Annotated in this window: 46 protein-coding genes (1 of these 46 only partly in view); 18 read left to right on the top strand and 28 right to left on the bottom strand. The window is 45.6% G+C overall.

The genetic code is table 11. From position 1 onward, the window contains the following. A protein-coding gene (locus tag OL444_RS16225) for an SDR family NAD(P)-dependent oxidoreductase (protein WP_264731562.1) crosses the window boundary here: on the bottom strand, positions 1 to 6435 show its 5' portion. 6156 nt of this gene lie to the left of the window's left edge; only the first 6435 of its 12591 coding nucleotides appear in the window; its start codon is at positions 6433 to 6435; the stop codon falls past the left edge of the window. Between the two features lie 617 nt (positions 6436 to 7052). Between OL444_RS16225 and OL444_RS16220 the strand changes: the two genes are divergently transcribed. Both OL444_RS16220 and OL444_RS16215 read left to right on the top strand, forming a co-directional pair. Beyond that, positions 7053 to 8036 carry a T9SS type A sorting domain-containing protein gene (locus OL444_RS16220; RefSeq protein WP_264731565.1) on the top strand — a complete coding sequence of 328 codons (984 nt, stop codon included), beginning with the start codon at positions 7053 to 7055 and terminating at the stop codon, positions 8034 to 8036. 240 nt (positions 8037 to 8276) lie between these two features. Further along, positions 8277 to 8804 carry a hypothetical protein gene (locus OL444_RS16215; protein ID WP_264731567.1) on the top strand — a complete coding sequence of 176 codons (528 nt, stop codon included), beginning with the start codon at positions 8277 to 8279 and terminating at the stop codon, positions 8802 to 8804. A 242-nt stretch (positions 8805 to 9046) separates the two neighbouring features. Here OL444_RS16215 and OL444_RS16210 read toward each other — a convergent pair whose 3' ends face one another. The 4 genes from OL444_RS16210 to OL444_RS16195 all read right to left on the bottom strand — a co-directional run bounded on the left by OL444_RS16210 (position 9047) and on the right by OL444_RS16195 (position 14055). Next, on the bottom strand, positions 9047 to 10270 hold the full coding sequence (locus OL444_RS16210) for a PQQ-dependent sugar dehydrogenase (RefSeq protein WP_264731569.1): 1224 nt from the start codon (positions 10268 to 10270) through the stop codon (positions 9047 to 9049). 376 nt (positions 10271 to 10646) lie between these two features. After that, the gene (locus OL444_RS16205) at positions 10647 to 11420 is read right to left on the bottom strand and encodes a pseudouridylate synthase (protein WP_264731571.1); all 774 of its coding nucleotides are present in this window, start codon (positions 11418 to 11420) and stop codon (positions 10647 to 10649) included. 664 nt (positions 11421 to 12084) lie between these two features. Then, a complete protein-coding gene (locus OL444_RS16200; protein ID WP_264731573.1) occupies positions 12085 to 13041 on the bottom strand; it encodes an alpha/beta hydrolase family protein in 957 nt (318 codons plus the stop codon). A 129-nt stretch (positions 13042 to 13170) separates the two neighbouring features. Beyond that, complete coding sequence (locus tag OL444_RS16195; protein WP_264731575.1) at positions 13171 to 14055, bottom strand: helix-turn-helix domain-containing protein; 885 nt, start codon at positions 14053 to 14055, stop codon at positions 13171 to 13173. 596 nt (positions 14056 to 14651) lie between these two features. Between OL444_RS16195 and OL444_RS16190 the strand changes: the two genes are divergently transcribed. From OL444_RS16190 to OL444_RS16175, 4 genes are all read left to right on the top strand, one after another. Then, positions 14652 to 15026: a DUF4430 domain-containing protein gene (locus OL444_RS16190; protein WP_264731577.1), complete on the top strand. Its 375-nt coding sequence runs from the start codon at positions 14652 to 14654 to the stop codon at positions 15024 to 15026. Between the two features lie 237 nt (positions 15027 to 15263). Beyond that, positions 15264 to 15599, top strand: coding sequence for a PadR family transcriptional regulator (locus tag OL444_RS16185; RefSeq protein WP_264731579.1), 336 nt, complete (start codon positions 15264 to 15266; stop codon positions 15597 to 15599). After that, positions 15596 to 16192, top strand: coding sequence for an HAAS signaling domain-containing protein (locus tag OL444_RS16180; RefSeq protein WP_264731580.1), 597 nt, complete (start codon positions 15596 to 15598; stop codon positions 16190 to 16192). The genes OL444_RS16185 and OL444_RS16180 overlap by 4 nt, the downstream gene beginning before the upstream one ends. A gap of 3 nt (positions 16193 to 16195) precedes the next feature. Continuing rightward, positions 16196 to 17515: a serine hydrolase domain-containing protein gene (locus tag OL444_RS16175; protein ID WP_264731582.1), complete on the top strand. Its 1320-nt coding sequence runs from the start codon at positions 16196 to 16198 to the stop codon at positions 17513 to 17515. A 189-nt stretch (positions 17516 to 17704) separates the two neighbouring features. On the opposite strand, the gene OL444_RS16170 is transcribed toward OL444_RS16175, so the two are convergent. Further along, positions 17705 to 17944, bottom strand: coding sequence for a hypothetical protein (locus OL444_RS16170; RefSeq protein ID WP_264731584.1), 240 nt, complete (start codon positions 17942 to 17944; stop codon positions 17705 to 17707). A 913-nt stretch (positions 17945 to 18857) separates the two neighbouring features. On the opposite strand from OL444_RS16170, the gene OL444_RS16165 reads away from it, so the two are divergent. Further along, a complete protein-coding gene (locus tag OL444_RS16165; RefSeq protein WP_264731585.1) occupies positions 18858 to 19331 on the top strand; it encodes a GNAT family N-acetyltransferase in 474 nt (157 codons plus the stop codon). Positions 19332 to 19894: 563 nt separating this feature from the next. Further along, complete coding sequence (locus OL444_RS16160) at positions 19895 to 20656, top strand: hypothetical protein (protein WP_264731587.1); 762 nt, start codon at positions 19895 to 19897, stop codon at positions 20654 to 20656. A gap of 195 nt (positions 20657 to 20851) precedes the next feature. On the opposite strand, the gene ppsA is transcribed toward OL444_RS16160, so the two are convergent. Together ppsA and OL444_RS16150 are read right to left on the bottom strand one after the other, a co-directional pair. Next, the gene (gene ppsA / locus OL444_RS16155) at positions 20852 to 23470 is read right to left on the bottom strand and encodes a phosphoenolpyruvate synthase (RefSeq protein ID WP_264731589.1); all 2619 of its coding nucleotides are present in this window, start codon (positions 23468 to 23470) and stop codon (positions 20852 to 20854) included. 19 nt (positions 23471 to 23489) lie between these two features. After that, positions 23490 to 23942, bottom strand: a complete 453-nt coding sequence (locus OL444_RS16150) for a MarR family winged helix-turn-helix transcriptional regulator (protein WP_264731591.1) — start codon at positions 23940 to 23942, stop codon at positions 23490 to 23492. A 218-nt stretch (positions 23943 to 24160) separates the two neighbouring features. Here OL444_RS16150 and OL444_RS16145 point away from each other — a divergent pair, with 218 nt between their 5' ends. The 5 genes from OL444_RS16145 to OL444_RS16125 all read left to right on the top strand — a co-directional run bounded on the left by OL444_RS16145 (position 24161) and on the right by OL444_RS16125 (position 27816). After that, positions 24161 to 24598, top strand: coding sequence for a hypothetical protein (locus tag OL444_RS16145; RefSeq protein ID WP_264731593.1), 438 nt, complete (start codon positions 24161 to 24163; stop codon positions 24596 to 24598). A 491-nt stretch (positions 24599 to 25089) separates the two neighbouring features. Next, on the top strand, positions 25090 to 25749 hold the full coding sequence (locus OL444_RS16140) for a hypothetical protein (protein WP_264731595.1): 660 nt from the start codon (positions 25090 to 25092) through the stop codon (positions 25747 to 25749). 85 nt (positions 25750 to 25834) lie between these two features. Then, complete coding sequence (locus OL444_RS16135) at positions 25835 to 26659, top strand: phosphoribosyltransferase family protein (protein WP_264731597.1); 825 nt, start codon at positions 25835 to 25837, stop codon at positions 26657 to 26659. Beyond that, the gene (locus OL444_RS16130) at positions 26644 to 27198 is read left to right on the top strand and encodes a TerD family protein (RefSeq protein ID WP_264731599.1); all 555 of its coding nucleotides are present in this window, start codon (positions 26644 to 26646) and stop codon (positions 27196 to 27198) included. The genes OL444_RS16135 and OL444_RS16130 overlap by 16 nt, the downstream gene beginning before the upstream one ends. A 3-nt stretch (positions 27199 to 27201) precedes the next feature. After that, positions 27202 to 27816 (top strand): TerD family protein, encoded by a 615-nt coding sequence (locus tag OL444_RS16125; protein WP_264731601.1) that lies wholly within the window; start codon positions 27202 to 27204, stop codon positions 27814 to 27816. A gap of 166 nt (positions 27817 to 27982) precedes the next feature. On the opposite strand, the gene OL444_RS16120 is transcribed toward OL444_RS16125, so the two are convergent. Both OL444_RS16120 and OL444_RS16115 read right to left on the bottom strand, forming a co-directional pair. Next, positions 27983 to 29023 carry a hypothetical protein gene (locus OL444_RS16120; protein WP_264731603.1) on the bottom strand — a complete coding sequence of 347 codons (1041 nt, stop codon included), beginning with the start codon at positions 29021 to 29023 and terminating at the stop codon, positions 27983 to 27985. A 238-nt stretch (positions 29024 to 29261) separates the two neighbouring features. Continuing rightward, positions 29262 to 29753 carry a cupin domain-containing protein gene (locus tag OL444_RS16115; RefSeq protein WP_264731605.1) on the bottom strand — a complete coding sequence of 164 codons (492 nt, stop codon included), beginning with the start codon at positions 29751 to 29753 and terminating at the stop codon, positions 29262 to 29264. Positions 29754 to 30511: 758 nt separating this feature from the next. Here OL444_RS16115 and OL444_RS16110 point away from each other — a divergent pair. The 4 genes from OL444_RS16110 (at position 30512) to OL444_RS16095 (ending at position 36374) form a co-directional block, all read left to right on the top strand. Then, a complete protein-coding gene (locus tag OL444_RS16110; RefSeq protein WP_264731607.1) occupies positions 30512 to 33049 on the top strand; it encodes a tyrosinase family protein in 2538 nt (845 codons plus the stop codon). 7 nt (positions 33050 to 33056) lie between these two features. After that, positions 33057 to 33731 (top strand): hypothetical protein, encoded by a 675-nt coding sequence (locus OL444_RS16105; RefSeq protein WP_264731609.1) that lies wholly within the window; start codon positions 33057 to 33059, stop codon positions 33729 to 33731. Continuing rightward, complete coding sequence (locus tag OL444_RS16100; RefSeq protein ID WP_264731611.1) at positions 33718 to 34179, top strand: hypothetical protein; 462 nt, start codon at positions 33718 to 33720, stop codon at positions 34177 to 34179. Before OL444_RS16105 ends, OL444_RS16100 begins: the two co-directional genes overlap by 14 nt. A 197-nt stretch (positions 34180 to 34376) precedes the next feature. Beyond that, on the top strand, positions 34377 to 36374 hold the full coding sequence (locus OL444_RS16095) for an immunoglobulin domain-containing protein (RefSeq protein ID WP_264731613.1): 1998 nt from the start codon (positions 34377 to 34379) through the stop codon (positions 36372 to 36374). A gap of 109 nt (positions 36375 to 36483) precedes the next feature. Here OL444_RS16095 and OL444_RS16090 read toward each other — a convergent pair whose 3' ends face one another. From OL444_RS16090 to OL444_RS16020, 15 genes are all read right to left on the bottom strand, one after another. Then, the gene (locus tag OL444_RS16090) at positions 36484 to 37743 is read right to left on the bottom strand and encodes a UDP-N-acetylglucosamine 2-epimerase (RefSeq protein ID WP_264731616.1); all 1260 of its coding nucleotides are present in this window, start codon (positions 37741 to 37743) and stop codon (positions 36484 to 36486) included. A gap of 88 nt (positions 37744 to 37831) precedes the next feature. After that, positions 37832 to 38995, bottom strand: a complete 1164-nt coding sequence (locus OL444_RS16085) for a 3-dehydroquinate synthase family protein (protein WP_264731618.1) — start codon at positions 38993 to 38995, stop codon at positions 37832 to 37834. Beyond that, a complete protein-coding gene (locus tag OL444_RS16080; protein WP_264731619.1) occupies positions 38992 to 40254 on the bottom strand; it encodes a DegT/DnrJ/EryC1/StrS family aminotransferase in 1263 nt (420 codons plus the stop codon). Before OL444_RS16080 ends, OL444_RS16085 begins: the two co-directional genes overlap by 4 nt. Positions 40255 to 40260: 6 nt before the next feature. Then, positions 40261 to 41019, bottom strand: a complete 759-nt coding sequence (locus tag OL444_RS16075; protein WP_264731621.1) for a glycosyltransferase family A protein — start codon at positions 41017 to 41019, stop codon at positions 40261 to 40263. Then, positions 41016 to 41708, bottom strand: a complete 693-nt coding sequence (locus OL444_RS16070; RefSeq protein ID WP_264731624.1) for a PIG-L deacetylase family protein — start codon at positions 41706 to 41708, stop codon at positions 41016 to 41018. The genes OL444_RS16075 and OL444_RS16070 overlap by 4 nt, the downstream gene beginning before the upstream one ends. A gap of 2 nt (positions 41709 to 41710) precedes the next feature. Further along, on the bottom strand, positions 41711 to 42829 hold the full coding sequence (locus OL444_RS16065; protein WP_264731626.1) for a glycosyltransferase family 4 protein: 1119 nt from the start codon (positions 42827 to 42829) through the stop codon (positions 41711 to 41713). Next, positions 42830 to 43645, bottom strand: coding sequence for a class I SAM-dependent methyltransferase (locus OL444_RS16060; protein ID WP_264731628.1), 816 nt, complete (start codon positions 43643 to 43645; stop codon positions 42830 to 42832). Then, positions 43642 to 44670, bottom strand: coding sequence for a radical SAM protein (locus tag OL444_RS16055; RefSeq protein WP_264731630.1), 1029 nt, complete (start codon positions 44668 to 44670; stop codon positions 43642 to 43644). The genes OL444_RS16060 and OL444_RS16055 overlap by 4 nt, the downstream gene beginning before the upstream one ends. Positions 44671 to 44805: 135 nt before the next feature. Further along, positions 44806 to 45006: a hypothetical protein gene (locus OL444_RS16050; protein WP_264731632.1), complete on the bottom strand. Its 201-nt coding sequence runs from the start codon at positions 45004 to 45006 to the stop codon at positions 44806 to 44808. A 34-nt stretch (positions 45007 to 45040) separates the two neighbouring features. Then, complete coding sequence (locus tag OL444_RS16045) at positions 45041 to 46114, bottom strand: alkaline phosphatase (protein ID WP_264731635.1); 1074 nt, start codon at positions 46112 to 46114, stop codon at positions 45041 to 45043. Between the two features lie 37 nt (positions 46115 to 46151). After that, on the bottom strand, positions 46152 to 47648 hold the full coding sequence (locus OL444_RS16040) for a RagB/SusD family nutrient uptake outer membrane protein (protein WP_264731637.1): 1497 nt from the start codon (positions 47646 to 47648) through the stop codon (positions 46152 to 46154). A 21-nt stretch (positions 47649 to 47669) separates the two neighbouring features. Continuing rightward, positions 47670 to 50999, bottom strand: coding sequence for a TonB-dependent receptor (locus tag OL444_RS16035; RefSeq protein ID WP_264731639.1), 3330 nt, complete (start codon positions 50997 to 50999; stop codon positions 47670 to 47672). Positions 51000 to 51172: 173 nt separating this feature from the next. After that, complete coding sequence (locus OL444_RS31980; protein ID WP_264731641.1) at positions 51173 to 52147, bottom strand: FecR family protein; 975 nt, start codon at positions 52145 to 52147, stop codon at positions 51173 to 51175. 81 nt (positions 52148 to 52228) lie between these two features. Further along, positions 52229 to 52840, bottom strand: a complete 612-nt coding sequence (locus OL444_RS16025; protein WP_264731643.1) for an RNA polymerase sigma-70 factor — start codon at positions 52838 to 52840, stop codon at positions 52229 to 52231. Between the two features lie 247 nt (positions 52841 to 53087). Beyond that, positions 53088 to 54347 (bottom strand): M57 family metalloprotease, encoded by a 1260-nt coding sequence (locus OL444_RS16020; RefSeq protein ID WP_264731645.1) that lies wholly within the window; start codon positions 54345 to 54347, stop codon positions 53088 to 53090. A 464-nt stretch (positions 54348 to 54811) separates the two neighbouring features. Between OL444_RS16020 and OL444_RS16015 the strand changes: the two genes are divergently transcribed. Then, on the top strand, positions 54812 to 55558 hold the full coding sequence (locus OL444_RS16015) for a class I SAM-dependent methyltransferase (RefSeq protein ID WP_264731647.1): 747 nt from the start codon (positions 54812 to 54814) through the stop codon (positions 55556 to 55558). A gap of 135 nt (positions 55559 to 55693) precedes the next feature. Here the strand turns inward: OL444_RS16015 and OL444_RS16010 are convergent, their stop codons facing one another. From OL444_RS16010 to OL444_RS16000, 3 genes are all read right to left on the bottom strand, one after another. Continuing rightward, a complete protein-coding gene (locus tag OL444_RS16010) occupies positions 55694 to 56341 on the bottom strand; it encodes a DUF2461 domain-containing protein (RefSeq protein ID WP_264731649.1) in 648 nt (215 codons plus the stop codon). Positions 56342 to 56346: 5 nt separating this feature from the next. Further along, positions 56347 to 56715: a VOC family protein gene (locus OL444_RS16005; protein WP_264731651.1), complete on the bottom strand. Its 369-nt coding sequence runs from the start codon at positions 56713 to 56715 to the stop codon at positions 56347 to 56349. A 73-nt stretch (positions 56716 to 56788) separates the two neighbouring features. After that, positions 56789 to 57601: a helix-turn-helix domain-containing protein gene (locus OL444_RS16000; RefSeq protein WP_264731654.1), complete on the bottom strand. Its 813-nt coding sequence runs from the start codon at positions 57599 to 57601 to the stop codon at positions 56789 to 56791. Positions 57602 to 57671: the final 70 nt, after the last annotated feature.

Below are 57671 nucleotides of genomic sequence, written 5' to 3'. Positions count from 1 at the left end.
GGAGGATTTCCAGGGTAAGGGTATCGTTGTATCCTCCTTCCATAAGCGCCAGCTTTCTGTATAACGAAGGCCATCCTGGTACCTGATTTCTTTGTCAACAGTAGCCGCATCTGCCTGCAGCCAGGCTATCAGCTGCGTTGCAGTTACTTCACCCGCGATGTGGCATTGCTGATTGCGCAGCTGCAAACACTCTTTGCAGGCCGTATGCAGTAAACCATTCAGGCCCTGAAATACCTCACTGGCAGCCCCTCCTGCTGTCACCAGTTGCAGTAGTATCCCTCCCGGCGGTAATGATCGTAATAATTCCTGCAGCAAGCTATACAGCTGCTGGCTATACGTATAATATCTTTCTGCAACAGCGCCAGTGGCCTGCAATACGATATGACGGATATTTCCTGATTCTTTTATGATAGCTTCCGGCAAAGCATCCGGCAGCTCACATAAAATCACGATCCTTTCTTCCCGTGGCTTCTGTGGCGGCGCTCCTTTCTCCTCTGCTAACACGGGTATATATAGGAATACACCTGTATCCGGCAGGGTGGCTGCCGGTTTTACAGCCGGCGCCGGGCTGCCGCCTGCAGCTCTTACACCAAGCCCACAGAGGCGCACCAGCATTTGCCCGTTTTCATCGCATACATCTATATCCAGCCGGGGCAACGCCGCATCCCTGTTGCTGCCGGCACTGAAACGAATCAGGCCCCAGTAAGTGTTACCGGTGATGGCCGCCGGAGCAATCAGCGCCTGGTCGAGGCTAAACGGAATCAGTAAGCGGTCCACAGCTTCCACACTATCATTTATAAACAACGCCATCACACCCTGCACGGCACTGTCGACCAAACCCGGATGTAAGGTATATCCCGTACGATCTGCCGAGGCAGATAATGTCAACTGTACCAGGGCTTCTCCTTTTCCCTGCCATAAGCCGGTTATACAACGATGTTCCGTACCATAGTGTAATCCCAGCCGGTCGTACATCCGGTAACATTCCTCTCCGGATAAATATGTTTTATCACAACGCGACCGCATGGCCGCAATATCCCCGACAGGCAATGCCATGAGGCCATGCAGATGGGCTGCTCCCTGGCTATGTAGCTGTTCTTCACCCGTTTCATTCCGGGTATAAATATCATATTGAATGTCTCCTTGCTGTTCATACAAACTGATATGTACTTCTACTGGTTTCTCCGCAACGATCAATGGCTGAAACCAGATCTCCTGTTTCAGTTCAATGACTTCTCCCGGCGCTTCCTGCGCCAATACCACCGCCATACGTGCCATCTCCAGATATGCCATACCTGGCAGCACTTTTTTGCCATTCAGCACATGGTCGCGCAAAAAGAATTCCGTTCCGTTAAAAGTACTGCTGAAGCGCTGTTGTTGTAACGTAGAAGTATTTGATTGTAAGAGTGGATGCAGATGTGATACTGTCTTTTTACCGATTTCATCGGCTACATTGATCCAGTAATTTTCTTTGGCAAAAGGATAGGTCGGCAGACTGATACGACCGGGATTTCCTGTATGATATAATAGCTGCCAGTTTATCGGGTAACCAGCCACCCATGCCAACAAGAGTCTGTCATAGGCTCCCTTTGCTATCCATGACCATCCCTCCTGCTCCCCATCTTCATCTGCCCATACCGTTGCGCTTTCTTTATGGATATTTACTTCTCCCTGATATAAGGTATGCGTTGTTTCCGGCCGTTTATGGATAAATGTTTCCAGGCTGTTTAATAACTCCGGTATATCTGTCACGCAGCAGGCCAGTCGTTCCTTCATAGCCTCTCTGCCTGTTTGCAAGGTATAGGCAATGGATGGCAGATCTTTGTTCGTATACCTGCCGGCTGCAAGGGCCTTATGTAAACCTGCTGCCATTTCGGTTAACCGCTCCTTGTTGCGGGCCGAAAGAACCAGCAACACCGGAGTGGCCGGTACATCTGCCGGTGCTTTAAACGGTGCGTTATATTCTTCCAGGATGACATGTGCATTCACCCCGCCGACGCCAAAAGAACTGACGCCAGCCCGACGAGGCAACCTATTGCCTTCCTCATCATACAACGTTGACCAGTGCCGGGTTTCCTGCACCACATAAAAAGGACTTCCGTTCAGATTCAGGTAAGGGTTTAAAGTTTCGCTATGTAAACTTTTCACCAGCACCTGATGTTGCATTTGCAACAATACTTTGATTACGCCCACAACTCCTGCGGCCAGTTCCAGGTGTCCGATATTACTCTTCACAGAACCGAGGCCACAATAACCGGCCGGCACTTCTTTATAGTCATGCTGCGCCTGCAAGGCGCTGAATGCGGCTTGCAAGGCATTTACTTCTACCGGATCGCCCAACGGCGTACCGGTACCATGTGCCTCTATATAACTAACTGTCCATGGCGCGATACCCGCGTTTTCATACACCTGCTGCAGCAAAGCAGCCTGGGATTTAGTATTCGGCGCTGTGAATGAACTGGCATGTCCGCCGTGGTTTTCGCCACTACCCCGAATGATCCCGTAGATATGATCGCCATCCCGTTCTGCCGCATCGAGTCGCTTCAGCAACAACATCCCTACACCTTCGCCACGCACATAACCATCCGCTGTTGCAGCAAATGTTTTACAACGCCCGCTCTCACTCAACATGCCCGCCTTTCCAAAGCTGACAAAGGAGCCCGGACACATCAATGTATTGATACCCCCGGCAATGGCCATCTCGCTACCACCCTCACGGATATACGTTACTGCCCGATGAATAGCCACCAATGAGCTGGAACAGGCTGTTTCAATGGGTTCACTCGGACCATGCAGGTTGAGTACATAACTCATGCGGTTAGGCCCCACGGAGGAAATTCTGCCGGTAGCAGAGAAGGGTTCTGTTGGCATATTACTCAATGTAATCAGCTCTCCATACTCCGTACAGGACGTACCTATGAATATACCCATACTACTGCCTGATACCTGCCGCGCGCTATACCCACCATCTTCTATCACCTTCCATACATATTCCATGATCAGGCGCTGTTGCGGATCCATATAGGTAGCTTCATGCGGTGCAATATTAAAAAACAAGGGATCAAAGGCGCCTATATCTTCCATAAAACCACCCCAGCGTAAGGTACCTGCTGCGCGCCAGTCCCAGCGATCTGCCGGCACTTCACTGATGCAGTCCCGTTCTGCCAGCAGGTTTTCCCAAAAAGCGTGAATGCCTTCTGCCTGCGGAAACCGGCCACTGATACCAATGACGGCGATACCCACCTGTGCGTGTGCGGCCGGTAATGGCAGCAGGCCAGGTCTAACGCTTTCTGCCGGCTTCTCTTCCCGCCTGCCGGATACAGGCTGCCTTGCAAAGGAGGCCCCATGATGCTCCTGCAGATAGCCCGCCAAAGCAGCAAGGGTGGGATATTCAAAATACAAGGTGGGTAACAGTGATAAATGATAGGTACTATTCAAATAATTATAAAAACGCGTCAGCTGGATAGAATCAAATCCATATTCACTCAGTTGACTGTTCCCATCCAGCTGATCAGGCGTTAGCTCCAGCTGCCGGGCTACCTGTGCTATCAATACCTGCTGTATATGTAGCTGCAACACGTCCTCGTCTTCTTCCGGGATCGGTTGCTGCAGGGATTTTGTGCTTTTCTCTGCAGGAAAAAGTGTATTGCTTTTCTCCTGATTGGGTAGCGCTGCCATTCCCTCCGTGGTAGCTCTTAATCCAAGGCCGCATAAACTAACAACTACTTTCCCCTGCTCATCACATATGTCTATGTCTAACCGGGGCATGGCGGCAACAGCACTACTGTCTGCTACAAAACGCACGATACTCCAATAAGCAGGACCGGTTAAAGCAGTATTATAAAATTTTATTTTATCCAGACTAAAAGGTATCAGCAAATGATCTGCGATAGTATGATCATTGAGCAGCAGTAAACATGTCTGTACCGCGCTATCCAACAATCCGGGATGTAAAATATAATCAGCATGATCAGCAGTAACCGGCACGGCAAGTGCTGCCAGTACTTCATCTTCTCCGCGCCAGCAGGCTTTAATACCGCGATGGGCGGGACCATAATGAGAACCCATGCGGTTAAATATATCATAACAGGCGGCGCCGGAGTAATATCCGGCCGTACAACGCGATTGCAGCTGTGGAATATCCCAGGTGGCCAATACTTCATTTTCCTGCCACCTGCATGCCCCCTGCCCATGCAGGTGCTTTTCTGCTCTATCATCCAGCGTATACACACTAAACCGAAGATGCCCCCCTGTATCCTCCAATGCGATATATGTTGCCTGCTCCTTTCCTGTTACTATTAATGGTTCCGGCCAGACCACCTGCGTTAGTTCAAACATACCTGCCGCGCCAGCCGGCAGTTCCATACCAATTGCCATTGCAGCTCGCGCCATCTCCAGATAAGCCCCCCCCGGGAGTATACGGTGGTTGTCTATTACATTATCCTGGAAAAAAAATTCTTCTCCGCTGAAAATACTCCTGAAACGTTGCTGATACAACGTAGATATATTCACCTGTAATAACGGATGCAAACAGGCCGGCTGGTTATCTTTTACAGGAATCACCTCCCGCGCATCGATCCAATATTTTTCTTTTGCAAAAGGATAGGTTGGCAGCGGTATACGTATCTTCTCTGTACCAGGAAACAGTCGTTTCCAATCAACAGGGGTTCCTGCTATATATAATTCAGCCAGCAGCTTTAGTTTTCGGGTATATTCATCGCGGTTAATCATAACATCACCCGACAATGCCTCTAAAAGCATGTTTCCCGATTCATCCTGCCAGGCAGCTTGTGCCTGTTCGCTTTCTATTTTATTTGCTGCATTTATATCTGATAAGAGATATTGCCGTAGCTCCTCTTTTAGTGTAGCCGTATCCGGTACCACAAAAGCATGCCGTACCCGGAAATGTTCTCTTCCCAACAGGCATGTTACACTCATATCATGCAGACAAATACGAGTATCTTCCTTATCCAGCCAGGCCAGCAAATCTCCGGCTTTCCGGTGTAGTGCAGCCTTGTTTTTTGCAGACAGGCCAATCAGGTAAACAGGACACAGTCTTTTTTCTGCAGGAGATACGAGCGGAGATTCTTCAATAATAACGTGTGCGTTGGTACCACCAAATCCAAACGAACTGACGCCTGCCCTTCGGGGATGATAGTCGGTGGTATGTAAGCTGGCGGCAGGCCATTTCTGCGATTGCGTTACAATATAAAAGGGGCTGTCTGCAATATCAATCCGTGGATTTTGTTTACTAAAATTCACCTGTGCCGGCAGGAGGCCCTCTTTCATGGAAAGTAATACTTTTATTACCCCCGCTACGCCTGCTGCAGCTTCTGCGTGTCCAATGTTAGCTTTCACTGATCCCAGTCCGCAGCTGGCCACCGGCGCTTTATGACCGGCTGTTGTAAATGCGGCCATCAACCCGGCTATTTCTATCGGATCGCCTTTGGGAGTACCCGTACCATGCGCCTCCACATAACTGATGGTTTCCGGTGTAATACCGGCATGTTCCATGGCTGTCCGGATAACGGTTGCCTGTGCCTCCTTATTGGGGTAAGTAATCGTAAATGATTTTCCCCCGTGATTCACTGCACTTCCTTTAATGACACCATAAATAGTATTACCATCTGCCAATGCTTTGTCCAGCGGCTTTAACAATAGTAATCCCGCCCCTTCACTGCGTACATAACCATCTGCCTCTTCATCAAAGGTTCTAATCGTACCGGAAGGAGAAAGCATACCTGCTTTCGCAAAAGCAATATGCTTCGCAGGCGTAAGTATTAGATTGACACCGCCGGCAAACGCCATCTCACATTCTCCCAGCAGGAGTGCCTGTATAGCAAGATGAATAGCCTGTAAAGAGCCGGAACAGGCGGTATCTATGGCAACACTGGGGCCATTCCAGTTATAATAATAGGAGATTCTGTTGGGAATAATTGTAGCAGCCGCGCCGGTTCCATGATACGCGACAATGGAGGTATGCATGGTTCCTTCCAGCAGTTCTTTGTAATCAACATTAAAAACGCCCAGGTAAACACCTGTATTACTACCAGACAAATCACATGGCGGTATGCCCGCATCTTCCAGACAACTCCAGGTAAGTTCCAGCATAATACGTTGCTGCGGATCCATTCTCTTCGCTTCTTCTGCGGATATATTAAAGAAGGCTGCATCAAACGCCGTCACATCCGTTATTACGCCACCCCACTTGCAGGCCTCGCTGTCACGTTCATCCATATCCTGAAATACCGGTTCATCTCCTTTCCATCTGTCTGTTGGTATTTCACCGGTATGACAAGTTCCATTCACGATATTTTCCCAATACTGTCTGTAATCAGTAGCTCCCGGAAACCGGCAGGACATACCAATTACCGCGATGTCGCGGCTCCTGGCAGCTATCGCCTGCTCCTTATTATTTGTTGAGGTTACAGCCATTACAACTATCAGATTTTAGTTATTGGATACAACACTGCAGATAGCCTGACAAATGTTTACAGTACCATTCCAGACCAGCAATTCATTCTTTATGATATAAGCATCACATAGCCACCCACGCTTTTCAGATGAGGGGTCAGTCCATAAAAAATATGTATTTATTTTATCCGGGGATAACTGATAAAAGGTTTTCATTTAACAAGCAACCCAGCAACAGCTCTACTACTATATATGTAATCCGACAATCGATAAAGGTGAAATAACGGAGGTAAATCTTTTATCAATAACTGTACTAACGCATCTGGTGTATCTTGATTGAACCGGGATTTTGAAATTAGTACAATTTAAACATTCACCTTATATTCATTTTGTCCACATTGACTTGCTTGTTCATTTTATTCATTATTACCTGTTCATATTCTCAAGCGAAATCTGCCCTTGGCCATACTGCACGCCTGGGTATTCCCTGATGATCGTATTTACTGCGTGGGCCTTTCGTGACAGCACATCTACTTTTGCACCACATCGTTCCGGCATCCCGACAATCGGGATTCGCTGATGCGTTATTCGTCTTCTTCATGACATTATTTATTCATCCATCATCATCAAACAAAAAAATGAAAACCGCTACCATCTCTTTCCGGATAAAACGGACATGGTTCACTTTTATCCTGTTTATGACTACGCTATCCGTACATGCGCAATGGCAAACAAGTGGCAATACCATCTATTACAATAACGGGTCTGTTGGTATTGGCGCTACTGCGCCGCTCAGGCAATTACATATTGCCAATACCGGATCCGTTGCAGATATGAACCTGGCTGTTTCGGGTCCGGCTGCTTCTATATTATTTGCAGCAGATCAGACACTCACGTCTCCTCTTTTTAGTAAAATAGGGATTGCCACTGCAGCAGGACACTTCGTTGGTTCCAGTCAGGCAGGTGATTTTATTATCAGTGGTTTATCACCTGGCAGAGATATCCTGTTTGTAGCCAGAAGCAGTAGTAGCAGTACCGTTGAAAGACTGCGCATTACCAATAGCGGCAACGTCGGAATTGGCACCACTGCTCCTACCGCCAGGTTGCACAGCAACGGAAATGTTCGTTTTGAAAACATACCCACCGGCACCGGTAGTCCCCTTGTAATTGATGCTGGTGGCAATGTATTCAGAAGCAGCCAGTTTGCACCTGCTGCTGCAGGAACAGCCGCTCCTGATAAAAATGAAGATATCGTTGCGCTGCAGGAAAAAGTTGCCAGGCTGGAAGCAGCGCTGCAGACTATACAGTCGCAACTAAATGCAGTTCATGGAAAAATAGAGGTAGGTACTACAGCACCAGGATTGTATCAGCTGGAAGCGATACCTAATCCGGTTACTTCCGTCACCACTATCAAATATACTTATCCTGCTCACATTGCAGCCGCATTTATCAATGTTAATGATCCCAACGGGAGACTGATTAAACGTATTAATATTACCACTCAAAGTACTTCCATCACTTTATCGCTAAATGATGTACACGTACCAGCCGGCACTTACATTTATGGTTTGGAAATAAATGGGAAAACAGTATTAAGTAAAAAACTGGTACTGATTAAATAGGTATACCTACAACAAATGATCTGATTACAGCGATGTATTTTCACCATCCATCGCTGTAATCCGCCCATACGCCCGGCTCATTTTTCTATCTCTCACAAAAACGATTTCTATGCCCTATTATATTGACCTCCACTGCATTAATATATAATTTAATGGACTGTCATCAAACATCATCAATTAATACTAACTTACATATGCTTCTCTCGTTTTCACTATCATCAGATAAAAACTTCACCTGTCATGGATAAATCTGTCATAACACATGTTCTCGCTCCCTATCCTTTTACGATTTACATGTTTTCATACATGATGGGAGGTATGCTGGCAACGGCGCTATTGGCCCTGTACTTTCACCTCGTCTATTTAATATGGATAGGTTTTTTTCTTTTCATGATTCTCCCACTGGTGATCCAAAAGCACCTATGGAAGCTGGTTAGCCAAAAAGTGGTTGCCCATTTTAATAGCGAATATTTTACATTGGAGATAACAGATAGCAAGACGGGAAAAGTCGTCAATGAAAACATGTACCTGTTCAGCGAAATTAAATTTTATTATATTGGCACATCATCCGGAAATAATAGTACCTGTTTAAAACTGTTCCTTTCAGATGGTAGCAGGGCCAAATATAGTTTCGTTGGTTTAAGTAAAAAATGTACCTCTCAGGAAGCACCCCATGCCGTTGATCAATATATACAAGCCTATAATAAAGGTAAGGACAAACCCCATCAAATAATTCTTTTGCGATGGCCCTATACCAGACGGATCTAACACCTCACGCCACCTTCTCTGATCTTACAGGTTGCTGTTATTTCTTCTTCCGTTATTGGTGAAGCGAGCAGCTATGTATTTTCTACCCGCATGTAAAAGGCTTCAAAACATGTTTGTTTTGAAGCCTTTTTACATGCAAATAAATTTACAACGTATGTACGTTATCGTTAGTAAACAAGATTATAAGCACAAACGGTATTGAAAAAAAACGCAGCCAGTACCATGCTGCCTGGCCTGCTATTTTATGGCGCCACTCTATCGATCCGGTATAATCTGCCCTGATCAGTAACGGCATACAAAGCACTGTCTACCCCCTGGGTGATATCACGAAAACGCTGGCCTTCGCCGGCCAGCAGTCTTTCCTCTCCGGCTACTTTATTATTACTGATGACCAAACGTACGATATGCGTAGCACTCAGCGAGCCAATGAACAGGTTATTTTTCCATTCAGGCACCCGATCGCCGCTGTAGAAAGTCATGCCGCTGGGAGATACCACCGGGTCCCAGTAATAAACCGGTTGCTCCAACCCTGTCTTTTTCTGGATACCTGCTCCTACCGGTTGACCACTGTATTCAATGCCATAGGTAATGGTAGGCCAGCCATAATTTTTACCTGCTTCAATACGGTTGATTTCATCTCCTCCTCTGGGTCCGTGTTCACCTTCCCATAAATCGCCCGTTACCGGATGAATCGCCAACCCCTGCGGGTTACGATGCCCAATCGTATACAATACAGGTAATGCGCCGGCACCACTGATGGAAGGGTTGCCAGGAGCAGGTTGTCCGTCTTTCGTAATACGCAGCACTTTACCCAGTGCAGCCGTAACAGATTGTGCCAGCGGCCGGGTTACGAGGTCAGAACGTTCTCCCGTGCTGACAAAGAGGTTGCCGGTAGCATCAAAAACAATACGCCCGCCATAGTGCAGGGTGCCATTATACGCAGGAGTAGCGCGATAAATAATGGTGGCGCCTTCTATTGTTTTTTCATCATTAGCCAACCGCCCTTTTGCCACTGACGTCAGATTACCGCCCGCTACATTTCCTGAAAACACCCAATATACCATACGGTTCGTACTGAATGCAGGGTCCAGACACAGCCCCAGCAGGCCGCCCTGGCCAGCGCTATTCACGGCCGGCAGACCGGTGATAGGCGCACTGACCGTACCCGTTTTGGTGACGATACGCATCGTACCCCCTTTTTCTGTAATCAGGAGTCTCCCGTCAGGCAGGCTTTTGACGCCCCAGGGGCTGGAGAGTGCGGAAGTAATCACGCTCCCTTTAAACTTAGTCGTTGTTTGTACGCCACCAATTCTTGTCTGCCCTACAAAAGCAGGTTTGTAATTGGTGTTGGGGTCTTTGGTTTCAACAGGTGGAAGTGTAGGACCTTCCAGGCCACCATCATCATGAGAGCAGGCATGTAATGCAAGTACAGCAGTGGCAGTTAGCATCATTAACAGGTTCTTCATTTTTTAGCGGTTTAACGGGTGAAAAATACTTTCAGCTAAATGGATTATCGATATGCCTGAATAAGATCAGGCGTTTTTAATGCAGATAATAATGGCAACTTTGAGTGTCTCTGTACAGACAGTAGAAAAGTATCGTGAAATAGGTCAAGCAACTACAACGGCCGGGTTTTACGTTATGAAGATAAAAACTATTTGCTAAACTTGCTCCTATCCTGCTCCTGCATTTTACGATCCCGGCCCATAAAAAGGCCGGCGATGTTTAGAACGATTGAGTCATAAGCGTTTAGTCATTTACATATAGGATAGGTTCCGGGCTACTGCAGCAGCTATATGGCAGCCTGCTGCTGTTTGCGCACGAAAATCACTTTTCCGGGCATCAATTGGCCGCAAGCATATGGGTTAGTATCGCCGCACATTTCTCTTTGCAGGGGGCATAAAAATGTCCGTGTTTCCAGGTAGCAGATTTGGGAGAGAGCCCCCACCAGAATTCCGCCAGCGCCAGGGGTTCCATTTTCCGGTGGAAAGCATACTGCAACAGTTTGGGGGCCGCACATTCACCCGCTCCGGCCGGCGGCTGCCGATACCCCTGCTGTTCAAAAATATCGACCAGGCTTTTGGTACCGCCCGTCTTGTTCATGAAATGATACTGATCAAAAATTTTCCGTTGCAACGCTATGGAATGCTCTTTGCGTAACGCTTTCAGCGTAGCAATCTTTTCCGTACTGCCGTTATCGTTACCCTGCTCCAGCGCCTTGATTTCCGTATTAATGGCTGTCAGCCGGGTCATGCCTGCATTCAGGAAACCGCCATCAGCCACGCCATCAAAGATAGGCGGCACAAACCGATGATGATGATTGCCCCCCGCCAGCTTGCCGGAAAAAGCAGCCAGATACCCCAGCTCCTGCCGGCTGTTACGAACAACCAGCACCCCAAACATTTTACCAATAACGGCTCCTTCGCCATTGGCGGACAATCCGAAGTTATGTGTCCAATCCTGTTGCTGCTGCAAGTATTGTTGTAATTCAGCGGCCGCTATTTTACACAGGGGATGTATATCATCCGTTACGGAGAAGGTAAGTTCTTTTGCCAATGCTTCTACCGGTACTGAAAAGCGGCAGAAGGCAGCATCCTCATGAAACAATCCCTGCATTCAAATACTATCTGATAAAATAAAAAAGCTTCAGAAAAATCTGAGGCCTGCTGTTAATTTCCATACACGGATGAATAGGTTATGCCAGCCGTGATGGATGATGCGGCGCAAAGGTACTAAAACTGCGTTGTTTGGCCAACTGAGGGAATGGGATGGGGTTAATACGCTTCTCTTCCTGGTGAAGCTACTACCCGAATTTATCCAATAGCCATTCTGGTAAAAGAATGTATCCTGAAAATGTGTTATTTTGAAGAAGACTTTAGCCTTCCATTAATCCATAAATAGATCTCAAACAGTAACAATTATAGTATGTCTGACAAGAAAAAATCAATGCTACAGGTAACTGATCCGGCATTTATTATCAGTGCTGATGAAGCAACCCGTCTTCGAAAAGATATATATCGTTCTGACATTGAGAAACTAAAATTGTTTACGCAGATGCTTCGAACCAATAACTTACTCAAAAGAGCTAAAATAACGCATAAGTAAACAACTAAGCATCTATTGAATACCACTCCTCTTCTATAAAACCGCTTCAAAAGTATATAAACCAGGTCTTCCACCTACCGGGAATTGTTTACCGCTTATAAAATGGCCTGACAGGCCTTGAAATACGCACATTTCAAAGCCTGTCAGGCCACATTACTTTCTACCGGCAGATCACCTATTTTCCATCCACTCGCCCCAATGCATCTGGATGTGCCATAAACCAGGTACGTACCGTTTCCCAGGCAGGATCTTCGGGATAAAGCGCACTGCGGAGGTACGCCCAGGTAAGTTGTTGTACGGCGGCTACCCGGGCAGGATTTTCATCTGAGGTCTCTGTCACCAGGTAGCCGGAAATGCCACCGAGCAAATGTTCTCCTCCGAATAAAGTAGCGAGCCAGTGGGCGCCCGGACTCAACGTATAGGCATCGGTAAACCAGTCCGGTCCTCGTACTGTCAGCGGAGAATTATCCTGATCCCCCGCTACCACGAGTGTCTGTGTGGTCAGTCCTGCATAGCTTTGATTGATATAAGGCAAGTGTTCGGCAGCAAACGGACTGAGGTCTTCCCCACCCCGGCCACTGGCACAAAGCAGCACGCCCGCTTTGATCCGGGGATCAGACCAATCTTCGCCCAGGCTACCATCGGCATTGATCAGCCTTGCACCCAACAGGAGCCCCGACGTATGTGCGCCAAAGGAATGCCCCACGGCAGCAATGCGGCTACGATCTGAGCGGTCTTTCAGCTGCGGCACGGCGTCTTCCAGGAGGTCCAGCTGATCGAGGATACACTTCATATCATCTACCCGAAACCGCCAGATTAAAGGCGTGCGGGGATCTTCATGCGGGATACCCAACATCCGGGAATCGAGAAAGGTAGGCTGGATAACGATGAAACCGTGTGCTGCCCAGAAATTTGCGAGAGGGGCATAACCTTCCGAAGAAGAACCGAAGCCATGTGCAAAGAGAATAATTGGTAACCGGTTGCCGGTTACAGGGGCGGAAATCCTTACCTGCAAGTCGTTCCCACGCCCGGGCACCGACAGTATAACCGGGCTGACAGATATAACCGGTACCGGTGTACTAAGGGTCTTTATCACAGATAGATCTGCGATCGTTGATGCTACTTTTTCCATGATCCTTGTATTTTAAAGTTCATGTGCCGATCTGCCCTGATGGTAGGAGGCTACATGTTATTTATGGATACAAAGCTCTGGTTAAATGACAGGCATTTTTAAAGAGAATCAAACGAAAAACTATGATTTTCAAACCTTCCTTTTATCCTTCCTGAAGGAATTGGGTGTGCTGCCGGTGACCCGTTTGAAGTAGTTATTAAAGTAGCTGGGGTATTCAAAGCCCAGGCCATAGGCGATGTCGGCCACACTCCAGCTGGTATGCTGCAACAGGGCTTTTGCTTCTGCCGTAATGCGCTCCGCGATGTGTACCGAGACGGGTTTACCGGTAACTTCCTTTACGGCGCGATTGAGATAGTTTTCGTGTACCGCCAGTCTTGCAGCGAAGTCCTGCGCTGTTCTGACGGAAAGCGGCTCCGCTGCGGCGACGATCGGAAATTGTTTTTCCAGCAACTCCATAAATAAGTAGGTGATCCTGGTAGCGGCATTTTTTTGCTGCTGTTCGGGTTGTGGCTGTATACTCAATGCCTCGTGGATAATGAGGTCTATACAGCTCCTGATCATCTCATCTTTCCGGGCATAATCGCCACTATAGACGGATAACATCCTTTGATAAATACCGCCGATAAAGGCGGCCTGTTTGCGGTTCACCGGAATCACCGGCGTGCCCTCGAAGCGGAAGATGGAAGCATTCAGCAAACTGTCTTTCCGTTCTCTGTTGCCGATAAAACCTTGGGTAAACAGACAGGCATAACCCTTTTGTTCCGGCGAGCGGTGCTCACAGGAATAAGGTATATGCGGGTTCGCAAAAAACAGGAACGTGCCGTTGATATCAATGGTCTGATCACCATAACAAAAATGCATATCACCCGTGCCCAGCACTATTTTATAGCAATCCCTTCTACCGTAGGCCAGTACCGGATAGGAGGGTCCGGTAATCTCCTGGACTTTAAAACCTTTCAGTTTTAGATCCCCGGCATGAAATGTTCCACCTTTACAGGTCGCCTTACTATTCATCCCGCTAAATTAACAAAATCAAACCTGATGTTAGCTGTCCATTTTCTATACAGCCATCCTTTTGTTTTATCCTGCGAGCATAACAAGCTACACATTATGCAACCAGCATCAGCATAATAACAAATTTAAAATGAACACCTTAGCATACGCCCTATGGCTATTTAATGAAAATTCATTTATTCCTGCTACAAAACAATAATATGTACTTAACTTTACACACAAATAATCATTAAAGCGGCTATCCGGATAAGCTAAGCAAGGCCCCAAACATCATATAGTCACAAGCCTGTAACAGTCGTTCCTTACTTATTCAGCCCTGCATATCAGCATCGTTCAATAACACGTACTTATCGGAATAGGTATTATCTGCCTGACTAATCCTTTATTATTATGTAGAAAAGGATTACCAGCAGATCAGCAATCGAGCCTGATATGGCAGGCCTATCACTTTACTTTCAACACCTCACCGGAACAGCTGCTCCCTACGGCGTAGCAACAGGTCGTTTTCCTGCTTGCATCTATACATCCACCATAGGGGAAGCAGGATATTTTGTATGGAAAATACATTTTCATTATAAACCCTAATACTTACAATTATGGTAACACTCACAATTACTGGAGGTCCCTCTATTCAATTTCCATGGCAGAACAACATGACAGGCCAAACCGCAATGGAAGCGGCCTATAATGCATCCGCCAGCGGCACCCTTACCTTTCTCCTGCAATTTTATGGATCGTCCCTTGGGTACCTGGTTGACATGATCAACGGAACGTTTGATACGGCTATCTCTTCCGGTCAGCCTTATTTCTTCTGGGACTTCATCGTGAATGGGGTATCTTCCTCTACCGGTATTGACAGTACCTCCATCAACGATGGAGACGTCATCACCTTTACCTTTACCACCTATAATGCGGAAGCCCATGCAGCCACCACACTGGCTAATAAATTCAAGGTTAAATCTGCCTTATAGCCCCCTGGCTACTTACAGGTAATCGCAAGGTTTATTAGTCCTTGCGAGTATGGATCCATCAATCCGGGATTTTCCGTTTGCCCGGCCAGTACTTTTTCTATCACCGGATATTTTAGCAGCCCTGCCAAGCGGGGCTGCATCATTTATACTCCACTCAAAATGAACCACTTAATCTCATCATCTTTTCTTGTCTTAAAATACCTAGCATAACTATGTACTTTGTTATATATTTACTGCATGAATGAAACCTTTGTAACAAATTGGAAATCCCAGGTTAAAAAGGGAACCCTGACTTTCATCATCCTGAATATTCTTAAAGGGCATGAGTATTATGGCTATGAACTCATTGAACAGATCAGAAAGCATACTGATATGGATATCGCCGAAGGCACGCTCTATCCGCTGATGAACAGACTTAAAGCCGAAAATCTGGTGGATTCCAAATGGGTAGAACAGGAAACGGGGATCCCCCGCAAATATTATTGTCTGACCGAAACAGGCACAAAAACCCTGATTCAAATGAACAAGTATTGGAAAAATCTGGAAATCGCGATACAAAAAATAATTAAATGAAAACAGCCAACATCTCATTCAACCAGGAAGCTTCGGGCAGAATCTATCAGGATTATATGCAACGCGTCAGGAAGGCAACCCATTCCCTTTCAAAAGCAAATCAGGACGACATCTACATGGAATTGAACAGCCACATTTTTGAAGCGATGCAACAAAAAAATACTGTCCATGAAATAGATGGTTTACTGGATATTCTGGAAAAGCTGGGCGCTCCGGAAGAGGTATTAAAACCATTGGTAGCTGATAAAAAATTAGCACAGGCCACCACCACTTTCAATCCTGTCCATGTTTTCAAGGCACTGGTACTCAACTTTACAAATGGTATCTCCTACATTATTTTCTTTATTTTATACCTGCTGTTATTCGGATTTATATTTTTGATTTTTGCCAAGATCATACACCCGGCGGAGGTAGGATTATTTTATAAAGATACCACGTTTATGGTGTTAGGCATGCTGAAAGGTACTCATCCTCCTGGCGTCCGCGAATTATTGGGGAACTGGTTTATACCTGTCATGTTATCTGCCACTATCCTGTTTTATCTGCTCATCACCTTCTTCTTAAAGCTCAAAAAGCGTATCAACCAACGATAATTTATGATAAGAAACATCGCCCTTGCCACGCTGATCATGTTATCGGCTACCACCTGTATGGCACAAACTTTTAATCCCGCCCGTTTAGACAGCCTGTTTAGGCTATTGGCCGAAAAAGATAAATTTATGGGAAGTATCACCATTGCACAAAACGGTCATGTACTATATAGCCACGCTATTGGCTACTGTGATATCGCCACTTCCCGGCAAGCAGATACCCTAACCAGGTACAGAATCGGTTCTGTTTCCAAAATGTTCACCGCGGTGCTCGTGCTGAAAGCCATAGAAGAGCAGAAAATATCATTGCAACAAACGCTCGATAAATACTTTCCACAAATTGAACATGCCCGGAAAATAACTATTGAAAATTTGCTGCAACACCGGAGTGGCATTCACAACTTCACAGACGACAAAGCTTATTGGACGTATTACACCTCCCCCCAATCAGCTGCTGAAATGATGGCGATACTGGCTAAAGAGAAAAGTGACTTCGAACCCAACAGCAAAGCGGCCTATAGCAATTCCAATTATCTAATATTGAGTTATATCCTGGAGAAAATTTACAATCAGCCATATGCCAGCATATTACAGGCAAAAATCATTTTCCCTTTGGGGTTAAAAAGTACCTCCTCCGGCAACAAAACCAATGTTCGCAACAACGAATGTTATTCCTATAGCTTCAGAGACAAATGGGTCAAAGAAGCAGAGACGGATTTATCTATCCCTATGGGCGCCGGCGCCATCGTATCTACACCTACGGATTTAGCAGTTTTCATTGAACAGCTTTTCGCCGGTAAAATCATCAATGCCCAATCACTGGTGCTGATGACAACCCTCAAAGATGCATATGGCCTGGGCATCTTTTCCTACCCTTATGCCGGCCACAATAGCTATGGCCACACCGGCGGCATTGATAAATTCCAATCGGAGGTACGTTATTTTCCGGAAGAAAAAATATCGGTTGCCCTCATTTCCAATGGCTTCATCTATCCGGTCAGCGATATCATGCAATGTGCGCTGAGTTCCTGTTTCAACCAGCCTTTTGCCATACCCTCTTTTACATCTTTAACACTAGACGCGGCAGCACTGGCTCCTTTTACGGGGCAATATACCAGTACGCAGCTACCTATTAAAATAACCGTCACACAACAGGGAGATAAACTATTTGCGCAAGCTACCGGGCAATCACCGCTGGAGCTAACAGCGACTGCAACCAATATCTTTCAGTTTGAAAAGGCAGGTATTGTGCTGGTGTTTAATGCGGATAAAAAACAGATGATATTGAAACAAGGTGGGAAGGAATGGTTGTTTGATAGGGAATAAACCCGCTACTCAATTATCGTGAAGTAAAATTTTTCCTAACCTTATAATACGTTAAAAGCCTGACCCGATGAGGTCAGGCTTTTTGCAGGCGTGATACTAATGTCATATGGGGATGTCAAATATATCAATTTGACATAGGATTGAAAGGGCCATTTATAAAGGTTTCAAGGTATAATGACATCTTTTAACCTATATTTTCAGCGGACAACCATCTGAGTCTACTCTCGTATTGGCCGGAGTAGCAGGACACTTATCCCATCTGTTAATAACGCCATCTAAATCATCATCGTCATTAGGAGCTGAAATCGTTTCGGAAGTCATGATTTTATTATTTTGGTTTGCAGTAGTAACCTGCTCGCTATCATGGGTGAAGGCGCTTAACATCAGGCCTAAAGAAAACAACGCAAACAATTGAATAGAAGCTTTCATAATGAATGAATTTTTAAAGTGAATACAAAAATTTTAACCTGTAAAAGAATAGCTTACGTCCTCGTATTTACGCATCATGTAATGTCATGATCAACGTTAAAAGGCATACGTATCTCGTCCTCTTTTAAGAAGACAATAAGTCTTATCGTATTAAATATGTCTATTTAACAACAACACAACATCCGTCTGCATCAACCATACATCCTCCGGGAGTTTGCGGGCATTTATCATATTTATTGATGATGCCGTCATTATCATCATCACAGGTATCACAATAAACAGGCGCTGTTTTAGCCGTCTGTCTGGTGTTATTTAAATTAATTTCCCTGGAAGAATCATCGAAAGAAATGAAAGCAGTAAGAAGGGTAAATGTGGCAATTAACTAGAAGGAATTTTTCATAACTAAAGTGGAATATCGGGTAAAACAATTATCAAACTAATCAAGTGGTTATACATCAGGATTTTCACTACAACTAATATAGCTATAAAAACAACATCCCCAAAATGAAATTATCCGGACTTTATTCCTTTGAAACCATTTACACATCATACAGCTATCTGTATAGCTATTTCATAAAATAAGGTACAATACGCCACAATACAAACGTCTTGCGCCAGATAGGCATAACAAAGAGCACGGCAAAAGTTCACGATATTTTTGCATACGCCATCATTGCTTTTTTATTTCCAAAGCCGGCTGCACCCCACCATTTTCTGTCACTCAAAATAGATAAGACCTTTCCCCTTTATCCTCCATTCATCCCTATTTGATTTGATAACAATAAAACTCTTCCTATTTTTATCCTGTCTTAAATAATGCCCTGTTGCCGTTTCTTTCAGGCAGCGAATAAGGAACAAGTAACAACCGGGTTTAAGATACGGACCCATATACTCATTCAGAAAAAGTTTTCACATGTCAACGATCCATATCAGAGCAGCACAGCTTTCGGATGCCAAAGCATTAAGTGATTTAATTTGCGAGAATGCACTAAAAATATTGAAGCCACATTACAGCGACGAGCAATGGAATATCTTTATCAGGTATTATTCAGTAGAAGTCATGATCGAAAAGATAGCTACCCAGACGGTATTTTGCGCCGAAAGAGCAGGCCAGATCATTGGCACCGTAGCATTGGATGGCGATTTTGTAGTAGGTTTTTATACGCATGTACAACATGTCAATCAGGGTATTGGCAAACAGTTAATGGCCCATTTGGAAAACCATGCCTACCGTAACGGAATAACAACGCTGCAATTGGCAGCCTCGCCGGAAGGACTGGCATTCTATTACAAGAATGGCTGGCAAAAGATAAAAGACCTTATGATGGTACACTATGGGGTTGGTTTTGAAGAAACACTCATGACCAAGCAACTATCCCAAATCTGACATTGACCATAACACCGGTTTCGTTTTGCCAAACAAACTTCCATGGATGATCCCGGCGAATATTTCCATACTGCATGTTACCATCAAGTATTCATGCTTGAAATTTACCGGGTTATATTGTTGGTATTTTTATTCTTTTTTGTAAGCAAGCAGCCGGTGTTATCTTCAACTTTTCCAGCCAAAATTTGCTGTATCAAGGACACTTTTCCATCTCCAGCCAACACACCAAATCCGCTACAGCACTTATTTTAAATACCCCACAAGCCACCACACATATTAGCCACTCACCTATTTTTGCAGCGAAGGTGTAAATACACATGCAAAGGCTTATCCTGTGCGAAATTTAACATTTTAGTATAGGCATATACGTTATGACCGGCGCAAATACTGTTGCTTATCCAGTCCTATTTTCTTTTACACGTGTTTTTATTTTTTGAATAGTTTCGCGGTACAAAAACATCATTAGTTAACCAGGCTGCAAACCACGCGCAGCCCAATCAACCCAACATTTAACGATCCTGTAGAGCGTTCTTTGATCCTTTTAAAACCCAAATTTCTTCCGTATGAAAAAATTGTTGTTACTGATCCTTGCCGGATCCCTGACATTTGTGCATCAGTCTTGCCAGAAAAGCAATCTGACAGATCAACCCATTGAAGCAACCACCAACACCGTGTCGGCAAAAGTTAGTACCAAAGCTGCCGGCGCCTGTTTCAGTGCTCCCTATGTAGACACGTGGCATTACCCTACACCACAGCTCTACATTACACACGGCAATCAGTATGCCCGCTATGATGTGCTCACCAATACCTACAAAGGGGTGAATAGTCTTGCTGCAGGCTATGCAGGCGTACCTTTCAGCTCTTTTGATGCTGCGTATGTAGACACCTGGCATTATGCCACACCACAGCTGTATATCTTCAGCGGCAACCAATATGCCCGCTATGATATTCAGACCAATACCTTCAAGGGTGTGAACACGATTGCTGCAGGTTATGCAGGCGTACCTTTCAGCTCCATTGATGCTGCCTATGTAGATACCTGGCACTATCCTACGCCACAACTGTATCTGTTCAGCGGTACACAATATGCGCGTTACGATATCCTCACCAATACCTTCAAGGGGGTGAACAGCATCTCCGCCGGCTATGCAGGTGTGCCTTTCAGCACCTTCGATGGCACTTACGTAGATACCTGGCACTATCCTACACCGCAGTTGTATATCTTCAGAGGTAACTCCTATGCCCGTTACGATATCCTCACCAATACCTTCAAAGGGGTGAACAGTACCGCCAACGGCTACGCAGGTATTCCTTTCTGCCAATAAGCTGAAACGCCAGCGTATATACCGCAAAACCCTGCTACAGGTGGGTTTTGCGGTATGTGATATTCGGTCATTGCGCTATCAATGTCCGGAAATGAATAATACCAATCACAAAAAAACCGCCTGCATCACGCGATGCAGGCGGTTTTGCGGCTACTGATGTATTTGTATTACACTATCAAATCGCAGCTCCACATTTTATAGCATCTCTATATATCCATCGGTGCCGTTCACGCGGATGCGTTGTCCGTCTTTAATCCGCTTTGTCGCCTGCTCTACGCCAACGACTGCTGCAATCCCATACTCCCGCGCAATGACAGCACCATGGGTCATTAGTCCACCTACTTCGGTCACCAGTCCCTTGATGGATACAAATAAAGGCGTCCAGCTGGGATCTGTAAAAGCGGTAACCAGGATATCTCCTGCTTCCAGATCCGCCTCTTCCATATTTAAAATAACACGGGCGCGCCCTTCTATCTGTCCGGAAGAAACAGCCAGTCCTACCAGGGCATCGGCCGGTATATTTTCCCGTTTGTAGGTGCCCCGGATGATTTCTCCATCAGAGGTGAGTACCCGTGGTGGCATCAGTTTTTCATATAGCTGGTACGCTTCTTTTCGTTGACCGATCAACTGTTCATCTACCTCCTGTGTACGTACTACTTCCCATAGCTCTTCAAAAGTGAGGTAGTATATCTCTTCCTTTTTATGCAGGACGCCAGCCGCTACAAGTGCAGCAGCTTCCCGCAGTAATGCCTGCCGGTAAATGAAATAGCGTTTCATCTTGGCGTATTTGGGATACTCCCGGTAACCACTTAAATTTCTGATCAGGTCTATCTTTTGTTTTGTTTCACGGGCTTTGGTTGCACCATCGGGCAATTGTTTCAATTGCGCCAGCAACGTTTCTTCTTTTTGTAAAGCCTGCGCTAATCCCGCGTCAAATTTCCGTTTGCCGGCATGCGGTGCAACGTTTTTGATATTGCTAAGTATCAATGGAACCAGCGTAGCCGGCTTTTCACACCAACGCATTCTCGTAATATCGATTTCACCGCTACAGCGCATGCCGTATTTGTTGAGATAGGCATCGATAGCCTCCCTGGCTGCTGCTCCCCCTTCCAAGGTAATCAGGTCTGTTAAAGCACTATCTTCTTTTATCTGTTGCAAGTAAGCAATAACCGCCGGATAAGGGCGTATCACATCGGCTACATCCAACAGTGCCAGTCCCATTTCCGAAGTAACATTGTTGGATACAGATTGCGCCAGTACATCGGCTACATTTTTTTCACCTAACCATTCCTGCATGTTGTCATTGATCCAGAAGGCAGCATTGATCGCTGTTATAATAACACCCAGACTTCTAGGGTCGAATAACTCCTTGCCTAACCGCTGTATATCTTCCCGGATAAAATCAAATAAAGCGGTGCCCGATTTCGTTTGAATATTTTGTTGTAAGGTGTTGATCTCTGTTTCACTATTGGCGATCAACTCAGCTACTATATTGGGATCGTTTTCGATTTGTGTACCGGCAGTCAGCATCGCCTGGTGCCGTTTACCCAGGTCGTCGTCCTGCTTGTCATCTGCCGCCATTTTTATAAAGTCTCCCCGTTCTATTAAGGTGAGGAGCGCATCTTTTATCAGCGGATCTGATTTGCCCAATCCATTTAATATTCTATCGCTGCCTGCTCGTGTAGACAACTCCTGCGCCACATCCACAAACAGCCTTCCACCCGCGTGATACATAGGCCGTACGGCTATTAATTGAAAGAAAGACAACCCCAATGGTTTGATGGCATCCGTCATCATTTGCTGATGCCCTACAGATACATACACGTGCGGGACGTTATCGTTTGTTTCAGGGATGGGGTATAACGTGGTAACAGGGCGACTCTGAACGATATAACAGGTATCGTTCATCCAACACCATTCGATATCCTGAGGGCTACCAAAATGGGCTTCGATTTTCCTCCCCAGGGAAGCCAGCTGCAACACCTGCGCATCTGTCAGTGCCGGCTTGTTTTGCTGATCTACTGCTATTTTCTGTTGTTGTGTCCCCCCTGCTTTCACCGCATATATACCCAGTTGCTTGGTAGATATCTTCTTCGAAATGAATTCCCCCTGCCGTACTTTATAGTGATCTGCATTCACCAGGCCGGCCACCAGGGCTTCTCCTAATCCGAAGCTGGCATCAATGGAGACTACTTTTCTATTGGCGGTTACCGGATCTGCCGTAAACATAATGCCGGCCGCCTCCGGGAAAATCATTTGCTGAATCACCACAGCTAAATAAACCTGTGAATGATTAAAACCATTTTGCATGCGGTAGATGATCGCCCTGTCTGTATACAACGATGCCCAACATTTGCTGATATGCTGCAGGATCGCCGTTTTACCGATAATATTCAAATACGTATCCTGTTGCCCGGCAAATGATGCTGCCGGCAAGTCTTCTGCCGTAGCGCTGGACCGCACCGCAAACGCCTCATTTTCATCAAATCGCGTGAGATATCCGATAATCTCCGCTGCTATCGCTTCCGGAATGGGTATCTCTTCAATCGTCTTACGGATCCTCGCACCTATTTCACTGATGCCTTTCCGGTCATCCATTGGTAGCAGGATCAACTGATCCAGCAGTACGCGAAATGTTTCGTTACTCCCGATAATTTGCTGATAGACTGCTGTCGTAACGCAAAAACCAGCAGGGACCTGTATACCCGCGATCCTGGATAATTCTCCGAGATGGGCGCCTTTGCCTCCTGCTATAGCCTGTTTCGACTTATCGATTTCCTGAAAACCAAGTATGTTGGCACTTATTTTTTTCATACGTAGCTGCTGTTTAGGATTATTGATTGAGTTTTCCGGTTTCCTCCGTCATTATTTCAATTGATTTTAAAAAGTAGGCTTCAATGATTTTGAGCTCCTTGTCTGAAAAGGAAGCTATCAGCTGTTCTGAATGGCTCCGGTACTCCTTATAAAGCGGTTCAAAGAGTGCCATGATGTTTTTCGTGTTCGGTTCGATGAGTACCTTCCGCCTGTCATCTTTGGCAAATTGTCTTTTCACCAGTTTTTTCTTTTCAAACCGGTCTATTAACCCGGTCACCGCACCGGTGGTGAGCCCTGTTAAAGCTGATAGCTCCCCCGCCGTCATTTGCCCTTTCTGCATTAAAAAGCCCAAGTACTTATGGTCCGTTCCTGAAAGCCCCGCCTTTCGTGCCACGGCCTCATGCATCTGAATAGAAGTATAGGCGTGCAATTGACTCAGTTTCCTGATTTGTATGAGCAATTCATTATCCATTTTATATCTTATTTAGTAAATATCTTAGATACTAAGATAATATTTATTCGGGGAATAATCCAAATAATACGGATAAGTTTTTCCTGTTTACAGGGATGACTATTCCTTTTTTCTCTGATGTTGCCGCTCAGCGTCCTCCTTTGTACCCAGCCAGCACAGGAAACAAAAGGAACAATAATTTGCTATCTTTAGCACCGACTCATTAATCACTATTATTGATGGAACATCCATTCTGGGGAAATATCCAACGGGATTCATCCAGCTGCACGGCGGGCATTACCTTTTCCCATCCTTTTTTTGGTAAGGGCACAACGGAGATCCTGCTGGAGCCAGGACCGGGCAATACCATGCCGGATGAAGACCTGTTGCAGGCTTATGCCCACACCTACACTTATTTTATAAATAGTATCGGCAATCGCCTCGTCACCTTACAGCAGGCCATGTTTGAAGTATATATGGAATACCTGAAACCAGCGGAGGACAATGACATCGATACCCTGCAGGTACATAACGACTATATAAAAGAACTGGCTTTTATCAGAATAGGTCCGAATGATATGGTGGAACTGTGTTTTTATTACTCGCTGCTAAATGCACCTGTACACTCTGTATTTTTTATAGGCGATCAGGTATATGCCCGCTATAATCAGCCGTAAGGAATGGGCTACTAATGAGGCTATGCCACATTAAAGGCATAGCCATTTTCTTCCGTGTATATTGGCTCAAACAATAGCCCCCTCCTCCTACGCCCTATTCATGGGGTTGAATGCCCGGTATGGCCGCACCTTATACTTTTCCTCCCCTGCGATGACGGGTTAATGGCTCATGCTGAGATGCCTTAACAGATTAAGCACATTTTTTTCTCTCCGATATCACTATTGCCGCTGAAAGTTCCCTTGTTTTAGCTGTTTACGGTTTCCCGTAAAACGGATCGCCTCCTCACGATTACTTTTGAATACCAAATCACCTAATTACTTATCGAGGAACTATCATGACAACCAATTTACAGCAACTACCAACAACGGGCATTGGTATTATTGGCCCATACGTCGCCCCGGTGTTGAGGTACTGCCCCAAACAGATAGCGGTTAAAAGCTTCCATTTCTCGTTGATTTTAATACTAACACCAAAAAACAAAATAAAAAAGATGGCTACCAACTTACAAAAAATCACACTGGAAAAGAAAGGAGATACACATGTGATCGATCTCTCCAAAGCAACAGCAACCCTCACGCAGGAAATCAACATCAACCTGAACTGGTCTAAAGGCAGCAAGAAAAATTTGTTCGGTGGCTTATTCAGCACCACCAGCAACATTGACCTGGACCTGGGTTGTTTCTATGAACTGAATAACGGGACCAGGAATGTCATCGATGGCCTGCAATTCGCTAAAGGTCAGGGTGGCCCCAGAGACCGACACACCAGACAGGGACGATATACCGGAGAGCCATGGGTCTGGCATACAGGCGACGACCGGGGAGCAGCAGCCGGATCCGGCGAAAACATCATCGTTAATCCCAAAGGATTGCGCGATCTGAAACGTATGGTTATTTATTGTCTCATCTATGGTGGTGCTGCGAGGTGGCAGGAAACCAATGCCGTCGTAACCGTGCAAGTACCTGGCAATACGGAAATAGAAGTCTATATGGGCAATCAGGTAAGTCTCAATAATTTCTGTGCGATAGCAGAAATACTGTTCACGCCCGATTCTATTGAGGTACGAAAACTGGTCTCCTTCCACCCCTCCCATGGCGCCTGTGATAAAGCCTACCACTGGGGATTAAGATGGACTTCCGGTTCTAAATAGACCTCACACACGAATATCGCCTCACGCTTTTCGTCCAACAGACAACCCCATCAGACACCATTTTTAAGCTGATAAAAAACAGATAATGGAGGCAAGATACAGCCGTTACAAAATCGATGACCCAGACAGTTGTCCATTTTCGGAATTGGCATATAGCCGGTTTAAATTCGGAGATATTGCCTATGCGGAAAAGTTTGCAGAGGAACTATTCGCCGGTTTCATTGCGCAATACAGCAACCTGGTTCTTGCTCACGAAAGCATCATCCTGTTGCCCAGCCCATATCATACGATACCCACTGCTTCCGGTTTCCTTTGTACCTTCTTCAAAAAGCACCTGAACAGATTCTTATTCCGGAATGGCAAGGCTGCCTGCCAGGAGGGTAAAATTCACCGGATGCAAACTTATGTGGAAGATTATGGCAACATGAACTATGCACAGCGGGTAACCCTGATCGCCCACGATACTTATTATCTGGATCGCGACTTCCTTGCAGGGAAGCTCTGCCTCTTTCTGGACGACATAAAAATTACAGGTAGTCATGAACATACGGTGCGTAAGATTTTAAAACAGTATGCTGTATCCGGGACTTTCCTTTTTCTCTATTACGCAGAACTGAGGAATACTTCCATTCATCCGCGCATAGAAAATTATTACAACTACTTTGCTGTAAAATCAGCACAGGATATTATCCGTATCATGTACGGCCGCAGTTTTCATTTTAACACCCGTGTCGTCAAATACATCCTTTTAATGAATGATGCCGACTTCACGCTTGTCATGCAAAGCATCTCTCCGATGCAACGCAGGGAACTACTGGACCTCGCCATCAGTAACAATTATCATCAAATAAAAGCTTATCAAAAAAACATTTTAAACCTAAAACCTGATACATCATGTCAATTAACCTGATCAAAGGACAAAGAGAAAATATCCATGCCCCAAAATTCACTATTGGCCTGGGCTGGGACACCAATACCGCCGCTACCGGAAGTGCATTTGACCTGGATGCTTCCGCATTTATTTTAGGTGAAAACAAAAAACTGTTGTCCGACCAGCACTTCGTGTTCTACAACAACCTGAAATCGCCCAATGAAGCAGTCATACATACAGGTGATAACCTTACCGGAGATGGGGATGGGGATGACGAGCAGCTACTCGTAAACCTTTCGGGGATTGATAGCGACGCCAGCGAAATCTGCATTGTGATTACCATTCATGATGCCACAGCCCGGAATCAGAATTTTGGACAGGTACGCAATTCCTTCATCCGCATTTTTGATACGGCCACCAACAAAGAGCTGCTCAAATATGAACTGGAGGAAGATTTCTCCATTGAAACAGCCGTCGAATTCGGCAGGATTTACAAAAAGAATAATGAATGGAAATTTGAAGCGGTAGGCATCGGAACAAAAGGTGGGCTGCAGGAATACCTAAACAGATTTAACTAGTACATGATGGCAATTGATTTACAGAAAGGCCAGCGCATCACCCTCCGGAAAAGCAACGGTGGCCAGCTTCAGCACATTTGCGTAGGCGTAAACTGGGGCGCCATTGAACATAAAAGGCTGTCTGGCAGCATCGAAAAAGAAGCCGTGGACCTGGATGTAAGCTGCATCCTGTTCGATAACAGCAAACACAAACGGGAGGTGGTCTATTTCGCAAACCTCCGTTCCACTGATGGCGCCATCGTACACAGTGGTGATGACCTCACCGGTGATATAGACGGCGACGACGGACTGGATAACGAAATCATTACCGTCGACTTTTCGAAACTGCATCCTGCAGTAGCTCAAATCGCCTTCGTACTGAATAGCTTCCAGGGACATGATTTTGGCACCATTCCTTTTGCTGCTATCCGTCTTTATGAAGGCTCCTCCTCCAGGGTACACGAAGTATTCGCCAGTTATAATATTGCCAAAGGCGCTGGTTTTTCCGGTCATACGGCTATGGTGCTGGGAACCTTCTATAAGAAAAACAATGAATGGAAGTTCAATGCCATAGGCGAGCCTAGCAAAGATCATCAGCTGGAAGAGACCATTATCACCGTACAACAAAAATACCTGTAGCGAATCAACAGGCGACCACTTTGTATCACACCACAACAGCGGGCTTATTTATCCATATTCAATCGCAGCACAGCCGCCGGATCCGGATGAGATCCGGCGGTGCTATGCTGCACCTAATAGGCCGGAAGGATATGGATTTATTAAAGCAGATAGTGATCTTTTGCTACTATAAGTGTTCCCGGGCTACCATTTCCGTGATACTTAAAATATTATCTCTTAATATATCCACCAGTTCAAGTCCTTCTTTTTCTTCCACAATTCTGCAGATTAAATGCCTATTACCACAGAATGAAGCCATGTCAAAATACAGGACATCCAGTTCCTTTCCATTACATTTAATTCCCATTTTCTCATATTCGTCCAGTACGTCCCTGCTTATCTTACCACTCCGGTACAATAGCTCATAATACAACCGGGGAGCCCTTTTAATTGAATATCCTTCTTGTATAAGGATCTCAGAAAGATCCATTACACTACGCGTGTAAATTACTAATACATTCATATTCCGTCCGGTAATATCATAAATATTCTCTCCATATTTATGATACATACATATACCGGAAATGGTGGTATCATCGAGCACAGACGCTATGATTCTATTTTTAAAATCATAGACCGGATCTCTTACCTCATATACATGAACCTGCTGTAATAAATACTGAAACACTTTTTCTACTACGCCACCACTATGCAACTGTATATTACCAAAATAATACTTCATGGCAGACATAGGCTTCTTGTCAAGTCCTTCATTATTCGTCATTTTATCCGATTTAATCCGCACTCCTTTCTCTTCAACAAAGAGTACTTTCAGCCAATTATCAACAGCTAATACGATCGATTCATCCGCTGCATTTCTCACCTCTTCAAATTCATCAAACCATACGTAGCTATTAAAACATCTTTCTAACTCAGGCAGGATTTTATTCATATCTGCTACACAACACACCAGACTAACCGGGGCGCCTGCATAAACACCGGCGAGTTCATTTCCCAGGGCTGAAAAAGTCTGATAAAAAACCAATTGCTCTCCATTGGCCGGATCCTTATCTGTTCTCTCATATACCTTGTACAACAAATCGGATCCGGTATTTTTTTCCTGAAATCCCAGGAGCATCATCAGATGTGTCAGCTCTTCGACATGGATATTATACTCAATACTCAAAAAAGAACGGGTATATTCAAACGGGTTAACTTCAACTAACATAGGATAGGATTTAAGGGTGATGGGGTAAAGCGTGCTACTAACTATGATCAATTTACATTTACATCAAAAAAATGCCATCCGACTTCAAACAATACTTATCTCACAATACTCAAACCGATTACATCGGTTCCGACACTATTATCTTCAAAAATATCCGGCTTGCAACCGGTATGCCTGCCTCATGTACACCAACGTACAACTAGTTCTTTCTAAAAAATCACATCACTACTGCTTAATATTAATATGCAAGTGATGATATGAGTTGCTCATGTTGCGGAAATTCCTTTATTAATTCCATTCGGTTTCCCATCACCGCATCCGCATAATCAAAACCAGGAGCAATAGTACATCCTGAAAGACTGAATCCATCCGGCGTTTCCACCCGCTCAGCAAACCAATTACCTGCAGGTATAACAAGTTGTAATACTTCTCCTGATAAAACATCCTTGCCCAATCGATGCGTCTTCAATCTTCCATCCGTTAATAATTCATAAATAAAAAGTGTATCTCCTGCATAATAATGCCACATTTCATCTGACAACAGGCGATGAAATCCGGAAAAGTCACCAAATTCCAACAAGTAATAAATGGCGGTAGATGCTGCTCTCTCTCCGGAAAATGGTACCATCATTGGTATTGGCAATGATGACCGGTATGTTTCCTTTAAATAACCACCTTTATCAAATTTTTCGAGACCTAAATGGTTGATCCAAAAAGAAGATAATTTCATAGGATAATGATTTATAATTTTGTGATTAATTAGTTTGATTTCATTCCGTGCTTAGGTGTCAATAAACAATTCAAAAGTAACGCAACCAAGTGCATTCATTTTTCCAACAAATCAGTTTATAAATTTCTTCACGTTTGCAACGCGTAAATAAATTCAAAAAAACATCCAGGCAGATAGCAGATAAACATACCTAATCCCACCAGCAACATCATCCATAAGCCCTTATACCATCTTCACTTCAAGCACAACACTACAAAGCCAATAAAACCCAAAATGATTATTAAAAAAACTATCGTTTCTAAAACAATAAAATAAAAAAAACTAATACTGCTATCGATCCTCTGCTCAAACTTTATAACTTTACTATCATACTTAATAACGTAAGAAAAAAAGATAACCAATACCCATTACCCCAACCGATCATGTTACTACGCCTTACATTACTATTAATGATACAATACCATATTATCATTACTGCGTTAACCCTTTAAAATTCTAAATAAGAAAAATTTACCCCTGCAGCAATATCCTTATAGAGTATTTAAACAAAAACCTGATCCATTACCTAAAAGACCTATCAACACAACATTTCATCTTAAACATAGCTACCACCCAACAAAAAACAGGCATTACACATATCGCACCATTCAACTGTATTAAACATCCAGGCAACTATGTTTAATAGCAACCTGTACACATGTAAGTCTACATGGTATGTATAGCGTCAAATACTTACTATTCACCTAATCCATAATCCTATGCCGGACATTAATGAAATTCGACAAGCCATCTGGAATAATTTTTCCAAATCTTTGATCCCGGTAAACAACACTACGGTACCACATCAGATAATACTACCGGGCATCCAACACGCGAACGTTGCCACACCATCAAACGCTACCAGCAATGAAAATTTTTCAGCATTCAGCAACGAACACCAGACAATCGCCAAAGAAATCATCACAACCCTATATAATATAGCCAATGACAAAAACAAAACAGCCAAAGAGGCTATTGACCAGGCGATTCAATACTATAATGATTCAGATCATAATACCGAAATAAAAAAATATGCGTTTATGGTGTTCATCACGCATAATAAGTTAGCAAAAAAGAATCTCGGCGGCACCATCCCCGGGATTATACAAAGAGACCCCCATAAAGTAATACCCTCCCAGTGCTACAAAGTTTTGATGGTAGCCGACAGCGATGTTACTGAAAAAAACAGTTATGCTACCGGCGGTTGCTCCAGCCCCGAAGAAAACCTGCTTAACTATTTTCGGGAAGATCCTTTATTGAATGAGCATCATGAACACTGGCATGTTGTTTATCCCAATGGAGGAGTACCGGAAACAGATCAAAAAGGAAATGTACGATATAAAGAAAAAGAAAGGCATGGCGAGTTATTCATCTATATGCACCAGCAATTACTCGCACACTATGAAGCACACAGGCTGTCCTGCGGACTCAACAAGGTAACTCCCTACGATTTTAGTACTGCCATAGATGTTGGATATGATCCCGGAGGGCTTGTACAGTTATTTGGTGATATTCAATACAGCAAAAGAGAAAAGGATTGGACCGTACAACCATTAACCAATCAGGATGGCACGATCACATATAGTGTTGCACAGCATAGAATATACATGCAGAAAATAGCCGAAGCGATGCTCAATGGATACATCAAAACAGATACTAAAAAAATAAAGTTAACCGCCGATTTAATCGGATTAATCATAGAGTCTCTCCATACACAAGTGGAATCATTCAGGGATATTCATGAATATTATGGGAACATTCATAATCTGGGTCATAACCTCATCGCCAATGCACCCGGCACCCCGGCGCCCTGGGGCGTAATGAGCGCCACCGCCACTGCAGTAAGAGATCCCCTATTCTATCGCTGGCACAGACACATCAATAATTTAAGTATTTCCTGGCAGAATACGCAAAAACCAATTGATTTTTCTGATAGCCCCAATGTATTAATCAGGAAAGGGTATGACTGGTCTCCGGATATCATTATCTGCGATTTGAAAGAGCTATCTTCCATAGGCCTGCAACTGGGCATGTCATTAGCGGAAATAGGAGAAAAATGTTTCGGTCATGAGCACTGGAATAAGGACTATTCTGATTCCTTCATTATGATAGATAATCCGGCTACTAAAAGTAGTATCCGGCTGAATACCTTATCCACGATAAACACGAAAATGTCAACAGGTTTTATTACGATATCAGATCTGCCAGCTGCAGCAAGCTCCTATCGTATCCCCTACCCCTACCTGAATCATGAACAATACTGCTATTACCTTCGGATACAAAACCTGTCACCCGTCATCTCCAAGGTAACCATCAGGATGTTCATGGTACCCAAAGCTTTTGCGGAGGATAGAAGCATGTGGATTGAATTTGATAAATTCACCTATGAAATGCCAGGTAATTCAAGAAATGTAGTCTGCAGACGGGACATCGATTCTTCTATTATCAGAAAACCAGCAGTCATCAATCCGGACATAGAAAACATTGGCTATAAACCTTTATCCATTGTCGATATGGAAGAAATGCTGGCAGGTGGTGTTACCCACTTTTTAGATGCACTTGAGCAGTTAATCGCCTCCACGGATTCCTTCAACCATAATGCAGACGCGCATCCCAATCTGCTTGATTATTATCTCCTTTATAAAACATCTGTCCATACATCAGCTGCCGATATTCCTATCTATCAATCCAATTTAATCAGCATTCTCACCAAATACTTCAAAATTCTTACCATTGTTTGGGAAGAAATCAATCAATTAAACTTAAGCACCTCTCCCGATATGCTCTCTGCCATTAATGCGGCATATCATCAAACACAACACGAATTAACCATCGGCAAGCCAGATAACGCATTCCTGGCCATCACAAAATTCATTGAATCATTCATCCACTTCCTACACGACAGTATAGACGAGTATGAACCTCAACTTACCGAATCCATTATGCATGCATTCCGCAGAGTGTATGACTTATCATTCTGCGATTGCGGATTGCCATATAATCTTTTGTATCCACGTGGTTCGGCGGAAGGAATGCCTTATTATATGATGGTGCTGCTTACAGATTGGAACAAGGACTACAGCGGTACCGAAAACTGTTGCGGATCTATGAGCTATTGCGGCGCCAAAGATACCTATCCGGATATCCGGGAGATGGGCTATCCGTTTAATCGTCCTTTTGAGCAAGGTATTATGGAAACCATGTGCAGCCTGGATAATGCATCATTCCGATCCTTTTCGATTAAACTATCTAAATAAATGCCACATGAACAACCTACAAATTACGATCAACTGGGGAAATGCAACGGGGCAAAGCCGATCAGCCATACGACAAATCATCAGGACTGTTCTGCTCCAACAACATCAATTACCCTGCTGGCGGGAAAAAAAAGCGGGTAAATACCTCCTGCCTGGCAGATTATTCACTAACCCTACAAATATTACTATCAATGGCCGGAAAGTACATGTTTTCAAAAATGAAATGGATATATTAAACCCGGAGATGTTATTGCATAAAATAAAAAAACTACCGGCTGTAAATACCTCCAAAGCGATAAAACAAACTATCCGCCACGTCGTAACAGCAATGCTTATTGCTTTATTTCCTAAATGTCCGGTTTGCTGGGGTATTTACCTGAGCCTATTCAGCTCCGTTGGCATAGCTAAAATCCCCTATACGCCGGAGATGCTGCTGCTCTTTCTACTCATCATGGTGTATAACATTTACCAGATGTACCATACCTGTTTCATCAGAAAATATTTTATCCCCTGGTACATACAGCTGACTGCATACCTGGCGCTCCTGATCAACTGGCGATATATGAATAACGATTGGATTATCGGCCTATCCATTACCGGCCTTGTTTTATCATCCTTACTGATAAATACCCGGCTTAGTATCCATCATCTTCTCAAATCAATTAAACATGGCTTACATTAACTTAAATGGTGATTACATCTATCGGGCGTTCATCAACAGTAAACACCTGACAACGCCTGTCGCAGACCTGAAGTTTGGAGAAGGCATCATGACCATACGGCAAAACAGCAGCGGAATGCTATACGGTAATCTAACCATGGGCAATGGACTGGAACTAAAAATCCGGGGAAAATTAACCACTAAAGCAGATTGTAACCTGATCAGCATGATTGGTATTGGTGTTGCCGGTACCGAAACTGCCGGATGGGAATATGAATACCTGGGCCTTATCATTCCCCATTGGACTCCGGCAGTAAAACAGCCCCTATCTGTTACCGGCAGCGTAATCAGGCTTAAAGATCATGGCCAGTCAATGGCCGGAGAAACTGCTACCTTTTACATGGTGCATTTCTCTAAGCTATCCACCGCCAGTTCATTGATTCCACCGGATATGATTATTCAGATTTAAGCAGTTGCCACAAGTATTATCCTATCATCCCTATCCTTACATCCTATATACACCTATTATCCTATGTACCACTCCACAACCATCAACTGTAAAAGGTATTTAATCCCTGCCAAAAATTCCAACAGATTTAGCCATCGCATCATCAGCAAAACCCGGACACAACATTCCTATTCACACATCCTTAAAACCATTCAGCCATGAAACAGATACCATATGTCATCACCCGGAAATACCTCTTTTTCCTTATTCTCTTTTTTCTTACTAACCTGATTACCGGAAAAGTATTTAGCCAGTATATCTATGCAACACAACAAACCAATCAGGTTAATGGGCTTTGTGTCCTATGTGGCATCACCGCACCGGATGCGCCCATCAACAACAGCGATCTGGACGACTATTCTACTTTTACGATTACTGCCGGCCTGCTTGGCGTCAGTGTTGAACAAACGCTTATCTTCAGTGATCTTAGCAATAATGGATGCGACTCTTTAGTAATAGGTATTGGCAGCAGCAATGCGGTACTATCCGTTAATCTGTTTGGTGGTATATCCACCCAAACATTTAATGGCACGATTCCCAACAATGATCTGCAAACATCTATATCAGGTTCGATCAGGTTATTAAATAACAATACCAGAGCTGAAATATCATTAAAACCCGGCGCCACATTCGACCGGGTAAAAATTTCACTTAACAGTACTTTACTGGGGCTGTTAAATTCATTCCGGCTTTATTATGCCTATAAGAAACCAGCCACCAATCCACCGGCAATCAGCAGGGATACGGCCATATGCCCTGGCAAATCCGTTACACTCTCGGCCAGCGGCGGAGCCGGCGCTACTATCTCGTGGTATAATGCCTTAACTGGTGGCACCTTGCTGTATACCGGAAATAATTTCACCGTTACGCCTGCAACTACGACCAGTTATTATGCAGCCGCCACTACTGTCAGTGGCTGCAAAAGCACCCGCAGTAAGGTAACCGTTACGATCATACCTCCTCCGGAAAACCCTGTATATACAGTACCTGCAGCCATGACCTGCGGCAACACGGCCATCACTGTCAGTAATTACAGACCTGGTTTGAAGTATAACATCTTCGTAAAATATACCGGGCTGTCCGGACTCATACTCGACACCACTTTCAGTGTTACCAATACCAGTAGTTTTATTGTACCTGACATCAATTTTGAAACCCATGTACAGGCGAATATAGGCGTACAGGCCACCGACCTGCAGACGGGATGTCAATCAGATACCACCTTCGCAGCCTTCATCTACGGCGGTCATTCCTCTGTGCCCACTTTAAATGCTGATAGTGTATCTATTTGTAAATATGACAGCACCACGCTGCATGCCGAGTACGCATTACCCGCTATTTACCGGTGGTATGATGCGCCTACGGGTGGCAATCTCCTCTTCACGGGTCAGGATTACCGCGTTAGTCCGGCTATTACCACTACTTATTATGTCGGTCTGGGATATGTATGTGAGAATAAAATACGTAGAGCCATTAAAGTTATTGTTAAAAAAACAACGAATCCATTGTACACAGTGCCACAGGGATTTCAGTGTAAATCTCCTGTCATTACCATCACCAACCATCAGCCTTCTTATTACTATAAGGTTCGGGTAATAGGATTGTTTTTTATGGGCGCTCCCTATGATACCTCTTACCTCGTTAAAAACTCAAATAAAGTTATACTTCCCGCTTTAACCTTCCAGGCGCCGGTATCCATCAATTTGTACATTCAAGCTTTAGATACGATTACCGGTTGCAGATCAGACTCTGTTTTGAAACAATTTACCATGGGAGGTTTTGCCGGATATCCCGGTGCGTCATTCGATAGTACCACCATTTGCAAAGGGGATAGTGTTGTCATTAACGGCTTTTTCCCTAACCGTCCGTTGGCGGTTATCCGTTGGTACGATGCCCCGGTAAATGGCAATCTATTATTCACAGGGAATAATTTTAAAGCCAAACCTACGGCTACCAAAACTTACTATATTTCAGCCGGATTTGAGTGTGAGTATCCGGTAAGAAGACCGGTTAAAGTGAAAGTAAACAATTGCGTTACAAAAACCAGTCACAATAGGCAACCGGCAGCTGCCAGATCAAACGCCAGGATACATCTATCCACAAACCCTACACCCGATTTAAGACAGGTTAAAACAAATACCAACAAACGTAAGTAATTAAAACCCATGTAGGATCATGCCCGTTGAAAACCGGGCATGATCCGTTTTTAGGAATGTGCGCTGTTTTGCTGAATCCTTGCAACAACATCCCCTTTATGAAGCCCTGTCAATAGGTCAACAATCTTTTTGCAGCATTACATTTAGGCACATACTGCTCCAGACAGGTCACCATCCGCTCTGCCACTTTACTACCATAGATATTGACGTTATCTGCAGACCTCCGGAAAACCCCGGTATCAAAAGCCCGGATGAGGTTATTACAGATAAACCCCTCCGATACCGGCGGCAGCAACAGATTACTGTGGACATCCAGTATAGTTTCAGGACGATCCGTAGAATAACGCATCGTCAGACAGGGAACACCCAGTATATGAGCTTCCTCCTGTAGTCCTCCGCTGTCGGTATAAAGCCCCAGGCAATGTTCAGACAGCATAAAGGAAACAACATCCAGATAGGAAGGCCATAAATCACATACGTTAACACCAGCCCTCACTGCAGACGCCAACGCTTCATCGAGTTCGAAATGTTCAATAGCAGCCATCATCGCATTCGATTTCATCAGCAATACATTCATGCCCTGCCGGCTTAAGCGGGTAATGCCCCGGAGTAGCGGCAACAGCCTGTCTGGCTGCATATTTTCCCGCCGATGCAGGTCTACGCGGAGCCATTTCTTTTGTGCCAAAAACGGATACCGTTTTAAAAAATCATCTTTATGGGCATATTTACGCATCACCTCCACGGCATCACTGCTTAATGATCCGGTAATGGTGATATTCTCCGCACGGTATCCTTCACGCAAAAGATTATGTCTGTTTCTTTCCACCGGTGCAAACAACAATTCAGCAGCTACGCTGGCAAGCCGGGAATCCATCCCTTCCGGGAAAGGATCATTGATATGACTGGTCCAGTCCCATGCTGTCTGCTGCAGAAAATCGTCTTCCAGCCACAACTCCTTGTTTGCAGGTCCATAGGAGCGCAACCCTGCTTCTATGTGTACACTCCGTACACCTGTCAGGAAATAAAACAATTGCGGCAACATACCGGCGGAAAAGGTATCACCGGATACCAGCGGGATAATATCAGGTGCTCCGGGATATGCCGACATAACCTGCAGAAATTCTGTTACCGACTGACACATCGCAATAATCCGGTCGCCAAAATCAGGACCGTTTGAACACAGGTTTACCCCAATCAGTTCTTTATAACCAAATTCTTCAATCTGCGTAGTCAGGATCTCATCATAATGTTGATTGCTGTTCAGCAACAGAAAAGGCAGATCGCTCCGTTGCATGGCGTTTATCAGGCTCGCCATTTTAATAAAGCAAGGCTTTGTGGCAATAATAGGCAGCAATAAAGGCCGTTTCATATCCCTTGCTTTCCTGAGGGCGTTTTCAGCCATTCCGGCCGTAATTGAACGCTTTAAGACGTATTCCATATCTCTTTATAAAAAGTGATCAGATACTATTCACGTAGGCGGCTGACTCGAAATAATCTGTTTTCAGCACAGCTATAGCCGCTGTTATTTCGCTCAATGCCACCGGCACCAGGTAGCTATCGTAATTCGTTCTTACCTTTCCGATACCATCCAGCAATATCATAGGGGTTTCAGACGAAGTATGCGGAATCTTCCCTTTTTTATTATCTGATTTTACAGATTGCATCACGTTTTCAATACTGGTATGGTCAGGTATACGCAACGGACATTCACAAAGACGTAACAGCGCTACATGCAATCCGATATCATCCGATGTGATCCAACCTCTTCTGCCGGCGATATAGGCAGCGGCCAGCATGCCCAATCCTACCGCCTGGCCGTGAAAGAGATGGCGGATATTTAATTCAAGGCTATGCCCGATGGTATGTCCATATTCCAGCACGATGCCCTGCTCCTTTTCAAAAGGGTCTGCCTTCAGCAGGCGGCTTTTTTGCCGGATGCCCAGCTCCACCAGCTGCAGGAGTTTTTCAGGCGTAAACGGCAGTTCCAGCAGATGAGATAATTTCCCGATAGCCTCCTGATCAAAAGTCAGACAGTTTTTTACGATCTCTATGATGCCTCCGTACAGATGCAGCTGATCGATCGTAGACAAATATTTAATATCAATAAAATTGAGTGTGGCCTTGTGATACAGGCCAAAGGTATTTTTAGATATAGGACCATTTACCGCCTGTTTTTGAGAAAGAATCGCATCAGACATCGCCAGCAACGTGGTAGGTATGTGTATGAGCCGGACCCCTCTGAACAACAAGCCTGCAATGACGCCGGCGATATTGCCTGTCAGTCCTCCGCCAAACGATATGATGGCCGTGCACCGCGACGGCTCTGTCAACATGATCGACTCCAGCAGGGTGGTCACCGTTGCCAGTGTTTTTTCGCTCTCCGTAGCATTAACGGTATACAGGTGTACCGGCAATATATTAGAGAGGCGGTTGTATATTTCATTATTCCACAGGTCATTGACGTATTGATCTGCAATAATGATAGCTTCCGCACAATAGTGCTTTATGGCTTTCAGTTCCTCTGCCGGCATCATATAACCGATCCTGATCGTTGTTTCGGTGCTGCCAAACGGGAAAGCAATGGTGCTTGTTCGGGTATCAGTATTGATGAGCGTATTCATTCCACAATAGTTTTAATTTTCTGAATGCTTGTTACGATGTCGTACATATCCTTTTCATTACCTAACAGCATAGCATGATGGAGTAACAAATGTGAATGATATACTTTCCAGCATACCGGCAGCTGGTACTTTGCTGTATCCAGTTTTTCTTTATAAAAAGAAAGGCGGTGATCGTCCGTTACATATAAGGGATGTTTATTCAGGGGGATATAAGGCTGATGGATCCACATACCCAGTTCTGCACTGAGCATCTCGCATAATGTTTTTATCGTGATATTGCCAAATGCAGCCAACTCTATGCGAAGCGGAAGATGATACGTAGAAATGCTGGTGGTACCGGGCGCACTGCTGATCATAGATACCCCTTCCACTGTTTCCAGCAACTGTCCGAGTAACCGTCTGTTGCTGCTTCGGCGTTCATTTTCTTCCTCCAGCGTTTTCAGTTTATTTAACAGGATAGCGCAGGCTATTTCACTCAGGCAGTAGTTGGAGGCGAAGCTATCTCCCGCATCTTCCAGCTCCATATAACCTGGCAGCGGCCTTACAGCCACCTTTTTGCGGGCATTTGTGCGGATGCTGTATATTTTTTCTGCCAGTACCTGATTGTTGGTAATCACAGCGCCCCCTTCACCGGAGGTGAGTATTTTACCCTGCTGCATACTGAACGTTCCGACGGCGCCAATCGTGCCTACCCGTTTCCCTTCCCAGGTAGCGCCATGTGCCTGGGCGCAATCTTCAATAATGGGAATCCCGTATTTTTCGCTGATGCGCAGTAAGGCATGCATATCTGCTACAGCGCTGTACAGATGTACCACCATGATGGCTTTGGTGCGTGCGGTGATGGCCTGCTCTACTTTCTCCGGATCTATACAAAGCGTAGCCGCGTCTACATCCACCAGTACCGGTATAGCATTCAGGCTGGCTACTGCCACGGCGCAGGCCACCCAGGTAAGTCCCGGTACAATCACTTCATCATCCATACCAATGCCTAATGCCTGTAATCCGCAAAGGAGTGCCGACGTGCCATTGGCGGTAGGGATACAATAGCTGACGTTATTAAAGGCCGCAAAGGCCCGGGCAAATTTTTCTTCATAAGATGGCTCATCCTGATAAAATCCACTCACGGTCCACCGCCGGCTGCGCAGGCATCGGATCACCTCTTCTTCCAAACCTGTGGTAGAAGCCGGCCATACAGGCCAGGCCTGCTGTCGTACCGGTTTGCCGCCGTTAATCGCTAGTTGTTCCATTTGAAAATCCATCAGATGTTAATTAATTCGGTAATTGGAAACGCCGCCCAGGTAATACCTGATGCTCGGTATGCCAGAACCGGCAATAGGTAATTGCAGGGAACGGATACGTGCAAACAGCTTATCATCTTCTCCTACCCGATTGCGTAAATCCTGCTCGCTGAAACTGAAATCCAGCCCTATTTCCCGGAGCGTGGCTGTATGAAATAACCACTCGTTCATATCTACCGTGGCCAGCTGCATGGGATCTGGTACCGCTACCGGCCCGTCTTTCATCACGGATTGTCCTTCCATCATCACGCCGGCTGCTATACACCATTGCCATCTTTTATAGGCTTCCTGTTCATCGCTGTGCCAGGGATAGGAACTCCCATCAAAATGTTTTCCATCTGCATATAACAGGGATCTCCACGAATACGCCGCACCTACCTGTTGTTCTCTGATGATGGCCAGCAGGCTATTCAGATGCCCCGCCTCCATTTCATTATCATCATCCAGAAAACACATATACGGCTCCCTGACAAAGGATAGCGCATGCTGTCTTAACATCGCCATACGGGGCGAAGAAGGGCCCTGGTGGGGCAATCCTTCCAACGGAAAAAATTCCGTCGTGCTGCGGCAAAAATCCAGTCGTGCATCCCTGAGCAGCTGTGGCTGATTTTCAGAAAACACCATATGCCGCACCGAAGCGTCCTGCAGTAGCACACTGTTGATACAGCGGATGAGCGAGGGTACGCGGTCTACAGTGAATGTTATTACACAGATTTCTTTACTCATATACCTGATTTTTCAGACCAGCATCTTTCTCCCTGATGCCGATGGATGTATTGCCGGACGGCTGCAATATCCTTTTCTGCTACCTGGGAACGGTAGCTCCGGAGCCACGCGATACGTTGGTCCAACGAAGACATATCCCTGTTAAACCGGGGATAGAGTTGTTGCGTCAGCTGATGGATCCAATCGTCATATACTTCCGGCTGTATCTCGCCTGCATAAGGCAGGTCTTCATAGTAACTGATTTTTCCGGGGAAGACCTGCGCGGCACATTCCCGCACCAGCAGGTGATCAATATGTCCGCAGATGCCCAAAGGCGCATACACCTGATCGGGAGCAAACCTTTGATGCAGCAATCTGAAATCATGTTGTATCCGTTGTTGCAGCTCCCACTCTGTTCCTGCACCCAGGGTGTTATCAAAAATATGCTCCATCGCCCATCCTCTTTGTGGCGCTTCCTCATATCCCAACAGGTGTGCCGTCAGCGATGCCTGTTGACAAAATGCCTTGTGCTCTGCATATCTCAAAGCGGATACCGCTTCTACTCCTGTCGCCTCCGCATAGGGTGCAAAGGTGCTTCTGGTAAAAACAGTCACGGTGATAGTATCTGCAGGCATCTTTGCCAACAATAACCATCCCGTCATGGAATAGGCGGTATCATCAAAATGAGGTTCCAGAATCATCGTTTTCATGATCATTCAGCTGGTATGCAGTTATGATAGGCAGCCACCATGTTGCTGTAAAAAGCAATCAGCTGTTGACTGGTGACCGCATTGCTAAACCAGGTATCCAGTCTTTCCTGTAAACAACCGGTCAGCTGTGCGCGGAAGGTATGATCCGTAAAAGCCCTTTCCATCCGTTGTGCCAATGAACCGGTATCCGCCACGGGTACCAGGCCCGGATAATCTTCTCCCAGCAACCATTTCCCGCCACTTGTTGCGGTGGAGATCACCGGCTTCTTTCTGCCGGCTAATTCCAGCAGGGAAACAGGACAACCTTCAAACAAGGACGGCAGTACAAAAACAGCTGCGCTGGCCGTGATAGCCAAAGAATCTTTGAAAGGATGAAAGGCGCCATGAAAATGTACCTGCTCCTCAATACCCAGCATCTTCGCCTGGTTCAGGAGGCGCTCCCGGTCTTCCCCTTCCCCCCAGATGCCGAGTGATAACAACGGCTGCCTGTCTGACAACAATCTCATAGCTCCCAGCAGGTATTCCAGTCCTTTTTCTGCAGACAGCCTGCTGATACATCCGAAAGTAGTAGGCGGATAAGTGTGATCTGATGTGGTGTACAGGTCATGCATCACGGTATTCGCAATCAGTTGTATGGGTTTTAAAAAATGATGCCGGCTCCTCGCGGTGGTTTCCGCATGTGGATTGAGTACGAGTAGTCCATCCAGCTGCTGCATCACCTGTGCCAGATTTTCCGGTAACCACCAGCATTGATCGCTCAGATCTGTAGGCTCCAGTCCGCATACCGGGAAATCGTATTTTTTGAACCGGATAATATCAAAGCAGAAAGTCTCCAACGGCATTACCTGCATCAGTGAAATGGAAGTACTGCGCGTGATCTGGTCAACGACCGCCGCAAAGTCGCGCCACTCAAAGGATCCCACTTCATGCAGGTGTATCTGTCCGGGTGCGTGATTTAATCCGAGTACCTGTTTCCAGGAAGGATGTACGGCACTGGTAATCATATGCACATGGATGCCGCTCCGCTGTAACAGCCGGCAAAAGCTCGTCACCATGTACTCGCTGCCACCCAGGCCGCTCAGATCAGGCGTAAGCCATATGATCTCTTTAAGTATTTTCATTCACGCGTATGCTTTAAGCTGAAACATATAAATACCCGCATTATTATCTTTCTCATCAAACGGAATAAACCGGTGCAGGCTTAATGCCGCCTGTTCGGCCATGGCCGTAAGTTCCCGGTGTGTCAGCAGTTTTTGCCGAAGCGTTTTATATACCGTTTTTTCTACCTGTCCGTCCTGCCGGATAAAATCAAAAATCTGATGAGAGCAAAGAATGTTGGAGGTTGCATCATAATCTTCCCAATATTTCATTGCCGCAGAAAAGGCCTCTTCCCCCACCTGCACGCCATGAACGAGGCCATAGGTATTAATATCCTTGGGATACTTTTTTTGGGCGCGGCTGATTTTTTCGGCATCCCGTATACGCAGGTCCGTGATAAAATAACCTTCCGGTTCCAGGCAGGAGGCAATCTGCCGGAGCATGCCGGTTAGTTCCTCTTCCTGCAAAAAGTGCGTCAGGAAATCATCTACGGCCATCACAATCTGAAATTTGTCATGCAGTTCCACCTCTCCGCCGGCAGCACAGATAGTGTTGATACGTGTTCGTTTATCCGGTGGAAAGTGGCTGATCTTCTGTTCTAAATGCGATAGCATTGTTGGAGAGATATCTACTCCTGTCACCAGATGCCCTGCTGCCGCCAGTTTCAGTATCACCCTGCCGGTGCCACATCCAAATTCGATGATCTTACGGGGCACGTTGCCTATCAGCTTAAAATAAAGTGCTTCCGCTTCATCGGAATAGGCATCGCCGGCTGCAGCATCGAACAAGGCCGGATCATAAAACTGTTTTTCCCAGGGGGTAACCGTATTATCTGTCATTGCGTAACAATTTCACTGTAATTCGCCCAGTTGTCTTCAATCAGGTATTCCAGATCTGCATAGCGTCTTTCGTAGCACCAGTTACAATCCACACAACTGGAGATATGTCCGCCGCTTAATGCCTGCTGGTGCTCTTCCCGGAGTAGTTTCATTTTTTCTCCGTGCCAGAATGCACTAAAGCCATCCACTCCTTTCCACTGGCCCCAAACAAATTCGGCTACGCCATTGAGATGATCACAGAAACCCAGTCCTCCTTTGGAATTGATATACAAATAGGTGAATGGGTGGATACAAAATTTCTTCACCTTACTGACATTGGTTTCCTCTTCCAGCAAAGAGGCGGAATATTCTACTTTTAGCTGCGGATATGCCATCACCAGGTGTTTCAGGTCTTGTATAGCTTGTTTAACACGTGCGGTATGATGTATAAGATTTGAGGGATCTTCCGCCGTTGTTTTCAATGGTTCCATTTTAAAATGGGTAATGCCGAACTGCATTCCCAGTTTTATGATATCACACAACTGCGCGGCATTATCGCCACTGACGGTAATGCAGAAATAAAGGTTGTCGGAAACGCTGTGGTTATTGGACAGTAAAGCGTTTTGCAATAGTTCTATATTATGCAGCACCTTTTTCATAGAAGCGCCACCCCGGATACGTTCAAAGGTTACTTCATCTGCAGCGTCGAAAGAGATGCCTACCAGTACGCGTTCCCTGCCCAGTTTTTCCCAGAGCGATGGCCGGTTAATCGTGCCATTACTGATAAGTTTGATACGCTTCCCATATTGCAATGCTACATCGAGGTAGTCTTCAAAATTTTTCAGGATCGTGCTTTCGCCCCATCCGCGGAGATCAATGAATCGGGCATGTGGAAATAAAACCCGGGCGATGTCTTCATACATATCAAAAGGCAATACATCTCCCTTGAAACCAGCTGATCGACACATAGGGCAATTCAGGTTGCATCTGTCGGTAAGCTCAATATAGAGCGCGCGCGGGAACGCCGTCAGTTGAGGGTATGTCATCAGGGCTGATTTTTAGGGTAAACTAATGTGCTACAACACTATTTGTAGAGTATTGCAGGGCTTATGTTCCTTAATGGTCGTTATATGTATCTGGGCCTGTCTGGTAAAATGGTAACGAGCTGAGTTTAAAGCGGGTTATTGGTTACTTTGAGTAAATGCGTAAATATGATGGAATGAATGAGCATGACAATTATTAATATCTAATTTATAGTTTTTCCCGGATATGGAAAAATAAAATTGCGCAGGGAGACGATTTGTACAAGCTGTTTTCTCTATTCCAACAGTAGTATTTGCTACATCATCACCAACAAAAATCCCCCGGTCTGCTATTTGCAAACCCGGGGGATTTTATTTTCAGGTAGAAAGATGATCAGAATTTTAATGCCTCCATAAATTTCCGGAAGATGGTATTGTTATGATAAATACCCATAAAAGCTTCTGCGCCGGGGCCGTAGGCAAATACCGGTACCATGACGCCTGTATGATCATCGGTAGAAAATTTACCCGTGATTTTTCCGGTAGTAAGATCACCTTCTGCAATCGTCAGACCGCCGGTTTCATGGTCGGCCGTTACCACTACCAGTGTTTCGCCGTCTTTGTCGGCAAAATCCAGGGCGGCTTTAATGGCCTTATCGAAATCAATCACTTCTTCGGTTACATAAGGCAGGTCGTTGGCATGGCCACCATCATCAATTTTGGAGCCTTCCACAACCAGGAAAAAGCCTTTTTTATTTTGCTGCAACAGCTGGAGCGCTGCCTGGGTAGTACGTGCCAGCTGATCGCCTCTTTCTGCCACGCGTGCTTCTTTAATCAGCCCTACCAGTTTTCCCTGTTTCACTTGTGCCACATCAGCCGTTGTATGCTTTACCTGGTAACCTTTCTGTATGAACTCCGTGAGAAGATTGCGGCCATCCTTGCGCTGGTCGAAATGTTCCTGGCCAGCGCCGATCAGTACATCCACGTCTGACTTCACATAGTCTGCCGCTATTTCGGCCTGCATTTCACGCACTTTCTGATGCGCCGCAAAGGTTGCTGGTGTTGCATCCGTGATATCGGTGGTTACCACAATACCGGTTGACAATCCATGCTGTTTGGCGATTTCCATAATCGTCGGCTGTGGCTTCCCGGCGGTATCTACACCGATAGCACCGTTGTAAGTCTTCTGTCCGATGGAAAATGCAGTAGCTCCTGCGGCCGATTCTGTCATGTAGTTATCGGCAGAATTGGTTCTGGAAAAACCGATACATTTGAATCGCTCCAGGTTCAGCGAACCTTTGTTGGCAGTCAGCCCGGCATAAATCTGCGTAGTACCCATACCATCTCCCACCATAAAAATGATATTTTTAATTTTGCGGGGAGCAGCGGCTTCCTTTTCCTTAGGCTGTGTACAGGACATGGCCAACACCGGCAAAATGAACGCTACTGCAATAACATATCTTTTCATGTAGTTCTTTTAATAGTATAATATACAACGTCTGCCATTAAAATCCTGGATTTTGTACCAATACGCCCTGGCTCAGATTAATCTGTGACTGTGGAATCGGGAATATCTCATTCACACCGGCTTTAAAGGAAACGCCTTTCTGGCTGTTGTATTTCTTCGCAAAATCATTCAGCACCTTTCCGGCTCTTTTGGTACGTACCAGGTCAAAGAAGCGGAACACTTCCGTTGCATATTCCACGCGTTGCTCCTGCCAGATCGCCTGCCGCAGTTTTTCTTTATCGGTAGTGGTGACATCCGGCAGTATCAGCGCATTACCTTCTCTGGCGCGCGCTCTCACCTGGTTCAGCACCTGCAGCGCTTCCTGGCTATGCCCGTTTTCGTTGGCAGCTTCTGCATACCACAGGAGAATATGTCCGAAGCGGAACACGATCTGATCTTTACCTGAACTTTTAGGTTGATCCGGCATTTCATTTTTCAGGATCAGGTATTTCGTACATAGGTAACCGGTAGCACTGGTGCCTGTGTTGCCGATGGTACCATCCGGCAATACATCTCCTGTTTTATATACGGTTGCCTTCTTGCGGGGATCGCCCGGCTCAAAAGCATCTACGAGGTCCTGGGTGGGGTTGTCGTAGCACCAGCCATAAGATAAGGGGCCACGGGTTCTGCCATCGCCATCACCAGATCCTTCTTCATCATAGAAGCGGGCATCGTACTGGAAGTTGATCTCAAAAATGGCTTCTGCACCGTATTCTCCATCAATGGTAAAATTATGATAGTATACAGGATCGAGGCTGTACTGACGGGAATCGATGATCCGCTTCGTCCATTTTTCTGTTTCGGCAAATTTGCCCTGCATGATGTACACCCGTGCCAGCAAAGCATGCGCAGCTCCTTTAGTCGCACGGCCATAGTCTGCTTTCTCCTGTGCACTCTTCTCCGGCAATGCTCCTTCTGCTTCCAGCAGATCTGTTTCTATCTGGCGATAGATTTCTTCTTTGGAATTTCTCGGGATGTTATAATCGCTCAGCATTTCTTTCAGCATCAGCGGCACACCACCAAAGATCTGCACCAGATTGAAATAGTAATACGCACGGAGGAATTTACCTTCTGCTACATATACTTTTTTCGTTGCATCATCCATGCCTTTTACACCCGGCGCTTTTTCAATCACGATGTTGGCAGCATGGATTCCCTGATACAAAGTAGACCAGGCGTTTTCATAGAAGGGATTGGTAGCGTTGGCGGTAAAAAATTCTACCTGGATCATATCCGGGTTATCACCACCATTCGCACGGGCATCATCAGAGCAAACATCTCCGAAAACCCATCTCACATAACCCGGGTAGCCGGTACGGTAATTGGATTGCAATGCCTTATAAGCTGCTATCAGTCCTTGTCTGGCGGTAGCCGGCGTAGTAAAGAAGGTAGCAGTGGTTTGCTTACCGTGTGGTTCTATTTCCAGTAATTTATTACACCCGGAAAAAACACCGGCTGCCAATAAGAGTATAGTTATGCCAATTCGTTTCATCATGGTATCAAATATTTTTCGGTATTAAAAGTTCACATTCAGACCAACAGAAAGCGTGCGTGGACGCGGATAGTAAGCGCGGTCGATACCCACATCCAGCGGATCGCCGTCATTACCGTCGCGCATACCTACTTCCGGATCAAAGCCATCGTACCGGGTGATGGTAAACAGGTTTTCGCCACCTGCATATACCCGTACTTTAGCAATGCCCCATCTTTTCAGCATAGACTGCGGCAGAGAATAGCCCAATTGCAGGCTATTGAGGCGCAGGAAGCTGCCGTTCTGAATCCAGCGGTCAGAAGGACGCATGTTGTTATTCGGATCCAGGATGGTCACGCGTGGCTCTTTATTAGTGGAACCTTCGCCGGTCCATGCCTGCTCCTTATCCGGTGCAAAGTAGTTGGAGATACCAGAAGAGTTGGTGTAGTGTTTCCAGCCGGTATAAATCTGATTGCCACCACGGCCGCTGATGCTCAGGTTGAGATCAAAATCCTTATACCAGAAAGAAGCGGAAAGGCCATAGATACGGGTAGGCCATGGACTACCGATGTAGGTCTGGTCTTTGTCGTCGATCACATTGTCGCCGTTCAGGTCTTTATAACGGATATCGCCGGGAGCAGCGCCAGGTTGTTTGGCAGCCGCATCTACCTCTTTCTGATTCTGGAAGATACCATCTGTTACATACCCGAAGAAACCGCCGATAGGATGACCGGCCATTGTTTTGCTCACTCTTACGCCACTGGTGATTTCACCGGCGTAGAAGGCAGCACCGTCGTTCATTAAGCTGGTTACCTCGTTGCGGTTGATCGAATAGTTCAGGGAGATGTCATATCCGAAATTCTTTTTACGGTTGCTGTGAAAGCCCAGGGTAAATTCGAAGCCTTTGTTAACGACATTACCACCGTTTACATAAGGCGCTTCAGATACCCCTACAGAAGCCAGGATAGGCAAACGTACCAGGATACCGGAAGTAGCGCGGTGGTAGTAGTCCGCTCCTATGGTGATAAAGTTATCGAATAAAGTCGCGTCCAGGCCCAGGTCTGTTTCTCTCGTAGCTTCCCACTTCAGGTTCATATTACCGATGCTGGAAGGCGTAGCGCCGAGCAGTACTTCCTGTTCTTTACCACGACCAAACGGATAAGGTATATTTACTTTGAGGGTAGACACCGTAGCGCTGGTAGACAAAGAGCTTTCATTACCCAGTGAACCCCATCCACCACGTAATTTCAGGTCGTTGATAAATTTCACATCCCGGAGGAAAGGCTCATTGGACAAGCGCCAGCCCAGGGAGAAAGAAGGGAAAGTACCGAAGCGGTTGTTGGCACCGAACTTGGAAGAACCATCGCGACGTACGTTCACGGTAGCGAGGTAAGTGTTACGGTAGCTGTAGTTCAACCGGCCGAAATAGGATAACATGCCCCATTCGTCACCACCACCGCCAACATTCAAACCGGATGAAGCGAGATCCAGGTATTGCAGGGAGCGGGTAAGGCTGGCATCTGCCGGCAGGTTTTGTCCGTAGGCACGGATATACGAATCATAGGAATGCTGTGCGGTTACACCCAGTAATCCGTCGATACGATGTTTACCAAAGCTACGGCTATAGTTTAAGGTATTTTCCCAGGCCCAGTCGGTACCATTGGAAGCTTCTTCTTCCAGGCTGCTGACATCTTCCTTCTGGGAATTGCTGACAAAATACACGGGGATATAGGAACGATGGCGATCATTGCCCACGTTGATATTAAACTGCGATTTAAAATTCAGTCCGGGTAACAGATCTGCCTGGGCATACAAGGAACCCATCAGCTGCCATCCTTTGTTCAGACGTTGAATATTTTCAACAGCGGCAACAGGATTGTAGGTATTGGCAAAAGGCGATACGCCATAGCTGCCGTCCGGATTTTTTACCGGCACGGTAGGCGCCATCTGGATAGCGGTGCTGATGATGCCTCTGGCATCACTGTCGTAATCAGAAATACTGTTCCGGGTGGTATAGGTATAGTTCATGTTTTCCCCGAATTTCAGCCAGCGTTTCAGCTGGTGGGTGCTGTTCAGGGATACGCCTATCTTGGAGTAATCTGTTCCGATGACCGTACCTTTCTGTTTCAGGTAGCTGGCGCTCATGCGGTATACAGAGCCTTCTTTTCCACCTGAAAAGGCTACTTCATATTTGCTGATAGGTGCGGTTCTGAAAATAGCATCCTGCCAGTCGGTACCTTCGCCATAGCTGTCAGGGTTGTTGAATACCGGCGCCAGTCCGCCTGATGCCAGGGCGGAGTTATATAATCTGGCATAGGTAGCTGCGTTGGTCAGTTTCAGTTTTTTATATACCTGTTGCATACCGGTAAACGTATGCAGGTCAATTTTCATCGCGCCGGCACTTCCTTTTTTGGTGGTCACCAGCACCACGCCGTTCGCACCGCGGGAACCATAGATCGCAGCAGCAGAAGCACTCTTCAGGATCTCCACGGATTGAATATCTTCCGGATCGAGGTTGTTGATATTACCAAAGGGATTGCCATCGATCACATACAACGGATCGCTGTTATTGATGGTACCTACGCCACGGATACGGATCATCATGCCCGTACCGGGAGCGCCGGAGTTATTGGAAACGCTTAATCCGGCCACCTTTCCTACCAGTGCCTGGTCCAGGCTGCCGACGGTTCTGTTATTGATCTGATCACCGGTCACAGAGCCGATTGACCCGGTGATATCTTTTTTCTCCTGCGTACCATAACCTACTACCAGTACCTCACTTAACGCGCTGGAAGCCTGTTTCATGACAACAGACAGCTCCCGCACCTTTCCTTCCTCTACCAGTACTTTCATGATCCGCTGCGGCGCAAAGGAGATAAAGCTCACCTCCAGGGTATACACACCCGGCTCCACCACCAGGCTGAAAGACCCGTCGCCTTCGCTGACGGTGCTTTTATTCAGCTCCGGGATACGGATACTGGCGCCGGGAAGTGCCTCCCCCTTTTCGTCCGTTACTTTACCAGTGATCTTACCCGGATTAACTTTCACGGGCTTCACCTCTTTTACGATGACAACGGTTTTGTTGATGATTTCATAGCGGTAACCACTATTACTTAGTAAACGGTGCAGGATATCGCTGAGCGCTACATTGTTGAAGTCCGCTTCGGCTACTGTTTTTTCATTCAGCGCCGCCTTGTCGAAGGCAAAAGACAATTTGCTGGCCATAGACAATTCCGAAATGGCAGCAGCCAGTGTTTTACCTTTTAACCGGATTTGCAGCCGGATGTTGCTCAGGTCCTGGGCTGTACCCGTACCGGCATGCAAACAAAGCGTCCCGGCAAACATAATACCCAGAAGAAGTACAGAAACTCTCATAAGATGTTTAATGGACCCCGAAAGGTTTTTTTTCATAATTTCGAATCGTTTAAATGGTAAGAAACTGTTTAAATGCACCGGTATTCACTGTCCTTCCCGGGAACTGAATACCGCACTGATTATTGACGGAAGTTGTTTGCAGCAGCTTCCGTTTTTTTATGTAGCTAGTTGATTTAATAAATACTGATTACCTTTTCATCGATGCGGTAGCGCGCCTGCGTAAGGCTGCATACAATGCGCATCACGTCGTCAATGTGATGGTTGGTCATCATATTCATGGAAAACCGGACCTTCCGGATGTCTGCCCGTTTGGTTTGCAGGCGGTAGCCAAAATTGTGTGCCAGTACAGCCGCCAGTTCATCAAATGAAACACCATCCAGGTTGATGCTTCCTTCCCGCCAGGTATTGGTGGAACCGGCTTCTTTCGTCTCCGCAGAATAGGTATGATCCCCTTTGTTGTAGGTGAGTTGCTGATCCGGTAATAAGGTAGCCAGTGTATTCGTTCCCATGACAATGCCTACTTTCCCGGTCGCTACATTGATGCGGATACTTCCCAGTTCGGGATACGCCTTGATATTAAAAGAGGTGCCCAGCACGATGGTGCTGAGAGTGTCTGTATGTACAACAAAGGGGTGTTCCGGTTGTGTGGCCACATTAAAGAAGGCTTCGCCTTTTAAGTATACCTCTCTGTTCCGGCCTTCGAATCCGGCAGGATAGTGCAGGGTACTACCCGCATTCAGCCATACCTCGCTCCCGTCGGTCAGTATTACCTTCAACATTTTACCGGCAGGTGAAACGCTGCTGAGTAATGCTGCTTGTTGCTGTGGCAGCGGTTTTCCGGGCCGAAAAAAGTAGCCTGCACAGGCCAGTCCAACTAATACCAATACGGCTGCTGCCATCCGGTAAAACAGCATGGGCGTTCGTTTTGGTACAGGCGCCGGCAGATCTGGTATCTCCGCAGTCAGCTGCCGGTAGATACGGTTACGCAACCGGGTTCGTACGAGCTCCGCCGCCGCCTCATCCTGGAATACCGGTGTGGCCTTGTTATCAAAGGCTGCATACCAGGCATCCAGTCGGGCCGTTTCTTCGGGCGTACTATTTCCCAATGCTTCTTTCTGCAGTAATTCAAGTAATTCGCGTTTATTCACCTGCGCTCTTTATATCTATACTCGAACAACTGTACCTGATGTACCGGTCTGTTTTCAGGCTTAACATTAAGGTAACATTGATCAGTGGCGGGTGAGCAGTACCGCTGCTACCGTGAGGATAACTGTTGTGCTGGCGCTGTTGGCAAGATTATATTGATGTAATGTTCTGCGGATTCGCTTAATAGCTGCGCTGATCTGGTTTCTTACGGTCTGATGGGATATGGCCAGTTCATGGGCAATCTCCTCATTGGAAAGCTGCTGTTTCCTGCTCATCAGGAAAACGGTTTGCATGCGTTCCGGCATGCTGCTGATTTCCTTTTCCAGCAATACTTCCAGCTCTTTATGCATCAGGTGTGCATCCGGATGTGTGATAGCACGGGGGCTGGTGAAGAGGGCATTTCTTTCAAAAGTTTCTTTCAACAAACTTTTCCGGTAAAAATCGATGATTCTTCCTTTTAAGGCTTTATGGAGATAAGCCCGGATAGAGCCCTCGCTGGTGATGACAGCAGGGTTTTTAAGCAATGATATAAATACCTCCTGCAGGATATCTTCCGCGTCTGCCGGCGCCGGCAGACGCCTGCAGGCAGCTTCATACAGTTCTTTCCAGTACAGTTCATAGATGGCATCAAAATGAGGCCGGCTTTGCTGCGCTTGTTGTTCGTGGTTGGCTGGTTTACTATCTGATTGGTGCATCCTGCTAGCAGTTAGGTATTTGTAATGCAAGCGCAAAGCTCTGATTTGAATGATAAAGTAGTAGCAGTTTACAATAATTTAATGTAGCACCGGGCATTTCATCACACGATCATGTAATAACATAAAAGATCAGTTGCCGCAATAGTCTGCTATTCATCCCTGCTGATTTTACTATTAGTAAAAAGGCCATATAAAGCAAAACCTGTCATCATTGTATGACAGGTTTTACATTCAGATTTTTTTTTGATTAAAGTCTTTCTACATACCAGCGTTGGAAACGCTCTCCCCGCCAACGTTCCAGGTTAACAACCGCACCATTCTGGAGAAAGCCCAGCCCGATACCGGCCGCTCTTCCACTAAGCCGGTTTATGATCATCAGGGTGCCATCCGGATTACGCACGAAACGCCACTGCTGGTAATAACTACTGTTCCATTCCCATTGATCCAGGATAGCATCACCAGCACTACCATCAATTACACTTAATACTTTACCACTGTGTAAGGCAGTAAGTTTGTAATATCCGTCACCCAGGTAATAGAGAATCCATTTCTGATTATTGGTATTCTCCCAGATCCACTGGCAAATTAATGCGCCATTGTGAGTATATACTGCCTGCACACTCACTGCCTTACCACTGTTGACATTGATCAGCCGGTAGGTACCATCCGGCAGCGGATTCAGGACGCCACTACCATACAAATAATCCAGCGCAGCCACATCATTGGCATTAAAAGGCCGGTCTGCACCACCGCCATTACAAGCAAGCATCCAGCTATCCGGGTCACCGTAAGTAGCGGTACCCGGAATCACTACAGCACCTACACCGGCATCCCCTTCATTGCTACCAATATTACAACTGTAGGCACGGTTAAAGTAATCAGTATGACGTAACCCAATAGCATGGCCTATTTCATGTGCAATCAGCGTTGCCAGGTATCCTTGATTGGGTGCACTTCCCAATGCATCCGGATCCGCATTCAATTGAATCGGACTGGCCGGGTTGCCGGTACTGGTTGGAAAGCCGGCAGAGCGTACGGATACTCCTTCTCCCAGACTGGTATACTTGATATCTATTTCTCCGCCACTGGCTACGCGGGAAAATTTAAGTTGCAGATTCAACGCATTGTAACGTGCAATGGCAACATCGGTAGCAGCTGTATAGGCAGCCGGCAGGTTACTCACCGAAACAGTGATGGTGCGGGGTAATCCTGTAATCAGGTTATGGGTGCGGTATTGCTCTCCCTGTGCAATCCGCATGGCAGGAGAAAAAGTACGCTCATTCAGGGCGGCAGCAGACAGGAAAATATCTCCTTCCACCACATAACCAGCTGTTACTTTCATGACATCCCGGGTACTAAATCCATGTGCCTTCATCTTTTCCAGTACATCCGCAGGGATGGCGGTTTTACCGGCGTCTGTTACTTTTTCTTCTTTTTTACAGGATACCATCAGGAGCGGGCCGGTCATTACCAACGCACACAAAAGCATTTTAATAAAGTATTGCATAGTGGGTTTTTAGCATGATTAACAAAATCGGGTTACGGTGTTTTCATCTACAGGAAAATGTGCAGCGATGCTTTGGCAACTGTTGCATCAGGGGTACAGGAAGTAGGATCCCCGCTGCACGTAATCTATTACGGGTACAAATGTAGCGGAGCACAAATGCATTATGACAACAGGCCAACAGCTGCTACGCCATAATATATCACATCCTTACAAAACAGGTGGGTATCTCCATAACAAAACAGGTCTCTTTAAAATATCCGTAACCTACCATTAACCAACTTACTTTCCGGAATTATCAAATCCGGTAGCAGACATCCAGCCATAACGCCATTAATCCATGATATCCGTATAATGTAAACCCTTTTTTGTACTTTCCGGAAAAGTAAAATAATTATTTGCTGCACAGGAAAACCAGGGAAACTATTGGCATAAAAATTTGCAGGGAATTAAAAGTAACAGCATATATGAGCGCAGACAGGTTATATCAGGATTCATCACTGGTGCAGTTTTATGATTACGACAATCCATGGTCATCAGACAATGAGCCGTATGTCCATTGGGCGAAGGGCGCCAGGCGTATATTGGATCTGGGCTGTGGCACCGGCACACTGGCTGTCCGGCTGGCAAAGGCAAACAACTACATCGTAGCCACAGACGTGGCAGCAGAAATGCTGGCAATAGCCCGGGAAAAATCGGACAAAGTAGCGTGGCTGCAAGCTGATGCCCGGACATTGCGCCTATCGGAGCAATTTGATTTCATCCTACTCTCCGGGCATGTATTCCAGGTATTTTTAACCGATGAAGACCGGGAAAAACTATTTCAGACAATACAGCATCATTTAAGTGATGATGGCATATTTATATTCGATTCCCGCAACCCTTTGGCGGAAGAGTGGAAACAGTGGGACGAGGCAACATCGCAACGATACTTTAATCATCCGCAACTGGGCAGTATACGGGCGTGGAACAGCTGGGAAGGCAATGCAGCGGCGTTGACCTACACCTCCTATTACGCAGCAACCGCCACGAATAAATTATGGCAGGCCCGCTCAGTTATTTCATTTCCTTCCCGGGAAAAAATAACATCACTTCTATCCGCTGCCGGATTACAGGTAAATCATATTTATGGAGACTGGCAATTAAATGAGTTCCGGCACGATAGCGAAGAGATGATTTTTGTGGGCGGCCGGTTGAAAAATAAAGCAGATTAATAAATTTGCCTTTTACTTCATGGTTATACACCCATCGCGCAGCAATAATAACAGCGGCTTCAAAATAAGAAAAGTGTCTCTCCTACAGCAGCGACACCTTTCTTATTTTGCAAAGCGCCATCTGCATACTATCTCCTACAAAAAAGGCGCATTGAGAAAGTCTTTGAGCGGTTTCAGGGATTTATACATTCCAGCCAGCTTTTTTGCCGCATTTTTTTCCAACAATTCTTCATCAGCAATGGGACGAATCGCTACAAAATTTTTCAGCTTCAGGTATTCCGCCATCGGGTCATCTTTTTCAAAACCCGCAGGCACACGTTTTAGCTTCCCCTCTTCGCTCAGACTGCCGAAATAACGGCAGAAACCTGCTTCACTTACCATTTTCCGAAACGCTTCCGCATTATAGATAATCTCTTGCCGCAGCACTTTCAGCTGCTCATTCTCCAGCATATAAGCCCCTCCTGCCAGAAAAGATTTTTCAGGCTGGATATGCAGATAATATCCTGCTTTCCCTTTTCCCGTTGCTATATTTGCTCCGAAATTGATTTTATAAGGTTCCTTGTTGTGAGAAAACCGCGTATCGCGATAAATCCTAAAAAGTGATTTCTCCACATCTATGGTACTTACTTCCGGATCAAATATGGCTATTTCGCCGATCAGGTCATTCACAAATGCGATCACCTCTTCGCGCGCGGCGGTATAAAGACTTTTATGTTCTGTGAACCATTCCCGGTTGTTGTTTTTATCTAACTTTTTCAGGAAGTCCAGCGCAGTTATTTTCATCTGTTTTAGTTGATTGAATGGACAGCCATTTTATTTCCTTCGGTATCAATGAACATACCGATGTATCCTACTTCGGGACTGATGTGTGTTTTCGGAACAATTACCTGCCCGTTGTTGGCGGCTACTTTGTCCAAAACTACCTGCAAGTCCTTTCCACCATTCAGGTAAGCCACTACACCGGTTGTTGAAGGCGTGTAGTCGTCTCCCTGTACAATGGCCCCTGATGCGTTGGTACCGTCGCTGGGGAAGAAACCCATTTTTGTGCCGAACATCGCTGTTTCGTTGATGTCCAAACCTAAGATGGCTTTGTAAAAAGATACCGCTCTGCTAAAGTCCGTGGCAGGTATATCGATGAAGTTGACCAGATTTTCCATTGTTATATTATTTTATGTCTGGTAGCAAAGTTATTAGGTACCGGAAACATAAAATTGTAAAAATGAGACAAACTTACTCCGGGGTATCAAAAATCAAAGACATCTTTAAATGATCTCCGTAAAATTCTTTAGGTGTTAGTCCTGTAAATTCTTTGAAGTCTTTAATGAAATGTGCCTGGTCGTAATATTCACCCTCATAAGCCAACGCAATCAGGCTGGTCACTTTCCTATTCAGCAACATTTTGAGCGTGGCCTGCAGTCTGATGGTTTTTGAGAGTTGTTTCGGACTTAAACCTATAGCAGAGGAAAACTTGCGTACTAATTGTCTGCGGTGGATATTGGTTTGTTTCGACAATTCATCTACAGAAAGCTGGCCGTTGGCAGTCAGAATGGTGTCTACAGTTGATTTGACTATGTGGTCAATGGTTTCAGCATCCCTTAACCGGTTTAGTAAGAAAGCTTCTATTAATTGTATTCTTTCAGCAGCGGAAGATGCCTTTACAATTTCCTGTCCGATTTTCCTGCCCGCATCTTCAAACAGGGTTGTTAATGGAACAGCGGTATTTTCCATCTCTTTTATCGGGATGGTAGTAAAAGGCAAAAATCCATAAGGGTGAAAACGAACAAAAAAGATCCCTGTTTCACCGGTCGGTTCTACCTCAAGCGGTCGTGTTAGTTGTCCGATGACAAAGCATCTGGGCAGCATACTACTCCCTTCTTCCGTATATTGTTTGAACAAATCGCCGTAGTGAAAAATCATTTTCATAGCGCCGTCCGGAACAATGGTATTTTTTTCGGGTGTTTTTTCCTTCGGACTCTCCAATGTCCAATAACATTCGACCAGTGTCGCTAAATCAGGATGCGGTGGATAGGTTTGATGGTTCATGTATTATTGAGACTACTTTACAGATACCACAAAAGTATACAAATATATCCATGGATACTTTGGGGTAATC

Source organism: Chitinophaga nivalis (assembly GCF_025989125.1).
In the GTDB taxonomy this organism is placed as follows: Bacteria; Bacteroidota; Bacteroidia; order Chitinophagales; family Chitinophagaceae; genus Chitinophaga; species Chitinophaga nivalis.
This window is presented reverse-complemented; position numbering and strand designations above follow the sequence as displayed.

Bases quoted from the DNA above. Each gene is read 5' to 3' on its own strand.
- OL444_RS16220 (WP_264731565.1), top strand. From the start codon at position 7,053: ATGAAAACCGCTACCATCTCTTTCCGGATAAAACGGACATGGTTCACT.
- OL444_RS16215 (WP_264731567.1), top strand. From the start codon at position 8,277: ATGGATAAATCTGTCATAACACATGTTCTCGCTCCCTATCCTTTTACG.
- OL444_RS16210 (WP_264731569.1), bottom strand. From the start codon at position 10,270: ATGAAGAACCTGTTAATGATGCTAACTGCCACTGCTGTACTTGCATTA.
- OL444_RS16205 (WP_264731571.1), bottom strand. From the start codon at position 11,420: ATGCAGGGATTGTTTCATGAGGATGCTGCCTTCTGCCGCTTTTCAGTA.
- OL444_RS16200 (WP_264731573.1), bottom strand. From the start codon at position 13,041: ATGGAAAAAGTAGCATCAACGATCGCAGATCTATCTGTGATAAAGACC.
- OL444_RS16195 (WP_264731575.1), bottom strand. From the start codon at position 14,055: ATGAATAGTAAGGCGACCTGTAAAGGTGGAACATTTCATGCCGGGGAT.
- OL444_RS16190 (WP_264731577.1), top strand. From the start codon at position 14,652: ATGGTAACACTCACAATTACTGGAGGTCCCTCTATTCAATTTCCATGG.
- OL444_RS16185 (WP_264731579.1), top strand. From the start codon at position 15,264: ATGAATGAAACCTTTGTAACAAATTGGAAATCCCAGGTTAAAAAGGGA.
- OL444_RS16180 (WP_264731580.1), top strand. From the start codon at position 15,596: ATGAAAACAGCCAACATCTCATTCAACCAGGAAGCTTCGGGCAGAATC.
- OL444_RS16175 (WP_264731582.1), top strand. From the start codon at position 16,196: ATGATAAGAAACATCGCCCTTGCCACGCTGATCATGTTATCGGCTACC.
- OL444_RS16170 (WP_264731584.1), bottom strand. From the start codon at position 17,944: ATGAAAGCTTCTATTCAATTGTTTGCGTTGTTTTCTTTAGGCCTGATG.
- OL444_RS16165 (WP_264731585.1), top strand. From the start codon at position 18,858: ATGTCAACGATCCATATCAGAGCAGCACAGCTTTCGGATGCCAAAGCA.
- OL444_RS16160 (WP_264731587.1), top strand. From the start codon at position 19,895: ATGAAAAAATTGTTGTTACTGATCCTTGCCGGATCCCTGACATTTGTG.
- ppsA (WP_264731589.1), bottom strand. From the start codon at position 23,470: ATGAAAAAAATAAGTGCCAACATACTTGGTTTTCAGGAAATCGATAAG.
- OL444_RS16150 (WP_264731591.1), bottom strand. From the start codon at position 23,942: ATGGATAATGAATTGCTCATACAAATCAGGAAACTGAGTCAATTGCAC.
- OL444_RS16145 (WP_264731593.1), top strand. From the start codon at position 24,161: ATGGAACATCCATTCTGGGGAAATATCCAACGGGATTCATCCAGCTGC.
- OL444_RS16140 (WP_264731595.1), top strand. From the start codon at position 25,090: ATGGCTACCAACTTACAAAAAATCACACTGGAAAAGAAAGGAGATACA.
- OL444_RS16135 (WP_264731597.1), top strand. From the start codon at position 25,835: ATGGAGGCAAGATACAGCCGTTACAAAATCGATGACCCAGACAGTTGT.
- OL444_RS16130 (WP_264731599.1), top strand. From the start codon at position 26,644: ATGTCAATTAACCTGATCAAAGGACAAAGAGAAAATATCCATGCCCCA.
- OL444_RS16125 (WP_264731601.1), top strand. From the start codon at position 27,202: ATGATGGCAATTGATTTACAGAAAGGCCAGCGCATCACCCTCCGGAAA.
- OL444_RS16120 (WP_264731603.1), bottom strand. From the start codon at position 29,023: ATGTTAGTTGAAGTTAACCCGTTTGAATATACCCGTTCTTTTTTGAGT.
- OL444_RS16115 (WP_264731605.1), bottom strand. From the start codon at position 29,753: ATGAAATTATCTTCTTTTTGGATCAACCATTTAGGTCTCGAAAAATTT.
- OL444_RS16110 (WP_264731607.1), top strand. From the start codon at position 30,512: ATGCCGGACATTAATGAAATTCGACAAGCCATCTGGAATAATTTTTCC.
- OL444_RS16105 (WP_264731609.1), top strand. From the start codon at position 33,057: ATGAACAACCTACAAATTACGATCAACTGGGGAAATGCAACGGGGCAA.
- OL444_RS16100 (WP_264731611.1), top strand. From the start codon at position 33,718: ATGGCTTACATTAACTTAAATGGTGATTACATCTATCGGGCGTTCATC.
- OL444_RS16095 (WP_264731613.1), top strand. From the start codon at position 34,377: ATGAAACAGATACCATATGTCATCACCCGGAAATACCTCTTTTTCCTT.
- OL444_RS16090 (WP_264731616.1), bottom strand. From the start codon at position 37,743: ATGAAACGGCCTTTATTGCTGCCTATTATTGCCACAAAGCCTTGCTTT.
- OL444_RS16085 (WP_264731618.1), bottom strand. From the start codon at position 38,995: ATGAATACGCTCATCAATACTGATACCCGAACAAGCACCATTGCTTTC.
- OL444_RS16080 (WP_264731619.1), bottom strand. From the start codon at position 40,254: ATGGATTTTCAAATGGAACAACTAGCGATTAACGGCGGCAAACCGGTA.
- OL444_RS16075 (WP_264731621.1), bottom strand. From the start codon at position 41,019: ATGAGTAAAGAAATCTGTGTAATAACATTCACTGTAGACCGCGTACCC.
- OL444_RS16070 (WP_264731624.1), bottom strand. From the start codon at position 41,708: ATGAAAACGATGATTCTGGAACCTCATTTTGATGATACCGCCTATTCC.
- OL444_RS16065 (WP_264731626.1), bottom strand. From the start codon at position 42,829: ATGAAAATACTTAAAGAGATCATATGGCTTACGCCTGATCTGAGCGGC.
- OL444_RS16060 (WP_264731628.1), bottom strand. From the start codon at position 43,645: ATGACAGATAATACGGTTACCCCCTGGGAAAAACAGTTTTATGATCCG.
- OL444_RS16055 (WP_264731630.1), bottom strand. From the start codon at position 44,670: ATGACATACCCTCAACTGACGGCGTTCCCGCGCGCGCTCTATATTGAG.
- OL444_RS16045 (WP_264731635.1), bottom strand. From the start codon at position 46,114: ATGAAAAGATATGTTATTGCAGTAGCGTTCATTTTGCCGGTGTTGGCC.
- OL444_RS16040 (WP_264731637.1), bottom strand. From the start codon at position 47,648: ATGATGAAACGAATTGGCATAACTATACTCTTATTGGCAGCCGGTGTT.
- OL444_RS16035 (WP_264731639.1), bottom strand. From the start codon at position 50,999: ATGAGAGTTTCTGTACTTCTTCTGGGTATTATGTTTGCCGGGACGCTT.
- OL444_RS16025 (WP_264731643.1), bottom strand. From the start codon at position 52,840: ATGCACCAATCAGATAGTAAACCAGCCAACCACGAACAACAAGCGCAG.
- OL444_RS16020 (WP_264731645.1), bottom strand. From the start codon at position 54,347: ATGCAATACTTTATTAAAATGCTTTTGTGTGCGTTGGTAATGACCGGC.
- OL444_RS16015 (WP_264731647.1), top strand. From the start codon at position 54,812: ATGAGCGCAGACAGGTTATATCAGGATTCATCACTGGTGCAGTTTTAT.
- OL444_RS16010 (WP_264731649.1), bottom strand. From the start codon at position 56,341: ATGAAAATAACTGCGCTGGACTTCCTGAAAAAGTTAGATAAAAACAAC.
- OL444_RS16005 (WP_264731651.1), bottom strand. From the start codon at position 56,715: ATGGAAAATCTGGTCAACTTCATCGATATACCTGCCACGGACTTTAGC.
- OL444_RS16000 (WP_264731654.1), bottom strand. From the start codon at position 57,601: ATGAACCATCAAACCTATCCACCGCATCCTGATTTAGCGACACTGGTC.